Below are 56,372 nucleotides of genomic sequence, written 5' to 3'. Positions count from 1 at the left end.
CAGGGTCAGGGAATCGAAATCGAAAACCGGTTTTGCCCCCGGCTGATCCCCGACGCCGACGCCGTCGCCGGTCAGGCACAGCACGTTACTGACGCCCAACGCCGCAGCCCCCAGAACATCTCCCTGAATGGCAATCCGGTTCCGGTCGCGGCAGGAAATCTGATAGACCGGAGAATAACCCGCGCGCGTCAGCAAGGCACAAATCCCAATCGAGGACATGTGACAGTTCGCGCCCGAAGCATCGGTTGCATTGATCGCGTCAGCCACTTCACCAAGCGGTTGGGCCGCCTGAAAAACATCCTCGGGGTCGGCACTGTCGGGTGGGTTCAATTCGGCGGTGACTGCGAAACGGCCTGAACGGAGTACCTTTTCCAACCGGCTGTGCGACACATATCCTTGGGGAACCGGAACATAGCCAATCGGCTCCACCTCGTTGCGATGGGTATCACTCATTTCTTCAGTTCCCGGTTTATCGCGTTGGGTGGTTCGGCGGCCAGTGGTGCCGCAGAAGGTTCATTCTCGCGCGCTTCGGGGAATGCCTCGGCCAGCGCCAATCGGGCAGCATCCCGGGTCTCGCGCTCGTGCGCTGCAATCTCGCGGCTGACCCGCAACCAGGATGACGAGCCTTTCAACGTGTGCTCCACCGGTGGCAGAACTTCTTTTATCTTGTCGGCTCCGTTCCGCATGCGGCTGGCTCCGTTCCAAGCCAGGGCCCAGACACATTTCATATCCGGCTTCACCTCACAAAACTCGCCGGGACGTACGCCGCCACATGGGCCATTGCGCAATTGCTTTGGGCAGTTCATCGGGCAGGACATGCCGGTGGATGACAACACGCATTGCCCGCACATCTTGCAATCGAACAACAGGGTTTTGACGCCCTTCTCGACCAGTGCGATGGGGCGTTCGACGCGGTTATATCCGATCTTTGCAAATAGCGGGTCCATCGCGACCATGCCGCGTTCGACACATTTATAGATCCACTCGAAAGTGCGGGCATGACGAATCGCGAACAGTCGCATTCGGTACATGGGTCTGCCTCCTGTGCTGGGTTCGTTCGAACCTGGCCGGGCTTTGATCCGGTGCGCCTTAATCCAGGGGACCGGATTTTCAGTCTAAACCCGGAGTTTTTTTTGAATCAAGCGGTTGGAGGCGCTTGGCCTGAAATACTTGGATTGGCCTCGTGCGGTTTCCCGGCCAAGCGAAATGTTCAAAGCTCATTCGCAGGATCGCTTTCTTCGAAATCAAACTGCCGCTTGAACAAATTGACTCGCGCCGCTACGCAATCGTCTATGCACATCATCCGGGATATCCAGTTCGTCCAGCCAGAAGATCGCGGCGCCAGCGTGGCAATCGGGAATTTCGACGGCGTTCATTTGGGGCATCAGTCGGTCATTGAACTGGCCCGTAATGCAGCGCCGGACGCGCCGCTGGGTGTGTTGACCTTCGAGCCGCATCCGCGGGAGTATTTTGCGCCTGACACGCCTCCGTTCCGCCTGATGCGGGGCAATGCGCGAGCGCACCGGCTGGAGAAGCTGGGCGTAGAGAAGCTTTATGAACTGCCGTTCAACGCCGCGCTGGCCGGGCTTTCGCCAATGGATTTTGCGCGCAACGTGATCTGCGACGGGCTGGGCCTGTCGCATGTCGTGGTGGGTGCGGATTTCTGCTTTGGCAAGGGCCGCAGCGGCACGGCGCAGGATCTGGTGCGGTTCGGGCAGGACATGGGGTTCGGTGTGACGATTGCGCCTTTGATGGAACGGTCGGAAAATGTTGTATCCTCAACCGCCATTCGCACCGCGCTGAGCGACGGCCGCCCACGGGACGCAGCCGCGATGCTGGGACACTGGCACCGGATCGAAGGCGAAGTGATCGGGGGCGAACAGCGCGGGCGCGAGCTGGGCTTTCCCACCGCGAACATGTCCATCGAAGGGCTGCATCCGCCAAAATTCGGTGTCTACGCCGTACTGGTGGATGTGTTGGATGGGCCGCATAAGGGCAGCTATCACGGTGCGGCCTCGATCGGGGTGCGCCCGATGTTTAACGGCCAAGTGCCCAATATCGAAACCTTCCTGTTCGACTTTTCGGGCGATCTGTACGGGGCGACCCTGTCGGTGGGTCTGATCGACTTTCTGCGCCCCGAGATGACATTCGACGGGCTGGAGAGTCTGATCACGCAGATGGATGCCGACTGCGAACAGGCCCGCGGTATATTGACCGCCCTATGAGTGTTGATCCGATTGAACGCGCGGGCCTGCCTGCCCGGTTTTGGGAACGCAAACCCCTGCGCCAAATGAACCAGCGCGAGTGGGAGGCATTGTGTGATGGCTGCGGCAAATGCTGCCTGAACAAGCTGGAAGATGAAGACACGGGCGAGGTTGCCCTGACCTGCGTCGCCTGCCGCTTGCTGGATGATGAAAGCTGCCGCTGCGTACAATACGACATCCGGCATCAATTCGTGCCCGAATGCATCGTCATGACCCCCGACAATATCGACGAACATGCCTATTGGTTGCCGCAAACCTGCGCGTATCGGTTGCTGTGGGAAGGCAAACCGCTTTACGACTGGCACCCGTTGATATCTGGTACAGCGGACAGTGTGCACGCTGCCGGGGTCTCGGTTCAGGGGCGCACGGTATCTGAATTCGAAACGCCCATGGAAGAATGGGAAGATTACATAATCGAGGAGCCAAGCTGATGCATTTCGCGTCTGACAATTCCGGGCCGGTTCATCCACAGGTCATGGCCAGGCTGGCCGAGGTCAATCAGGGCTATCAGATTGCCTATGGCGCGGATACGCTGATGAACGAGGTGCGCGACCGTATCCGCAGCATATTCGAGGCTCCGGGTGCTGTGGTCTATCTGGTGGCGACCGGGACAGCAGCGAATTCGCTCGCCCTTGCAACATTGTCAAAGCCTTGGGAAACGGTCTTCTGTTCCCCTGTCGCGCATATCCACGAGGACGAATGCAACGCGCCGGAATTTTACAGCGGCGCCAAGCTGACCCTGGTACCGGGCGGAGACAAGATGACCCCTGAGGCTTTGCGCGGGTCAATTCTGGGCGAGGAAACACGCGGCGTACATGGGCCGCAGCGCGGACCTGTGTCGATCACACAAGTGACCGAGCGCGGATCGGTCTATTCGCTGGCAGAGTTGCAGGCCCTGTGCGAGGTCGCCAAGACGTACGGCCTGCCCGTGCATCTGGACGGCGCGCGCTTTACCAACGCGTTGGTTGCGCTGAACTGTTCCCCTGCGGATATGACATGGAAAGCAGGTGTAGATGCTGTCAGTTTTGGTGGCACCAAGAACGGTCTCATGGGTGTCGAGGCGGTTGTGTTCTTTGATGAAAGCAAAGCCTGGGAGTTTGAGCTGCGGCGCAAGCGCGGGGCGCATCTGTTTTCCAAACACCGCTATCTGTCCGCTCAGATGGCGGCCTATCTGGAAGACCACCTGTGGCTGAAGATGGCGCGTCAGGCCAATGACAACTGCGCCCGCTTGGCCGAGGGGTTGCGCGCCAAGGGGGCCGCATTTCTGCACGAACCGCAGGCCAATATGATCTTTGCCTCATTCCCACGCGCGAAGCACAAGCAACTGCACAAGGCAGGCGCGGTTTATCACCTTTGGGGTGCAGAGCTGGAAGGCGAGGATAACAACGAAAACCTCGCGTGCAGGCTGGTTTGCGACTGGTCCATCGGAGCGGCGGAGATCGATCAGTTTCTCAATCTGCTTTGACGCCTAACGGGGCGTTGGTCTGCCAGAACGCCCGCAGCAAAGCGCCGGTTTCATCAGGGTGTGAAATCGGCAGCATGTGCCCTGCGCCGTTTATGCGTTCATGGCGCGCATCAGGCAGGCGCCGTTGCAGCCCTGCGCAAATCGCGTGGATCACTGGCGGCGTCTCTGACCCGCTCAGCAACAGGGTCGGCATCGATGCGCGCCGGAGCCGATCCGGGTCAAGCAACCCTGCCTGATCGTCATAGAGCACAGGGTGCACAGCCGGAACCGCATCGATTCCACGCACCATATTTGCCCGCGTGCGCTCGGGCAAATCAGGCCATTTGGGGCTGATCTTCGTGCTCCACGCCCTGTTGAACAGGCGCGCGGCCAGAGCCTTGTCACCAGATTCGAAGGCCGCACTGACTGGCTCGGAGTCCCGTTCGTGCTGTTCGAACAACAGCGGCGCATCCTGTTTCGCAACTGCAAAGAACACGGGTTCGATCAGGATCAGGCTGCGCACGCGCTCGGGATGTTCAATCGCCAACCTGAGTGCGATCATCGCCCCAAAGGAATGCCCGATCACATCCATGGGTTTCGTCAATTCAGCCAAGGCCGGTCTTGTCACTGCGTCAAAGAAATCAACCTGCCCGTCCCAATCCGGGCTGCGCCCATGCGACAGCATATCCGGGGCAACAAATGTCGCACAGCCATTCAGCGCACTGGCCAAACCTGACCAGGCACCGGAATGCGCAATCGTGCAATGGAGGGCGAGCAGTTTCCGCTCCCCCTCACCCAAGTGCCTGACGAAAACGGATTGCATCGTGGCCCTGACCGTCACCCGTTCATCTCGGCCAGATGCTGGTCCAGATCGTCCAGCCTGTCCTGACCCCAGAACCGCTGGTCGTCGGGCGTGATGTAGAACGGTGCGCCGAAGACACCCCGGTCCACGGCTTCCTCGAGGTTGGCGGCATAGGTTTCTGCCCCCACCAGCAAGCCGCTGTCTGCCAGACCGGGATCAAACCCGGCTTGCGTCAGACATTCGCGGATGACATCGTCCTGTGCGATATCCTTTTCCTCGGCCCAGCAGGCGCGAAGGAAGCTATGACACAGCTTACCCACATCGCCCGAGCCGTCCTTGATCGCGGCAATAACCGCATAAGATGACGGGGCCATGTTGGTCGGCCAGTGCGCGGGTTTCAGATTGAACTCCATCCCCAGATTCTTCGATTGGCGCAGCAGCTCCTGTGCGCGGTACTCGATACGAGAGATATGCCGGTCTTTCGGAGGGGTCCCCCCGGTGCGCGCGAACAGGGCGATAATGTCCAGCGGCTTATAGTTGATCGTCGCGCCGTGTTTCGCCGCGATTTCTTCCAACCGCATCCCTGCCAGATAGGAATAGGGCGAGAGTGTCGCAAAAAAGTAGTCAATCTGGGTCATGTGCACTTTCTCCGCTGCGTTACCTTTGCGGGACGGTAAGGCCATGCTAAGCGGTGTCAACATCACGATTCTGTCACATTGCCATTGCTGCCCGGGGACCTCAGCCGATGCCGACACTTCACGAACCCAAGCTTATCGCTGGGAACGCCAACCTTCCGCTTGCCCAAGCCATCGCACGCCGCATGAGCCTGTACCGAGGCGTTGATCAGGGTCTGGTCGATGCGCGTGTCGAACGGTTCAACGACGGTGAGATTTTCGTGGAAGTGTTCGAAAATGTGCGCGGCGAGGATATGTTCATTATCCAACCGACCTCGAACCCGGCCAATGACAACCTGATGGAACTGCTGATCATCGCCGATGCGCTGCGCCGGTCGTCCGCGCAGCGGATCACCGCCGTGATCCCGTATTTCGGGTACGCCCGTCAGGACCGTCGCACCAAGGCCCGCACGCCCATCAGCGCCAAGCTGGTGGCCAACATGCTGACAGGGGCCGGGATCGAACGGATCCTGACCATGGACTTGCATGCGGCCCAGATTCAGGGCTTTTTCGATATGCCCGTGGACAACCTTTATGCCTCGCCCATCTTTGCGCTGGATGTGAGGCATCAGTTCAAGGGAAATCTGGATGAAATCATGGTCGTTTCACCTGACGTGGGCGGCGTGGCCCGCGCGCGTGAACTGGCCAAGCGGATCAACGCCCCTTTGTCGATCGTGGACAAGCGCCGCGAGAAAGCGGGCGAAGTGGCCGAGATGACCGTGATCGGGGATGTGAAGGACAAGATCTGTCTGATCGTCGACGACATGTGCGACACCGCCGGAACGCTGTGCAAGGCAGCGCAGGTGCTGCTGGATAACGGTGCGAAAGAGGTTCATTCCTACATCACGCATGGCGTCATGAGCGGCCCTGCGGTGGAACGGGTGACAAATTCGGTGATGAAGTCGCTGGTGCTGACCGACACGATCCAGCCAACCAAAGAGATTTTGGGCGCCAAGAACATCCGCATTGTTCCGACCGCGCCTATCTTTACGCAGGCGATCCTGAACATCTGGAACGGAACCAGCGTGTCATCCCTGTTCGAAGACAAGACGCTGACGCCGATCTACGAATCCATGTACCAGATGGATTGAGTTTGGACGGGTCGACAGAATGTGTCGTCCCTTTCTTTTTGAACCACCGGTTGCGCACAAGTCTGCCTCATGCGCGCGATCAGCGACACAAGCGGACCGATCTCCATGACTGGCAACAAACGCATTGTTCTTTCCAGCGACCACGCGGCTATCGAGCTGCGTCAGGCCGTGGCCAACCACATCGCGCAGCAAGGCTGGGACGTGGTCGATATCGGCCCGACGACCCATGAAAGCACCCATTACCCCAAACACGGCAAGGCCGCGGCACTGGCCGTAGCCTCGGGTGATTGCGGATTGGGGATTATCCTCTGCGGCACGGGTCAGGGCATCATGATGGCCGCAAACAAGGTGCCCGGCATTCGCTGCGGCGTCTGTTCGGACGCGTTTTCCGCCCGGATGATCCGCCAGCATAACAATGCCAATATGCTGTCGATTGGCGCGCGTGTTGTCGGCGAAGGACAGGCGCTGGATATTGTGGATGCGTTTCTGGGTGCCGAATTTGAAGGCGGCCGCCACGCCACACGGGTCGACATGATCGAAGCGCAGGGCGACTGAGGCCTGCGCCTGTCCTGCAAGCCCAGGATCAGGAAATGTCCCAGTCGTCCGGGTGCGCCACCTCTCCAAACGCGGTCCAGCTGATCCGGATGCGGGCAATCCGCGTGTCGGACCAAGTCCGAAACACCGCTTCAAACCCTTCTGTGGTGACATTTTCTGCCTGAACCTCGGCGCGCAGGGCTGATGATGTGTCGACATCCCAAAGGGAAATCCCGATCTGAACAATGGGCGGGCTAAGAAACGTGTCCTTGAATTGGATGGGTTTCCGACGTTCGCGGGGGCCTTCGCCAGTCCACATGTCCCCGCCTTCGGCAAATTCCGAAAACAGAACACTTTCACCTTGATCGATGCCAATGGGATGGGTCAGAAATTTTTTCATGTATTCATCATTATACTTGAATTTCCGCAACTTATCCCTGCTTTTTGGCAAAAGCACGACAAAAAAACGGCCCCGCAATCGCGAGGCCGTTCCAATTTTTCACTGTTAAGCCAATTACAGGCTCATATGCGTCCCAAGCGCTTCCATGTCGGCCAGCAGCTTGGCGGCTTCGTCGACGATCGACATATCGTCGCCGCCCTTTGCCGCTTCGTGCGAGGCGCGTGCCTCGGCAATCAGCTCGTCCATATGCGAACGGGTGATTTCCGAAACCGGAACCGCCTTTTCGGCCAGAACCGACAGGCTGTCGCCGTTGATCTGGGCAAACCCGCCGGTGACCAGGTATTCGCTGGACCCTTCGGGTGCCTCAACCTTCAGCAGACCGGGGCGCAGCGTTGTGATGGTGGGGGCGTGATCGGGCATCGCCGTCATGTCCCCGTCTGCGCCGGGAATCTGGACCGCGGTGACCTCGAGCGAAGCTAAGCTCCGCTCGGGGCTGACGAGGTCGAAATGCATCGTGTTTGCCATCAGGGATACTCCTTAGGCGGCTGCTGCTGCCATTTTTTCGGCTTTGGCGATCACTTCGTCGATGCCGCCAACCATCAGGAAGGCTGCTTCGGGCAGGTGATCGTATTCGCCAGCCACAACGGCCTTGAACGACGAGATGGTGACATCCAGAGGAACCTGAACCCCCGGCGAGCCGGTGAAGACCTCGGCCACGTCGAACGGCTGTGACAGGAAGCGTTCGATCTTACGGGCACGGGCCACGGTCAGCTTGTCCTCTTCCGACAGTTCGTCCATGCCGAGGATGGCGATGATGTCCTGCAGCGACTTGTAGCGCTGGAGGATCTGCTGAACGTCGGTCGCAACCTTGTAGTGCTCTTCCCCGACGATGGCCGGGTCGAGCAGGCGCGAGGTCGAGTCGAGCGGGTCAACCGCAGGGTAGATACCCTTTTCCGAGATCGCACGGTTGAGAACGGTGGTCGCGTCGAGGTGCGCAAACGAAGTTGCCGGCGCGGGGTCGGTCAAGTCGTCCGCAGGCACGTAGATCGCCTGCACCGAAGTGATCGATCCGGCCTTTGTCGAGGTGATGCGTTCCTGCAGGGCACCCATGTCAGTGGCCAGTGTCGGCTGGTAGCCCACAGCGGACGGGATACGACCCAGCAGAGCCGACACTTCGGAACCCGCCTGCGTGAAGCGGAAGATGTTGTCGACGAAGAACAGAACGTCGGTACCAGACTGGTCGCGGAACTGCTCGGCCAGGGTCAGACCGGTCAGAGCAACACGCGCACGCGCACCCGGAGGCTCGTTCATCTGACCGTAAACCAGGGCCACCTGGCTTTCCGACAGGTTGTCCGGCTTGATCACGTTCGATTCGATCATCTCGTGGTACAGGTCGTTGCCTTCACGGGTCCGTTCACCAACACCCGCAAACACCGAGAAGCCCGAGTGCACTTTTGCGATGTTGTTGATCAGTTCCATGATCAGAACAGTTTTACCAACGCCGGCGCCGCCAAACAGGCCAATCTTACCGCCTTTGGCGTAAGGGGCCAGCAGGTCAACCACCTTGATGCCGGTGACCAGAACTTCCGACTCGGTCGACTGTTCGGCAAAGGTCGGTGCGGGCTGGTGGATAGCGCGAACTTCGGTCGCCTCTACCGGACCTTTTTCGTCGATCGGCTCGCCGACGACGTTCAGGATGCGGCCCAGGGTGGCATTGCCAACCGGAACCGAGATCGGTGAACCGGTGTCGGTGACCACTTCGCCACGGACCAGACCTTCGGTCGCGTCCATCGCGATGGTGCGGACAGTGTTTTCACCCAGGTGCTGAGCAACTTCCAACACCAGGCGCTTGCCATTGTTGGTGGTTTCCAGCGCGTTCAGAATTTCAGGCAGCTGATCTTCGAAGTGCACGTCGACGACGGCCCCGATGATCTGTGTGACTTTGCCTTTTGCATTCGCCATGTTTCGTCTCCGGTTTGTCTCTACAGCGCCTCGGCGCCGGAAATAATTTCAATCAGCTCGTTGGTGATCACGGCCTGACGCGAGCGGTTGAACTGGATCGTCAGCTTGTCGATCATCTCACCCGCGTTGCGCGTCGCATTGTCCATTGCGGACATCCGCGCGCCCTGTTCAGACGCTCCGTTTTCGAGCAGAGCCGAGAAGATCGCGGTCGCAACCCCCTTGGGCAGCAAGTCGGCCAGAATGGCCTCTTCGCTGGGCTCGTAGTCGAAGATGGCACCGCTGTCGTCACCTTCCGATTCCTCGAACGAGGCGGGGATGACCTGCTGTGCCGTCGGGATCTGGGTCACAACGTTGACGAACTTCGAATAGAAGATCGTGGCAACGTCGAACTCGCCCCCGTCGAAGCGGGACAGGATGTCCTTTGCGATGTCCTGCGCGTTGGAATAACCCAGACGCTTGACCTCGCTCAGGTCCACATGCCCAACGAACAGATCGCCAAAATCACGCTTGAGCGCGTCACGGCCTTTCTTGCCGACGGTCAGGATCTTGACCGTCTTGCCCTTGCCGCGCAGCTCTTCCGCCTTCTGGCGGGCCAGCTTGGCGATGTTCGAGTTGAAGCCGCCACACAGGCCGCGTTCAGCTGTCAGCACAACCAGCAGATGGACATCATCACTGCCCGTACCACGGAGCAGCTTGGGGGCGCTGTCGCTGCCCCCAACCGACGCCGCCAGCCCCGCCATCACGGCATTGAACCGCTCGGCATAAGGGCGCGAGGCTTCGGCAGATTCCTGGGCGCGGCGCAGTTTTGCGGCCGCGACCATCTGCATGGCCTTGGTGATCTTGCGGGTCGATTTGACCGACTCGATCCTGTTTTTAAGGTCCTTCAGACTAGGCATCGGAACCTCCTATCAAGCGAAGGTCGCGGCGTATTCGTCGATCGCTGCTTTGAGTTTGTCGGACGCTTCACCTTTGATCTTTGGATCTTCGTCGGTGATCCACTTCAGCAGGTCAGCGTGCTTGCCGCGCAGATGCGCCAGCAGACCGGCCTCGTAGCGGCCAACGTCAGATACATCGATCTTGTCGAGATAGCCGTTGGTGCCAGCGAAGATGACGCAGACGATTTCCGCGTTGGTCAGCGGCGAGTACTGCGGCTGCTTCATCAGCTCGGTCAGGCGCGCACCACGGTTCAGAAGCTGCTGGGTTGCGGCGTCGAGGTCGGAACCAAACTGCGCAAAGGCCGCCATTTCGCGATACTGAGCCAGTTCCAGCTTGACCGGACCGGCAACCGATTTCATCGCGTCGGTCTGAGCCGACGAGCCCACACGCGAAACCGACAGACCGGTGTTCACAGCAGGACGGATGCCCTGATAGAACAGTTCGGTTTCCAGGAAGATCTGACCGTCGGTGATCGAGATCACGTTGGTCGGAATAAAGGCCGAAACGTCACCACCCTGTGTCTCGATAACCGGCAGAGCCGTCAGCGAACCAGCACCGAAGTCTTCGTTCAGCTTTGCCGAACGTTCCAGCAGGCGGGAGTGAAGGTAGAAAACGTCACCCGGATAGGCTTCGCGGCCCGGCGGGCGACGCAGCAACAGCGACATCTGACGATAGGACACGGCCTGTTTCGACAGGTCATCATAGATGATCAGCGCGTGACGGCCATTGTCACGGAAATATTCTGCCATCGCGGTTGCGGCATAGGGTGCCAGGAACTGCATCGGTGCCGGGTCGGACGCGGTTGCGGCGACAACGATCGAATATTCAATCGCACCGGATTCTTCCAGTTTCTTCACCAGCTGGGCAACGGTCGAACGCTTCTGACCGATCGCAACGTAAACGCAGTACAGTTTCTTCGACTCGTCGTCGCCCGCTGCTTCGTTATAGACTTTCTGGTTCAGGATGGTGTCCAGAGCCACGGCGGTTTTACCGGTCTGGCGGTCACCAATGATCAGCTCGCGCTGGCCACGGCCAATCGGGATCATCGCGTCAACCGATTTCAGGCCGGTTGCCATCGGTTCGTGCACCGATTTACGCGGAATGATACCGGGTGCTTTGACGTCTGCAACGCCGCGCTTGGTGGCATTGATCGGACCTTTGCCGTCCAGCGGGTTGCCCAGACCGTCAACAACACGGCCCAGCAGCTCGTCACCGATTGGAACGTCCACGATCGAGTTGGTGCGCTTGACGGTGTCACCTTCTTTGATATCACGGTCAGAACCGAAGATAACGACACCGACGTTGTCGCTTTCCAAGTTCAGCGCCATCCCCATGATGCCGCCGGGGAATTCGACCATCTCACCGGCTTGAACGTTGTCCAGGCCATATACACGGGCAATCCCGTCACCGACGCTCAACACGCGACCGATCTCGGCCACTTCGGCTTCCTGACCAAAATTCTTGATCTGGTCCTTCAGGATTGCAGAAATCTCTGCAGCTTGGATTCCCATTTATCCGACCTCTTTCATTGCATTCTGTAGGGAGTTCAGCTTCGAACGGATCGAACTGTCGATCATTTTCGAGCCCACTTTGACGACAAGACCGCCGATGAGGCTTTCATCAACGGTCGCATTGATAGTTACGGTCTTGCCCACACGCTCGGACAGCGTCTTGGACAGTTTTTCCAGTTGTGTCTTGGTCAGCGCCTTGGCCGAGGCGACATCGGCGGTCACTTCGCCACGCTCATCAGCCAGCATGTCACGCAGCACCTGCACCAGTTGCGGCACAACAAACAGGCGGCGTTTCTGCGCCATCAGACCCAGCGTATTGCGCAGGATGGCGTTCAGGCCCATCTTGTCAGCAATTGCGGTGATCGCAGCTTCCTGCTGAGTACGCGAAACCAGCGGCGATGCGATTAGGTCGCGCAGGTCGGCACTGTCGCCCAGTGCTGCTGCCAGATCATTGATGCCGGATTCCAGACCCGCAAGGTCATTATTCTCTTTTGCGATCTCGAAAATCGCGGTGGCATAGCGCTCGGCGATGCCTGTGGAAATCGAAGCTGGTTCGGACACGTCCACCCTTCCGATATTTGAGGCCCCGATTTTGGGTAGCGGCCGCTACCTTGGGGCGTGAGGAAACCCCGGCCAGACGGTCGGGGATCAAAATCACCGGGGATGTAGCAGAGGTGAACCAACCAAGCAATACGCTATAGCGGTAACAGATTTATCCACAAAATGTTAATTTTCATACACTTACACCAAGTGCGACCGTTTGGACCGGTCGCGGCAGTTGAAAAATGTTACGAATATGCAGGTTTTTGCGATTCCTGTGACTTTTTTCTCGCGAATTTGTCACTTTGGGATGCACACGGTTGTCACGCAGGCTTTAGCAGACCGTCAAGCGCCTTGATCGGCTTCCTGATGGCATGTTTGGTGACATTGCCCCGGGGCGGATGAATGTTCTTTGTGACCTCGACCATCAACACCCCGCCCGCCATGACAGTTGGAATACGCTGGCCGGTTTTTTCGATCAGACTGCCCGACTTCAACCAGAACCGCCGGAAGGACGGCGGCATGTAAAGAGCCGAGCAATGCGCCTCGGGCAGGAAGTAGTGCGACCTGAGCTGATTTTCCAGCTGAGTGGCGGAATAGGGACGGCCAAAGCCAAATGGCGTTTTGTCCGTACGTGACCACAGACCCGCCCGGTTCGGAACAATGAACACGGCCCTGCCACCGGGGCCCAGAACGCGCCAGCATTCCTCCAGCAGCTGGTTTGGCCGCTCGGACGTTTCCAGCCCGTGCATCACCACAAGCTTGTCCACGTGACCGGTTTCAATGGGCCACCGGGTCTCTTCCGTCAGGACCGAGACATTGGGCATCCCCGCAGGCCAGGGCATCACACCTTGCGGGCCGGGCATCAGCCCGATGACCCGGCGCGCATCGGCCAGATAAGGGCGCAACAGCGGCACGGCAAAGCCAAAACCGGCAACTGTCTGACCTTTGGCTTCGGGCCAGAGCTCGGTCAGCCGCCCGCGAATAGCCGCCTGTGCCGCGCGCCCAAGGGTGCTGCGGTAGTAGAAGTTCCTCAGATCCTGCACATCAAGATGCATTGCGGACATCCGGTCAATCGGCTTAGCTGGGCGCAGTCTAGCAATGAAAGGGCAAAAGACCATGCCTCTTGAAATCGTTACAATCCCGTGCCTCAGCGACAATTACGCCTTTCTGGCCCATGACAGCGGCAATGGCCAGACTGCGCTGATTGATGCGCCCGAAGCCGCGCCGATTCTTGCAGCGCTGGAAGATCGGGGATGGACGTTGTCACATGTGCTGCTGACCCATCATCACTGGGATCACGTTGAAGGGCTGGCCGAAATTCTGGCCAAACACCCTGCAAAGGTCATCGGTGCTGCCGCCGATGCGCACCGCTTGCCCCCGCTGGACCAGCGGGTTGCCGAAGGCGACAGCTTTGAGGTCGGTGGCGAACCGGTCGCGGTGATGGACGTTTCGGGGCACACGGTTGGTCATATCGCGTTTTATCTTCCGCAAAGCGCGGTAGTCTTTACCGCTGACAGCCTGATGGCCCTCGGGTGTGGGCGTCTGTTCGAAGGCAGCCCGGCGCAGATGTGGGCGTCGCTGAGCAAGCTGGCCGCTTTGCCGGACGACACTCTGGTCTGTTCGGGGCATGAATATACACAATCCAACGCAAAATTCGCCATTACCGTCGATCCCGAGAACACCGCGTTGAGACAGCGAATTGCCGATATCGACCGCGACCGCGCCGCTGGCGAAGCCACTGTTCCGTCGATTTTGGCGCTTGAAAAAGCCACCAACCCGTTCCTGAGGGCCACTGATCCGGCGATTCAGGCCCATCTTGGTATGGCAAACGCCGATCCTGCGGCGGTTTTCGCCGAAATCCGGGGTAGAAAAGACAGGTTCTGATGCTTATTTGCCCCTCTTCACGGCCACGGTCACAACAAATGTGACTGTCAAGTGAAAGAAAACCCTTGAAGCCGGGCCACGATCAACCAAACTCTAATAGTATGAGGACATGGTTGGGATGGGGTTCCGGCCGAAAGCCCGCCCCCTTCTGACCCAAGACAGAGGAGCACCCGCGTGCCTTCATTCTCGAGCACACTGGAACAAGCCATCCACGCGGCCCTTGCGGCTGCGAATGAACGGCGACACGAATTTGCAACGCTGGAGCATTTGCTGCTGGCGCTTCTGGAAGAACCCGATGCGGTGCGCGTCATGAAAGCGTGCAGCGTCGATCTGGACGAGTTGCGCAGCACTCTGGTTGAGTTCATAGACGAAGATCTTTCAAATCTGGTCACGGATATCGACGGGTCCGAAGCCGTACCGACGGCAGCGTTCCAGCGCGTCATTCAGCGCGCCGCGATCCATGTGCAAAGCTCGGGCCGGACCGAAGTGACCGGTGCCAATGTACTGGTCGCCATATTTGCCGAGCGCGAAAGCAATGCCGCCTATTTCCTGCAGGAACAGGACATGACCCGGTACGACGCGGTCAATTTCATCGCCCATGGCGTGGCCAAAGACCCCGCTTATGGTGAAAGCCGGTCGGTGTCCGGTGCGGATCAGGTAGAAGAAGAAGCTCAGACAGGATCCGGCGACACGGAACAAAAAGAAAGTGCGCTTGGGAAATACTGCATTGACCTGAACGCGAAATCGCGCGCGGGTGATGTCGATCCGCTGATCGGGCGCGCGGATGAGGTGGAACGCTGTATCCAGGTGCTGTGCCGCCGCCGCAAGAACAACCCGCTGCTGGTGGGCGATCCGGGCGTGGGCAAAACCGCCATTGCCGAAGGTCTGGCGCACAAGATCGTCGCCGGAGAAGCCCCAGATGTCTTGGCAAACACCACCATCTACTCGCTGGACATGGGTGCGCTGCTGGCCGGGACCCGTTATCGCGGCGATTTCGAGGAACGCCTGAAAGCGGTTGTAACCGAGCTGGAAGAGCACCCCGACGCGGTGCTGTTCATCGACGAAATTCACACCGTGATCGGTGCCGGTGCAACCTCGGGCGGGGCAATGGATGCCTCGAACCTGCTGAAGCCTGCGTTGCAGGGCGGCAAGCTGCGCACCATGGGCTCGACCACCTACAAAGAGTTTCGCCAGCATTTCGAGAAGGACCGCGCTCTGTCGCGCCGGTTCCAGAAGATCGATGTGAACGAACCTTCGGTTGAAGACAGCGTCAAGATTCTGCGCGGTCTGAAACCCTATTTTGAGAAACATCACGACATCAAATACACCGCTGATGCGATCAGAACCGCAGTCGAGCTGTCGGCACGTTACATCAACGACCGCAAGCTGCCCGACAAGGCCATCGACGTGATTGACGAAGCTGGCGCGGCGCAGCATCTGGTGGCGGAAAGCAAACGGCGCAAGACCATCGGGGTCAAAGAGATTGAGGCCGTGGTTGCCAAGATCGCCCGCATCCCGCCCAAGAACGTCACCAAGGACGATGCCGAGGTGCTGAAAGACCTCGAAGCCTCGCTGAAACGGGTGGTGTTTGGGCAGAATCTGGCGATCGAGGCGCTGGCCAGCGCAATCAAACTGGCGCGCGCCGGCCTGCGGGAGCCTGAAAAGCCCATCGGCAACTATCTGTTTGCCGGTCCGACCGGTGTGGGCAAGACCGAGGTGGCGAAACAGCTGGCGGATACGCTGGGCGTTGAACTGCTGCGTTTCGACATGTCGGAATATATGGAGAAACACGCGGTCAGCCGTCTGATCGGCGCGCCTCCTGGATATGTCGGGTTCGATCAGGGGGGCTTGCTGACCGACGGTGTCGACCAGCATCCACATTGTGTGTTGCTGCTGGACGAGATTGAAAAGGCACACCCGGACGTGTTCAACATCCTGTTGCAGGTGATGGACCATGGCGAGCTGACTGACCATAACGGCCGTACAGTGAACTTCCGCAACGTGGTGCTGATCATGACCTCGAACGCGGGGGCGCAAGAGCAGGCCAAGGCCGCGATCGGGTTCGGTCGTGACCGTCGAGAGGGCGAAGACACTGCCGCAATTGAACGCATGTTCACGCCGGAATTCCGCAACCGTCTGGATGCCGTGATCTCGTTCGCGCCGCTGCCGAAAGAGGTCATTTTGCAGGTGGTCGAGAAATTCGTCCTGCAACTGGAAGCCCAACTGCTGGATCGTGGTGTGACCATTGATCTGACACCCAAAGCCGCCGAATGGCTGGCGGACAAAGGGTATGACGACAAGATGGGTGCGCGCCCGCTGGGCCGTGTCATTCAGGAATACATCAAGAAACCGCTGGCCGAAGAGTTGCTGTTTGGCAAGCTGGCAAAAGGCGGTGTGGTCCGTGTCTCGGTCAAGAAGGGTGATCTGGATCTTGATATCCTTGGCCCGGATCAACCGCGCATTTCGGGTGACAAGCCTCCGCTTCTGACGGCAGACTGATCGCCCACCGCATCAAACAGAAAACCCGCCTACCAAGGCGGGTTTTTTTTCGTTTCGCCCAACACAGACAAGGACTCATCCACTCGACCGGGGTCGCGTTAGCGTCTCGGTTATACTGCGTGTGAAACGCCTGTCTGACATGCGCCGCCTTGATTCTCCAACGGCTCTGGTCACTGTGGCCGGTATCGCCAATAACCGGTTGCGGGGCGGCGGCTTGTTTTCGTGGCTGCTGAGGGCCAGAGGCTTTACCTTTCGGTCAGCTTCAACTCGATCCGGCGGTTTTGCGCGTGTGCCTCCGGCGTATCAGCGGGGTTGACGGGCTGGAATTCGCCAAACCCGTTGGCTGCAAGGCGGTTGGGCGGAATGCCCAGCGCGTCAACCATATAGCGCACAACCGACAGCGCGCGACCCTGGCTGAGCTCCCAGTTGTCGCGATACCGGCCCGACCCCGCCAGAGGAACGTTGTCGGTGTGGCCGTCGACCCGGATCACCCAGTTCAGACCGGGCGGGATTTCAGCAGCGACACTGCGCAGGATGCTGGCCACCTTGGCGACCTCCTGCTGCCCTTCTTCGGACAGCACGGCGGATCCGGTCGGGAACAGAACCTCGGACGAGAACACGAACCGGTCGCCTTCGATGCGCACCCCTTCCTGACCGCCAAGGACATCCCGCAAACGACCAAAAAATTCCGAGCGATAGCGTTGCAGATCCTCGGCCTGTGCCGCCAATTCCTGGTTCTGCCCGGCCAGTGCCTCGGCCTCGGCCTCAAGACGCAGGCGTTCCGCTTCTTCCAGTAGACGTCGCCTGCGTTCTTCGGATGCGGCACGGGCCAGCGCTGCGTTCAGGTCCTGCCCTAATGTCTGAATCTGCACCTCGGCGGCGGCGTTGCGTTCTTCGAAATCGTCTAGCAGCGCCTGCAAGGAGCCCAATTGCCCGCGCAGGGCGGCGATCTGCTGGTTCAGCAGTGCGGCTTCTCGCTGCGCTTCGACAGAGATTTCTTTTTCTTCCGAAAGCGTCGCATTGGCGAGGTCCAACAAGGCCTGCCGCTGCTCGGCCAGAGAGCGTTGCGCATCAGCATCCGCCTGCGCTTGCGTCTGCGCCTGCAAAGCGGCTTCAAGCTGGGCCCGCAGTTCATCCGGGTTCACGTCGCCAAACTGACGCTCCAACGCGGCACGCGCCGCCTGTGCTGCTGCCAGCAGGGTGAGTGTGTCTTCGGCCTCTTTGCGTTGCGCTTCCAGAGCAAGTGTCATGGCCGTCAGCTCGGCATCGGCATCCTGAAGGCGGTTACGCAACGCCTCGGCGGCGGCGGCTTCGGCCAGACGGGCGGCTTCTTCATCGCTGAGCTGCTGTTCAAGGGTGGTAATCTGGGCGTCCCGGTCGGCACTGCCTTGCTCCAGATCCGCCACCAGCGCTTCCAGTGCTTCACGACGGGCAGCGGCCAAACGGGCGGCTTCGGTCTGTGCGTCGATTTCCTCGCGGCTTTGGGCAAGGGCCAGGTTCAACGCCTCTTGCTCGGTCAGCAGTTTCGCGCGTTGCGATTCAAGCACCGCAATATCACCCAGTGCCCGTTCCTGTTCGGCCAGCAGGGCTGCTACCTGCGCTTCAAAATTGGTGATCCGGGTCTGCGCCTGATCCAGAGCGGCAGCCTGGCGGTCGCGCTCGGTGGTCAGTGACGCGATCAGTGACTGGGCTTGCGCCAGATCGTCTTCAGCCTGAGACAGGGTGGTATTCAACGCCCCAAGGCGCGCCTGCAACCGGCTGTTTTCGCGTTCTTCCAGCCCCAGCGCACCCGCCAGCGCCGCGATTTCGTCAGCCAATGTGGTCAGTTCGTCTTCCTGACCCGAGATGGTTTCGCGCAGCACAAACTGGATCACCATGAAGATGGTCAGCACAAAGGTCAGCACCATCAACAGCCCCGTCATCGCGTCGACGAAACCGGGCCAGACCGAGCCCTGGAACCGTTGACCGGTGCGGCGGGACAGCGCCATGGTCTATTCTCCTTCCGGCGTGGTGCGTACCGCACCGCGCGGCAGGGTCAGCGCCTTGACCAGCAGTTCAATATCCTTGCGGAACTCATTCATGCTTTCCTGCCGGCCCGCCGAAATCTCTTCGAGGATACGCAGCAGCTGCACATCCATCGAGCGCAGGCGCATCCGGCTTTCGGCGTCGATACCTTCACCCGCACCGTGATCGCGCATGTGATCCAGCAGGGCTTCCTGACCCAGCGCCACGCGTTCCAGCGCCGCCGTAACACTTTCGGTATTGGCCTGACGGTTGTTCATCTCACCGATCACATCGACCAGCAAACCCAGCTTGGCAGAAACCTCGGCCCGGTCGCTTTCCTGCGCAGAGAACAGATCCTGCAAGGCATCCATCTGTTCGGACATGGCGTCTAGCACCGGCGTGAGCACGGCAATTTCGGCACCGCCTTCTTCTCCACCCGCGAAACCTAAGCGGGTGATCGAAGACAGCCATTCTTCAAGCTCGCGATAGAAGCGGTTCTGCCCGTGCCCTGCAAAAACTTCGAGCAAGCCGACGATCAGCGACCCGGCCAGACCCAACAGAGACGATCCGAACGCAACACCCATCCCCTGCAATTGCGCCTCGAGCCCGGTCATCAGGCGGTTGAAAACGGCCAGCCCTTCCTCGCCCTCCTGCGGGTTTAGGCTGCGGATGGTATCGACAATGGCCGGCACGGTTGTCGCCAGTCCAAAGAACGTACCCAAAAGACCCAGATAGATCAGCACGTTGGTGATATAGCGGGTGATTTCACGCTCTTCCTCGACCCGTTCGGCCACAGAATCCAGAATGGAGCGGGTCGAGGTCGAACTGATCTGCGACCGCGCACCCCGTTCGCGCAGCAATGAGGCCAGAGGTGCCAACAATTGCGGTGTGCGGGCGTCTTCACGAACAACACCGCCAACGAATGCCTCGATCCAGCGCACGGACCCGATCAGTTGTGTCACCTGATAGAAACAGGCAAACACGCCGATCAGGAACACCATCAGGATGAAGCCGTTCAGGTACGGGTTGGCGAAGAACACCGGCAACACATAGGGCAGCGCCAGAAACACACCCAGCCCGGACAGGCCGATCGCCATCAACATCAACAGAATCTGTCGCGTTGGATGCGAGAAATGGGGTCTCGCGCCCTGATGTGCCTGCGCCATGCGCGTGGTTCCCGGTATTTGCCTGCTCTGCGTCGAAACTAGCGAAATTCCACTGGTGACGCCAAGAGTTTATGCGGTAATACTGCGCACCCGTTGCGCCAACCACTCAAGATCGGGGTCGCGCAGGCCGATCTCGGCCAGATGTTCGGCAGTGTTGTAGAGGTATTCATCATTCGGGCCGCGTCCGCCAACCGCGTGGGCGATGATCCGGGCCTGATCCTCCAAAGGCATGCCGCCGCAGTATTGCACATGGTCGGCATCGATCACATAGGTCACGGCGTTAACGATGTCGCCATTTTCCAGATGCACATCCAGCATACGTTCGACATAGGCCGACGAGATCAGCTCGCGCTCGCGTAGTTCGTGCAGGGTGCGGTCTTCGTGACCGGTTTCAACCGCAAGGGCCAGACCGGTGCAGATCGCGTTTGCCTGTTCGTCCAGCGCCAGCACCAGACCCGGTTCTTCTTCGGTTCCCCGGTGGTGGATCGAGCTCATGCAGAAGGACCGGGCATAGCCATGCAGTGTCGCGCGTTCGCTGCGTGCGACCGGAAAGCCCGGATTCCACAGCAGCGATCCATAACCGAAAACCCACATCGTCATTGCACTGGTCCTTGCCCGTTTGGGCCTATAAACATCAATTCCGAGGCAGGAAAAAGGGCCAAAGCTCATGCGCCGTGTCATACGAGTAGTCATTTTTATCGGCATCCTGTGGAGCGCCTATTGGTTTGTCGCCGGATATGGCCTGCGCGTGGCAATCACTGGCTGGTTTGATCAACAACAGGCCCGTGGCTGGCTGGCTGATTTCTCGGACGTGACAACGGCAGGGTATCCGACCCACCACTTGACCCGCCTGAACAATCCCGCCCTTGCCGACCCGGTGAATGGCACAGCCTGGAGCGCGGACTGGATCGAATTCGAAAGCCCAGCGATCTGGCCCGGCCGGCAGGTGCTGCGGTTTGCCGAAACGCCCCAACGTCTGTCTTATTACGATCAGACGTCAACGATTGTCGCAGATGAGTTGATTGCCGAACTACAGTTGCAACCCGGCGTTTCGCTTGTGCTTGAGAAACTGGCGCTGACGGCAGGGGCTTGGTCGGTGACCGAAAACTCCACAGCACTGGCCGCTGGGGACACCCTAAGCCTGATCATGGCGCAAACATCCCAACCCGAAGCTTATGCCATTACCGCCCGCGCGGATGGGTTCACACCCGGTGACCGGTTGCGGGTCCTTATGAATTCGGCCGCGTCGCTGCCGCAGTCCTTCGAAACGCTGGAACTGGACATGGTCACCACGTTCAGCAAAGTCTGGGACAGGTCGGCGCTGGAACACAGCAGACCGCAGCCCGTGGCCATAGACCTGCGACTGGCCGAGATCAAATGGGGTGGGTTACGCCTGTTTGCGGCTGGTAAGCTGGATGTAGACTCACAGGGTGTTCCGAGCGGTGAGATCGCCGTCAAGGCCGAGAACTGGCGCGATATGATCGACATGGCAAACGCGGCAGGTGCCCTGCCCGATCAGGCGGTTGATCCTGTCACCCGTGCACTGAATTTTCTGGCAGGGTTGGGCGGCAACCCCAACGCGCTGGACCTGCAACTGAACTTCCGGGATGGTTTTGTAGCCCTGGGGCCGGTGCCGCTGGGCCCTGCCCCGCGGCTGATCCTGCGTTAACGGCAATACGCTCCGCTGCGGTAGCGTGCCGTATCCAGATGGAAATGATCGCGATGGTAGCCGTCCGAGTTCGGCCCCAATACCGTGCCGAACGGGCCACACGCACCGCGCCAGATCTTCTGCAATTGCTTCTGTGACGGGTTCTTGCGCCATCCTTCCAGGACGGTCACGACCTCACCATCGGCCAACTTGAAGGCCGAAATATCGATGGCGCGTCCTTTGCCGTGCTCGGAAATCCGCGCGCCCTTGCGGTTGTTGCGAGTTCGGCACGCATAATGGGCTGCCACCTGCAATTCGACCACCGGGCCGCGGCGTTTGAAGGTGGGTTTGACCGTTTTGTCGACCCATTTGTTCAGTGCAACTGCGGTGCCGCAATCCATCGTCGCCGGGCGGCTGAGTGCCACACCGGAAACAGAGGTGATCTGCACCGCATCTTTTACGCCACAGGCCGAGTTGTCGCTGCCGACCCTGCCGACGGGCTTGCCCTGAATGGCGATATCTCCGCAAACTGACCCTTTACGCAGCTTGCGCTTCTTGAAAAGCACCTGCTGTTCAAGCGATTCAGGTCTCAAGTAAGGCATCAGCGACGTGTCGGGCCCCAGCAGTGGCAATTCCGATGGTCGCGCCAGTGCAGCAGTGACCTGCGGTGAAACCGGACGTGAGATGGGGCGCAGATCGGTTATGGCCGCGACGGACACCGGGGCAACAGCGGACACAACCTGAACGTTGTGCTGGTCCAGAATCGGACGTGCGGGAGAAACCAGAGATCGTTCCAGAGGTGTTGCCTGTGTGGCCACGGCGCACAACGCCATGATCCCGATCAGAAATTGCCCCCGGTATAACCTCATGAACCTGCCTTTCCCCGCCCGAAATCCGGTGCGTCGGTGTCCTGCCCCGCGTCGATGATGCCGCGACGAATAGCACGGGTATGGGTGAAGTAGTCAAACAAATGTTCCCCGTCCCCGGTCCGGATGGCACGTTGCAGCGCAAACAGCTCTTCCGTGAACCGGCCCAGGATTTCCAGCGTCGCGTCTTTGTTGGACAGGAACACATCGCGCCACATGGTCGGGTCGGATGCGGCGATGCGAGTGAAGTCCCGGAAACCCGCGGCCGAGTATTTGATCACTTCGCTATCGGTCACCCGGCGCAGATCGTCGGCCACGCCAACCATCGTGTAGGCGATCAGGTGCGGCGCATGGGACGTGACGGCCAGAACCAGATCGTGATGATCGGCGTCCATCTCATCGACATGGGAGCCCATACCTTCCCACAACGCCCGAAGGCGGGCGATTGCATCCGGGTCGGTTCCTTCGACGGGCACCAGCAGGCACCAGCGATTGTCGAACAATCTGGCAAAACCCGATTCCGGACCGGAATGTTCCGTCCCTGCCAAAGGATGCGCGGGAATGAAATGCACACCTTCGGGGATATGCGGCTGAACTGCGTGAATGACATGCCGCTTGACTGACCCCACATCCGACAGGGTCGCGCCGGGCTTGAGCACGGGTGCGATGTCTTCTGCGACGGCCCCCATTGCCCCCACAGGCACGCAAAGAACGACAAGATCAGCACCTTCGACCGCTTCGCGCGCCGTGTCACAGACGCGGTCGCACAGCCCGATTCTGCGCGCGGTGTCACGTGTCGCCTCGGACCGGGCATAGCCGGTCACTTCCCCGGCCAAGCCCCCACGCTTGATCGCCCAGAACATGGAGGAGGCAATCAGGCCCAGCCCGATCAGCGCAACCCGGTCGTAAATCTGGCTCATGCTGCGCCCTCTTTGAATGCTGTAATCACCGCAACGACGTGGCGGCAGGCTTCCTCATCGCCCACGGTGATCCGCAGGGCATTCGGCAGGTTGTAGCCTGCAACCCGGCGGACAATCAAACCCTGCGTTTTCAGATAGTCATCACAGGCCTCGGCCTCGGCCCTATCGGCAAAACGCGCGAGGATGAAATTGGTACAGGACGGGTCCGAGGGTACGCCAATCTTGTCCAGCGCCTCGGCCAGCCACACTCGCAGGCGCGCATTTTCAGATTGGCAGAACGTCAGGAAATCGACGTCGCTGATCGCTGCTTCGGCTGCGGCCAGGGCTGTCAAAGACAGGTTGAAGGGCTGACGCACCCGGTTCAGAACATCGATAATCGATTGGTGCGCATACCCCCAGCCGACCCGCATCCCGCCCAGCCCGTACACTTTCGAGAATGTGCGGGTCATGATTACGTTCTCATACGCATCCACCAAAGACGCGCCGCCATCGAAACCGTCGACGAATTCGGCATAGGCACCGTCCAGAACCATCAGGCAGGTATCAGGCAGACCCTGTGCCAGATGGTCCAGCTCGTCGTTCGAGATCATGGTCGAGGTCGGGTTACCGGGGTTGGTCACAAACACGATCCGCGTCTGGCTGGTTACGGCGGCCAGAATGGCATCCACATCGACTTTGCGGTCGCGCTCGGCCACCATGACCGGTGCGGCACCTGCCATGCGGGCGATGATCGGGTACATGGAGAACCCGTGTTCGGTATAGATCACCTCATCCCCCGGCCCTGCATAGGCCTGAGCGATGAATTGCAGCACCTCGTCGCTGCCGACACCGCAGATGATCTGCGCAGGGTCCAGTCCGTGACGCGCGCCGATGGCCGCGCGCAAACTGGCGTGGTCGGTGTTGGGGTACCGATGCAAAGTGGCCGCGCTGTCGCGCACCGCCTCAATCGCCTTGGGGCTGGGGCCGAACGGGTTCTCGTTCGAGCTCAGCTTGATCACATGCTCAACACCCGCCACATGTGACTGGCCGCCCTGATAAAGCGCGATGTCCATAATGCCGGGTTGCGGGGTGATCTTGGTCATGAGAGGCTCCGTTGATTGGGCCCCTCATACCTGTCTCAACGGATTGAGAAAAGCGGCAATTCCATTATGCGGCCTTGAAGCGCGCAGTCGCCGGGTCGGCGTTGTAATACGGTACGAATTCCTCGGTACGGCGCGACAGGTCATTGACACTGTCGATGATGAATTGAACCGTTTCCTCGCTCATCAGGTACGAGAAATTCAGGCGTACCCAGCCGGGTTTCTTCATCTCTTCGCCCGCAGACAAGGCCGCGTGCAGCGCCTCGGACGCGGCGCGGTCAATCCCCAGCAGGCGGTGGGCATAAGGCCCTGCGCAGGCACAGCCGCCGCGTGCCTGAATGCCGTAGACGTCGCTGAGCATCCGGGTAAACAGCTGCTGATGCACGGGCTGCCCCGCATTGTCGCGCACGAGGAAAGAGAAGATCGGCAGGCGATGCGGGTTATTGACCCCAAGCAATGTCAGGTTCGGATTATCCTTCCAACCGTGCAGCGCCATCTGGTTGTACTGCGCCTCGCGCCTTGCGATTTCTTCCGTGCCGACGACATCCTTGACGATAAAGGCCAGCGCCGCGCGGATGTCGCCGATCACGTTGGGCGTTCCCGCCTCTTCCCGCGCAGACAGGTCCGCGCTGTAGTCATGCCGCCACGGTGACACGAAACTTACGGTGCCACCACCCGGCCAGCTGGGGCAGTTCCGATTGGCTGCAGCCCGGTTTACGATCAGAACACCCGAGGCCCCCGGACCGCCCGGAAACTTGTGCGGGGAAACGACGATCGCATCCTTGCGCGCGTCCGCCGGCCCCATATCCATCGGCAGGTAAGGCCCGCCTCCGGCGTAATCCCAAATCGCCACGGCACCATGCGCCTTGAGCAACCGCGTCACCGGATCAGGGTCAGTGACAATTCCGGTTACATTGGACGCCGCCGAAAAGGAACCGATCAGAAGATCTGCGCCTGCATGGGTCAACAGCGCGGTTTCCAGCGCCCCCAGGTCAACACCGCCACCTTCGGCTTCGGGGATTTCAACCACAAGTGCCTTGCTTTCCCGCCACGGCAGGATGTTCGAGTGATGCTCGTAAGGACCAATCAAGACAACCGGTTGGTCGGCCTCTGCCACCCCGAGCAGGCTGACCAACCGGTTGAGCCCCGCAGTGGCACCAGACCCGGTGAAGATCACCGCATCCTCTTCCTGGGCACCAACAATGCGGGCTATTTCCGCCCGCGCCTCGCGGCGCAGATGTGTCATGTAAGATCCGCAGTAAGAGGCCTCGGTGTGGCTGTTCGCGTAAAACGGCAACACATGTTGCGCCACAAAGTCTTCGACTTGCCGCAAGGCGCGACCCGAAGCGACGTAATCCGCATAGACAAGCGGCACGTCCCCATGCAGACCCGGGATCAGAACATTCTCTCCGATCAGCCCATCGCGCAGGTTTGAATTGTGAGCGGTGGAACAGAGTTCCGCACGAAACTTGGACAGGGACATTGCATTGGCTCCTAACTGTCCGAGTAATTTGATTTATTATTCGCGCGAAAACTTCACCTTTCTTTGCGTGTATTTTTAAATTATTGTGTCATATGATCAAACATGGCACAAAAATTAGATCAAATTGACACACGACTTCTGAAAGAGCTGCAAAAGGACGCCACTCTGTCGCAACGGGAATTGGCGGATCGTGTGGGGCTTTCTCAGAACGCCTGCTGGCGCCGTCTGAAGGCTTTGAACGAAGATGGTGTCCTGATCGGTTCAACCGCCCGCATCGCACGCGAGAAATTGGGGCTGAGCCTTGTGGTCTTTGTTATGCTGCGCACGCGGCATCATTCGACCGAGTGGCTACAGGCCTTTCGCAGCCACGTTCTGACGATCCCCGAGGTCGTGGATTTTCATCGTATCGGCGGTGACTATGATTATCAGCTGAAAGTCGTCACACAGGATATGGCATCTTACGACAAGGTGTATCAACGGCTGATCGAAAAGGTCGAGCTGGACAGTGTCACGTCGTATTTCGCGATGGAAGCAATCGCCGAAGGACGACCATTGCCGATATGATCACGCCGTAAACAGTGGGCGTTTTTGCTTGAAAAAGGGCACCGCGATGTCGCGGAATGCGACCAGTTTTGCCGAAGGCCAAACATCCGGATGCGCCACGATCCAGATATCTGCGTAGGGTTGCGGTGAAAGGACCGGAACCTGCACCAAGCCCCGGAGTGAGCGGCCCAGAAACACCGGCATACGCACAACGCCCAACCCTGATTGTGCAGCACCCGCCATCGCGACCATGTCATCAAAGCGCATATGTATCCGCGAGTTCGGATAGATTTTGTCGACGCCGTCCGGCAGGTTCGGCTGCTTTTCATAAAGCAACCAATCCACGGGCGCGTTCGGATCTTGCCGCATTCGCGCAGCCCATTCTGGCGTGGCAAAACAAGCGCTATGCTGTTGCGTCAGGCGCAGACCTTTCAACGTATCGCCGGGGTTGCGGCTGATCCGGATCGCAATGTCGGCTTCGCGCCGATTAAGATCCAGAATCTCGTTTGCCGCGCGCACCTGCAAAGACACAGCAGGGTGCCTTTGAGCAAACTGGCCAAGAGCCGGGGCCAGTACATGGGCAATTAACAGTTGCGGCGCGGTTAAGGTCAGTTGCCCTTCCAACCGGGCATCTCGCCCTGACAAACCACGCAGCATCGCGTGTTCTGCGCTTTCCATCCGGGCAGCATATGCAGCGACAAGGTGCGCCGCTTCTGTCGGCCGATACCCGTCGGTCAGCCTTTCGAACAGCACTTCACCTGTCGCAGCTTCGGCGCGCGCTATACGGCGCGCGACAGTTGTGTAGTTGACGCCAAGCTCTTGTGCCGCGGCGGACAGGGTGCGCCTTCGAACCACGGCAAGTACGGCCCGGTAATCATCCCAATGAATATCCATACATGCAAATTCGCACATCATTGATGCAAATACACGCGTTTTCGCAAAGCAGATCACACCCTAGCTTTTGCCCACACATCAAGGAGAAAAGCCATGATCTATGCCTACGCAAAACTCATTGTAAAGAATCCCAACGCTCTGGCCGCATATCGCGAACAGGCCGGGACTGCATTGGCCCGCCATGGCGGAAAAGTCGAACACGCCACCGCAGAAACAACCGCGCTGGACGGCGCGCCGGACTTGCCTGATGTTGCAGCCCTGCTTTCCTTTCCCAACCGGGACGCGGCGCTGGGATGGATCAACGACCCGGAACTAAAAGACATCCATGAGCTGCGTCGCAGCGCAGGCGCGTCAGATATCGTTCTGCTGGGCTGAAAATGAAAAGAGCCGCACCCAAAGGTGCGGCTCTGAATTCCGGATCGGAATGCGAAGATCAGTTCTTCGCGTAAAATTCGACGACCAGGTTCGGTTCCATCATGACCGGGTACGGCACATCACTCAGGCCCGGTGCGCGAACGAACGTTGCGGTCATTTTCGAATGGTCGGCGTCGATGTAGTCAGGAACATCACGCTCGGCCAGAGCAACAGCTTCCAGAACAACAGCCAGTTGCTTGGACTTGTCACGCACTTCGATGACGTCGCCTTCTTTGACACGGTAGCTGGGGATGTTGACACGCTTGCCGTTCACTTTGACGTGACCGTGGTTCACGAACTGACGCGCAGCGAAGACGGTCGGTACAAACTTGGCGCGATAGACGACGGCGTCCAGACGGCGCTCCAGCAGGCCGATCAGGTTTTCACCGGTGTCGCCTTTTACACGCTCGGCTTCGGCATAGATGCGGCGGAACTGCTTTTCGGTCAGGTCGCCGTAGTAGCCTTTCAGCTTCTGCTTGGCACGCAGCTGCAGACCGAAGTCTGACAGTTTGCCTTTGCGGCGCTGGCCGTGCTGGCCGGGGCCGTATTCACGACGGTTGACCGGGGATTTCGGACGACCCCAGATGTTTTCGCCCATCCGGCGGTCGATTTTGTACTTGGCAGACGTGCGTTTGGTCACGGCTGATCTCCTTCTTTAGGTCGATGCCCAAACGGGCAACTATGAAGGGCGTTGTCCTCTTGAGGTTTCCCTCATGACAGGCTTCCCCTTGCGGGGGCCACCAACACCAATGAAGCCGCGCTTATATCCGCAAAGCCAGCAGAGTCAACATGGCATTCAACGCAGTTTCGAATATCTGCAAAGATATGTTCGCCGCAAGCAGCACAGGCTCCTGCACGTATAGCGACGACCGCCGTCACACCGCCTTTGTCAAGAGAAATACAGGTCGCGTTCAGGCCGGAAATGCAACGACGTTCCCGCCGCCTTCAACACCCGCCTTGTGCACCATCACAACCTCGGTCACGTCGACAATCCAGAATTCTTCATCCCGCGGCGGGCAAGCGCCATCGAAAACGATCGTCGGCGACGCATCATTGGTGTCGGCAACAAGGTTGGCTGAAAACCGCTGCGACCCATTGGTAAGTGTCAAAGCGCCGGTCACATTGCCGGAAACTTCCCGGACAATCGGAAAGCGGTTCTGCAAACGGGTTGCAGCGCCCCGCGCATATCCTATCTGTTCTATGCTGTTTTCGGCCTCAGCGCTCAGCACTATCGCCTGTCCGCGCCATGACCAAGCCGCGCCGACGGCCAGACAAGCCAAAGGCGCGTCCTCGAGTCCGTCAATTTCAGTTTGATCCCATGAAATGGCTACCTGACCGTTAACTCCGGCTCTCATCTGCCCACTCGCACTATTTAACATCCCGATATTCAATCATTGCTTATCAGCACAAAATCCGGCGGAAAAGAGACGGGAATGCAGCATTCACAAGAATGTTGCAGAAGTGAATCAAAAATATGTGTTCGACCTGAAATCAATACGCGCCTGCGAACAATCCCGTGTCTTGTTCGTTGCCGGCCGTCCGAACATCAACTGGCTGCGACTGATCAGGGTTCGAAATAGAAACCACCGCCCAGAAAAGCGATGGCCACGCTTGCGTGGCCAGACACTCACTCTGTCGGGTCAAATTGATGAGCGCTGACTTTCGTGTCGCGCCTCATACCTATCCGCATTTGGAATGGCCGCAGCTGCGGCAGGTCATGCAGCCTTCGATCATGACCATGTCGTACTGACCGCAGGACGGGCAGGCTTTGCCACGTGGCGCGTCCAGGTTCACCACTTGCGCCTGGGGATCGGATTTCAACCCCATCCCCTCGCCTTCCAGAAAGCCGATGGCGACCATGTGCTGTTCGATCACGCCCCCGATCGCGGCCAGGATCGATGGGATATACTTGCCTTTGACCCACGCCCCGCCGCGCGGGTCGAAAACGGCTTTCAGCTCTTCGACCACAAAGGACACGTCCCCACCCCGACGGAACACGGCCGAGATCATCCGCGTCAGCGCCAGTGTCCAGGCGTAATGCTCCATGTTCTTAGAGTTGATGAACACTTCGAACGGGCGGCGGCGGCCCGAGATGATGATGTCGTTGATGGTCAGATAAATCGCGTGCTCGCTATCGGGCCATTTCAGCTTGTAGGTCGACCCCTCCAGCGATTGCGGGCGATCCAGCGGTTCGGACATGTAGATGACGTCGCCGCTTTCAATTTCATGAGGCGCATTCGCGCTTTCCCCCGGCACCTTGTCGTCGCTTTCCGAAACGGTCAGAACCGACCCCGTCACATCGTTGGGCCGGTACGTCGTGCACCCTTTGCAGCCCTGATCCCAGGCCTGCATGTAGACATCCTTGAAGGCGTCAAAGCTGATATCCTCGGGGCAGTTGATGGTCTTGGAAATCGAGCTGTCGATCCATTTCTGCGCCGCCGCCTGCATCTTGACATGATCAAGGGGTGTCAGGGTCTGGGCATTGACGAAATAGTCGGGCAGCGCTGCGTCGCCGAACTTGTCGCGCCACATCTGAACGGCGTAATCCACAACCTCTTCCTCGGTTCGCGAGCCGTCTTTTTGCAGAACCTTGCGGGTGTAGGCATAGGCAAAGACCGGTTCAATCCCCGACGACACATTCCCGGCATAAAGCGAAATCGTGCCCGTGGGCGCAATCGAGGTCAGCAGAGCGTTGCGGATACCATGTTCGCGGATCGCATCGCGGACGTCGTCATCCATTTGCTGCATCGTGCCGCTGGCCAAATATTTCTCAGCGTCGAACAGGGGGAACGCGCCTTTCTCCTTAGCCAGATCGACCGAGGCCAGATATGCGGCGCGGGCGATTGCGTGCAACCAGCGTTCCGTCTGGCGCGCCGCCTCGTCGGACCCATAGCGCAGGCCCAGCATCAGCAACGCATCCGCAAGACCCGTCACGCCCAGCCCGATGCGGCGCTTGTCCTGCGCTTCCGCCTCTTGCTCGGCCAGCGGGAATTTCGAGGCGTCCACGACGTTATCCATCATGCGCACGGCTGTCGCGACCAGTTCCTGCAATGCCGGTTCATCCAGATGCGCGGCATCCCCGAACGGTTCGGCAACCAGCCGCGCCAGATTGATCGAGCCAAGCAGGCAAGCCCCGTAAGGCGGCAGAGGCTGCTCGCCACAGGGGTTCGTCGCGGCGATGGTTTCAACATAGCTCAGGTTGTTGGCCTGATTGATGCGGTCGATGAAGATCACGCCCGGTTCGGCATAATCATACGTGGCCTGCATGATCTTGTTCCACAGATCACGCGCCTGAACGGTGTGATAGATCTTGCCGTCGAACTGCAACTCCCACGGGCCGTCGGCCTTGACCGCCTCCATGAAGGGATCGGTCACCAGCACCGACATGTTGAACATGCGCAGGCGGGCCGGGTCGGATTTGGCGGTGATGAACTGTTCGATATCGGGATGGTCACAGCGCATGGTGGCCATCATCGCCCCCCGGCGCGAACCCGCGGACATGATCGTCCGGCACATTGCGTCCCACACATCCATAAAGCTGAGCGGGCCCGAAGCATCTGCCGCCACGCCCTTCACATCCGCGCCGCGCGGGCGGATGGTCGAGAAATCATAGCCGATCCCGCCCCCCTGCTGCATGGTCAGCGCGGCCTCTTTCAGCATGTCAAAGATACCACCCATGCTGTCGGGGATGGTGCCCATGACGAAACAGTTGAACAGCGTCACCTGCCGCGCGGTACCTGCGCCTGCGGTGATGCGCCCGGCGGGCAGATACTTGAAATCTTCCAGTGCCTCGTAAAACCTGTCTTCCCAATGATCCGGATCGTCCTCGACCCGCGCGAGGTCACGGGCGATGCGTCGCCAGCTGTCTTCAACCGTCTGATCGATGGGCGTGCCATCCGCCTGTTTGAAGCGGTATTTCATGTCCCAGATCTGCTCGGCGATGGGGGCGGCAAAGCGGCTCATTGGTGATTCCCTGTGCTGAAAGAGGTATCCAGACTAACACCCACTACACCTTGATGAAAGCCAATCCTGAGCTACAATGGATAGATAGCCAATGGACGACTCTGTGGGAAAGCTGTGGATAAGTACGTGAACCTCATCAAACTTTCGGTTGGTTCGGAAAGCGTGGACTCTCTGATCGCGTGGCAGGACAGCCGAATGCCGCTTTATGAGGACGGATATCCGCGCCACGTAACCCGCATGTGGCCCAAACGTGATGCCGAGATTCTGAATGGCGGATCAATCTATTGGGTGATCAAGGGTGTCGTACAGTGCCGTCAGCGCATTCTGCGCCTGGATGAAGTGATTGGTGAAGACGGTATCCGCCGCTGCGCCATCGTCCTCGACCCAAAGGTACATCGTACACAGAACGCCTTGAAACGCCCGTTTCAGGGCTGGCGATACCTGAAACCGGAAGATACACCATCTGACCTGCCGAAAGGGCGCGCGCAGGACGACGCCCTGCCCGATGATCTGAACCGCGCCCTAGCGGATATCGGTGTGCTGTAATTACCGCAGCCGATCCAGCAATTCCGTCAGAACCTCCTTGTCCGCCGCGTCGACCTTTGCAACCCGGCTGCGCCACAATGTGGCCTGCGATTGCAGGATCAGACCGTCCGACAGGATCTTGAGGTGGTTCGCCCGCAAGGTTTCACCGGACGAGGTGATATCGGCAATTGCCTCGGCTGTTTCGTTCATAACCGTGCCTTCGGTCGCCCCCTGGCTGTCAACCAGAGTGTAGTCAGCCACGCCCGCGTCTGTCAGGAACTCACGCACCAGTCGGTGATATTTGGTGGCAATCCGCAGCCGGTGGCCGTGGGTGTTGCGAAATGCTGCTGCTGCCGCATCGAGATCGTCCAGCGTGTCCACATCGACCCAGCAGGCGGGTGTGGCGATGATCAGATCAGCCTTGCCAAAGCCCAGCTGCGCGATCTCTTCGACCTGCTGTTCCCAGCGCGGAAGTTTTTCTTGCACCAGATCGATCCCGGTGACGCCCAGATGAATACGGCCCGACGCAAGTTCGCGCGGAATTTCACCCGCCGACAAAAGGATCAGTGAGACGCCTTCGATCCCGTCGACCCGACCCGCATATTCCCGGTCCGAGCCGTTGCGGGACAGCATGATGCCATGTTTTTCGAACCATGAGACGGTCTTTTCCATCAACCGGCCCTTCGAGGGCATGCCCAGCTTCACACTCATTGCGCGGCCTCCTCGATTTCAAGCATCAGGTCCGGGCGGATCACGCCGCCGATTGCGGGGATTTCGGCCCCATCCCCCAGGCGGCGCGTCAGCGCATCATAGCGCCCACCCGTAGCGACAGGCGGCAGGTCGGGGCGGCCTTCGGCGTAGAACCCAAAGACAAACCCGTCGTAATATTCCATCGATGTCCGGCCATATGACGCTTCGAAATCCAGCCGTGCAACATCGACACCACGCGCCTGCAGGGCTGCGATCCGCGCCTCCAACCGGTCCAGCGCCGGGGTGATCTGCGGCAGATCCACTGCCACATCCCGCAGCTGTTCCAGCGCGAAGGGCATGGTTTCACGAACATTCAAAAGCGTTTCCAACCCGGCCAGTTCATTGTCGGAGATCGGCGGCGCAGCGCGATCTTCGCGCAGGGCTTTGATCCGGTCGGCTATCTCGGGCGCGCGACGCTTGCCGATCATCGGAACATCAACCGCCATCGGGTCGGCCGCGTCCAAAAGCGCGTAACGGCCTTCGGGCCCCGGTTTACGCCCTGCAAAACGGTCCAGCAGCGCACGGAACCGGCGCGGCCGCCACAGGTGCCGCATCAGCGCCGCCTTGCGGCGGTCTGTGGTCCGAAGCCCTTCGACAGCGGCGGTCAGGATGCCGATATCCCCGGTTGCTGCACGCAGGGGCAGCCCGCGCAGTTGCAACGCCATCAGCGAAAACACTTCGGCATCGGCACCAGCGGGATCATCGCGGTCAAACACCTCGTACCCCACCTGAATATACTCGTTCGACCGGTCCGGGTCGTGTTCCTGACGGCGGAACACCTCACCTGAATAGGTATAGCGCGCAGGCTCGGCCCCATCCCGCATGTGCATCTGAACAACGGGCAGGGTGAAGTCCGGGCGCAGCATCTGCTCGCCCCGCAGCGCGTCCGAGGTGACGTAGGCGCGGGCGCGGATATCCTCGCCATAAAGGTCCAGCAACATTTCAGCGGGTTGCAACAGGGGCGTATCCACCACTTGCGCGCCCGCAGCCTCGAACCGGACACGCATCATCGCGGCACGAGCCTGTATCTGGGAACGGTTGGGCATGGGTCAGTCCTGACTGTCCAGAATTTCACGCACTTTCGCGACCAGATCAGAGCGCGATACTTCGAACTGGCTGGGGCGTTCTTTCCATTCCTCCAGCGTGGCGCTTTCGGCAATCTTGGCCCCAAGGATCAGGTCCTTGATCTGCACGATGCCTTTTGCCTTTTCGTCCCCGCCTTCGATCACCGCAACCGGAGAGTTGCGCTTGTCCGCGTATTTCAACTGGTTGCCAAAGTTCTTGGGATTGCCCAGATAAACCTCGGCCCGGATGCCCGCATTGCGCAGCTCGGCCACCATCGCCTGATAATCAGCCATCCGGTCGCGGTCCATCACGGTGACGACGACGGGGCCTTTGGCGTGGGCGCTGATCCTGCCTTTTTCGCGCAGCGCGGCCAGCAACCGATCCACGCCGATAGACACGCCGGTCGCGGGCACTTCCTGCCCGGTAAACCGCTTGACCAGATCGTCATAGCGCCCGCCACCCGCAACCGAGCCGAACTGCCGCTTGCGGCCTTTCTCGTCGAAGATTTCGAAGGTCAGCTCGGCCTCGTAGACCGGACCGGTGTAATAGCCGAGGCCGCGGACGACCGATGGGTCAATGACAATGCGGTCGGGACCGTAGCCGCCGGCGGAGAGAAGTTCAGCGATTTGTTCCAACTCGTCGACACCTTCCAATCCAACCGCCGAGTTTCTTAGTATTTCCCTCAGTCTGAAAATTGTTTTCTCATTCGTTTCGCCCCGAGCCTGTAGAAAGTCGATGAAACCGCTTGCCATAAAATCCGACAAGTTGACGCCATCAATAAAGGCGCCGGAGGCATCGTGCCGTCCACCCGTCAATAAATGGCGGACTCCCTCCGCCCCAACTTTGTCAAACTTGTCTAACTGCCGGAGTACAGCATCAATGCCCAGTTCGTCAGTTTTCAAACCTTGAATTTCTTGGTCACGATATCTTTTTCGCTCTTCAATTGACATAGCGACAACATCGTAACTCTCCGAACCTCGAGTGACACTTGTAAGCACACCGTTCAAAACCTTCCGGTTGTTCACCCGGATCAGGTAGTCGCCGCGCGGAATTCCGACCTCTTCCAGCGTGTCGGCCAGCATTGCACAGATCTCGGCGTCAGCAGCCATCGAGGCGGTTCCGACCGTATCCGCATCGCACTGATAGAACTGCCGAAAGCGCCCCGGCCCCGGCTTTTCGTTGCGCCAGACCGGACCCATTGCATAACGGCGATAAGGCGTCGGCAGGTCGTTGCGGTGCTGAGCGTAAACCCGGGCCAGTGGCGCGGTCAGGTCATAGCGCAGGGCCATCCAGTCGCCATTTCCGCCCTCGTCAAACTCCTGCCATGCAAAGACGCCCTCGTTCGGGCGGTCCACGTCGGGCAGGAACTTGCCCAGCGCCTCGACGGTTTCGACCGCACTGCTTTCCAGCGCGTCAAACCCGTACCGATGATAGACACCCGCAATCGTCCGCAGCATCTCGGTGCGCTGCGTGACTTCCTCGCCGAAATAGTCACGGAACCCTTTCGGCGTTTCGGCCTTGGGGCGGGGCTGTTTCTTGGGCTTGGCCATGTGGGGCGTCCTTGGGAGTGTACCTGTTCCGCGCGCGGTCTATCCCATGGCCCGCATCTGGGCAAGGCGCGCTTTCTCTGGCCAAGGCGTCACAGGGTCGCTATGTGCAGCCTGAAAGACAGGAGCATCCCATGCAGCATCTGGAAGAACAGATTGCCCATCTGACCCGCACGGTTGACGATCTGAACGCGGTTGTCACCAGGCAACAGGCCGAGATTGACAGGCTGACCCGCCGTGTCGAGATGCTGCTGCACCGCGAGGCTGAACGCGCACAGGAAGGGTCAGGCGGCGTTGTCCTTGGTGACGAACGCCCGCCACATTACTGAAGGCTTACAGCCCCAGCGTTGATTTCACCGCGTTGTCGACGACGCCACCCAGCAGGGCGTTTTCATCCCCGGCGCAACCCTCTTTCAGAGCCGCCACAAATGTTTCGCGCAGCGCGGCCTTTTCCTCGTCCGAACTGGCATGAGCTTCGAGGTCGACCTGACGGTTATAAAGTGACAACGCCGTCATCTTGCCGACCACGTCCACAATGTATTCTTCATTCCCGTCAGCCTCTTCGATGACCGACGCGCAGGTGTGGTACATAAGCGGCAGCGCCGCTTGTACCATCTGTTCGGCTTCCTCGTCCGCAAGGGCAAAACCGGGCCCTGTAAGCAGCGCTGTGGTGGTGATCACTTTCATCGCGTTCAAACGCATCATCCCGCCCCCGCTTATTTCGAGTTCGCGCCGATTAGCGCACCAACAATTGCCCCTGCGGCGGCGCCTTTGCCGTCGCCGATCAAGGCCCCAACCCCGGCCCCAATCACAGCACCTTTGATCGTGTTCTCTTTCTTTTTGTCGTCCGCAAGCGTGGCTGTCGCCGAAACCAAAGCCAGCGATGCCGCCGCCCCCAATACAATCGTTCTGAGATTGAGACCTGCAATCGTCATATCAACGCCCTCCCGTGGCATGAGTAGAAGACATATTTGCAAGGTCAGCCTAGCGATGCGCTAACTGTCTGGCAACAAAGCGGTGTCAGATCTCTTCGACGGTCATCACGCCTTCCAGCGATTTGATCGCGCCCTTGATCTGCGGGTTTATCGGAAACACGCGCCCCAAGTCGATTTCGACGTCGCCGGGCAGGCCGGGGTCCAGCAACAGCAGCTGGATCGGTCCTCGGGCCGCACCCTTGGCAGCGGTTGCGGCTTCTTCAAGAACCGTTGCAATCGTCGACACTGCCCGCGCTTCGTCGACAAAGATGCGCAGGCCCGTCGCCCCGGCTTCGGCCACCACAGAATCCGCTGGTCCAACCGAACGCCCCAGCAGCTTGAGCTGATCGGACTCCATCGTCGCCTCAACGGTCAGAACCACCTGAGCGCCGGTTTCCAGAAACTCGCGGCATTTCTCCAGCGTGTCGGAAAACAGCATGACCTCATAGGCGCCGGTCGGGTCCGAAAGCTGGGCAAAGGCGAACCGGTTGCCCTTGGCCGATTTCCGTTCCTGCCGCCCGGCAACCACTCCGGCCATCTTGGCGATCAACGGGCCAGAGCGGGCTTTCTCTGTCACCTCGTCCAGCGTCAGAACCTGTTTACGCTTCAAGGCCGGCATATAGTCGTCCAGCGGATGACCAGAGAGATAGAAGCCGATGGCCTTGAACTCTTCGCTCAGACGTTCAGCCGGCAACCAGTCGGGGGTCGGCGCCAGGCGCGGTTCGGGCAGGTCATCTCCGGCCTCGCCAAACAGTGACACCTGGTTCGAATTCTTCTGTTCATGGATCGCGGCCGAATACTGCACCAGCGCATCTAGGCTTTCAAACACACGGCGGCGGTTCCGGTCCAGCTCATCAAAGGCCCCGGCGCGGGCCAGCATCTCAAGCGGGCGTTTGCCCACTTTCTTCAGATCAACGCGGCGGGCGAAATCGAACAGGTTGACAAACGGCTTGTCCGCGCGACCCGCAACGATCAGGTTCATCGCCTCGACACCTACATTCTTGAGCGCGCCCAGCGCATAGACCAGATGTCCGTTATCAACATCGAACGTGGCCTGAGATCGGTTCACACAAGGTGGGACATACGGCAGTTCCAGCCCTTTTCGGACCTCTTCGAAATAGATCGCCAGCTTGTCGGTCAGATGGATATCGCAATTCATGACGCCCGCCATGAATTCAACCGGATGGTTCGCCTTCAACCAGCCGGTTTGATAGCTGACCACCGCATAGGCGGCGGCGTGGGATTTGTTGAAGCCGTAATTGGCGAATTTCTCGAGAAGGTCGAAGACTTCGCTGGCTTTCTTGGCATCCACCCCGTTTTCTGCCGCGCCTTTTTCGAACTTGGGGCGTTCGGCATCCATCGCCTCTTTGATCTTCTTACCCATCGCGCGGCGCAGCAGGTCTGCACCGCCCAGGCTGTACCCCGCCATGACTTGCGCGATCTGCATCACCTGTTCCTGATAGACGATAATACCTTGAGTTTCCTCAAGAATGTGGTCGATCAGCGGGTGAACGGATGTGATTTCGCGCAGCCCGTTCTTGACCTCGCAATAGGTCGGGATGTTCTCCATCGGGCCGGGACGATAGAGCGCGACGAGGGCCACGATATCCTCGATACAGGTGGGTTTCATGCGCTTGAGCGCGTCCATCATGCCTGAGGATTCAACTTGGAACACCGCGACCGTCTTGGCCGCTGAATAGAGCTTATACGTCGCCTCGTCATCCAGTGGGATGGCGTTGATCTGGTTCTCGGCCCCCTCGGCAGGTTCGTAAAGCTCGGTGCCATCGGCGGCGATATGCAGCTTCCGTCCGGACTTGAAGATCAGGTCCATCGCGTTCTGGATCACGGTCAGGGTTTTCAGACCCAGAAAGTCGAACTTTACCAGCCCGGCCTGTTCCACCCATTTCATGTTGAACTGGGTTGCAGGCATGTCGGATCGCGGGTCCTGATAGATCGGCACCAGCGCGTCCAGAGGCCGGTCGCCAATCACAACCCCAGCCGCGTGGGTCGAGGCGTTGCGCAGCAGCCCTTCGACCTGCTGTCCATACGTCAGCAAACGATCCACCACCTCTTCGTTACGAGCTTCCTCCCGCAGACGCGGCTCATCCTTCAGGGCTTTTTCGATGGAAACCGGTTTTACCCCTTCAACCGGGATCATCTTGGACAGACGGTCCACCTGCCCGTACGGCATTTGCAGCACCCGCCCGATGTCGCGCACGGCGGCCTTTGACAGCAAGGCACCAAAAGTGATGATCTGCCCCACCTTGTCGCGCCCGTATTTCTGCTGCACGTAACGGATCACCTCTTCGCGGCGATCCATACAGAAGTCGATATCGAAGTCGGGCATCGAAACCCGTTCGGGATTCAGGAACCGTTCAAACAGCAGGCTGTAACGCAGCGGATCGAGATCGGTAATTGTCAGCGCATAAGCCACCAGCGAGCCCGCACCCGACCCCCGCCCCGGCCCAACCGGAATATCGTGATCCTTGGCCCATTGGATAAAGTCGGCAACGATCAGGAAGTAGCCAGGGAACCCCATTCCTTCGATGATGCCAAGCTCGAAATCCAGCCGTTCCTGATATTCCTCGGGCGTCACCGCATGGGGGATCACGGCCAGACGTTTCTGCAAGCCCTCGTTGGCAATGCGGCGTAGTTCAGCGACCTCGTCATCGGCGAATTTCGGCAGGATCGGATCACGCCGATAGGCCATGAAAGCGCAGCGTTTGGCAATCTCGACAGTGTTCTCGATGGCCTCGGGCAGATCGGCAAACAGCGTCACCATTTCCTGCTGCGACTTGAAATAATGCTGCGCGGTCAGGCGGCGGCGACCTTCCTGCTGGTCGACATAGGCCCCTTCGGCGATACAGATCAGCGCATCATGGGCCTCGTACATATCCGAGGTCGGGAAATAGACGTCATTGGTGGCAACCAGCGGCAGGTTCTTGGCATAGGCCATCTCGATATGGCCGCGCTCGGTCTGGCGTTCGGCCTCTGGTTGGCCGTCCTCGCCCGGATGACGCTGGAGTTCAATATACAGACGATCCGGAAAGATCGCGGCCAGCCGATCCACCAGCGCCTCGGCCGCCGGACGTTGCCCCTGTTGCAACAGGCGGCCCACCGGCCCATCGGGCCCTCCGGACAGGCAGATCAGCCCGTCGGAGCGGCCCGCAAGCTCGTCCAGCGTGACCTGCGGCAACTGCCCGCCCTTGTCCACGTAAAGGCACGTGCTCAGCTTCATCAGGTTCTCGTACCCCGCCTCGGACTGTGCCAGCAGAACAAGCGGCGCGGGCGTTTTTGGCTTTTCCCCCGGTTGCGATTGCACATAAGTCAGATCAACCTGACATCCCATGATCGGCTGGACACCGGCCTGGCTGGCTGTCACCGAAAATTCCAGCGCCGAAAACATGGAATTCGTGTCAGTCACCGCGACGGCAGGCATCCCCATCTTCTCGCACAGGGCGGGCAGTTTTTTCAGCCGCACAGCGCCTTCCAGAAGGGAGTATTCGGTGTGAACACGTAGGTGAATGAATCGGGGGTTACTGCTCATGAACGGCAGGCTACCCTAGCCGCGAGGCATGCAAAAGCCGGAACCTGCGCCGTTGTTTGGCAAAATAATCGTTTTCGATTATTCGGATTTTCCAGAAGGTGCTTCGGAAAGCAACATCTTCACTGACAAAAAAACGCTTTAGTTTCAAACAACTGATATTTACACAGGGTGCGCAAATCCACGCCACTTGGCTGTAATGATGCATCATACAGGCAGTTTTTCTTGCCAGATCACGCATGCTGTTTCTAACATCCATTTGCAAGCTATCCGCCCGCCACTCTTTCTACGTCGCATCGAAGGAGGGCACCACCAGGGCGCAACCGGGTAAGGCGACGGGTTTCTCGAATGGACATCACGTTTCTTCTGAATGGAGAGACAGTGGAGCTGACGGATATCAATCCGACAGCCACTCTGCTGGATTGGCTGCGTGAAGATCGTGGCCTGACCGGCACCAAAGAAGGCTGCAACGAAGGCGATTGCGGTGCCTGCACTGTCATGGTGACGGATGTGGGTGGCGCAAAGGCCCTGAACTCGTGCATCCTGTTCCTGCCGCAGTTGCATGGCAAGGCGGTTCGAACCGTCGAAGGCGCCTGCAGCCCCGATGGTGAGGTCCATCCGGTTCAGCAGGCCATGGTTGACTTGCACGGGTCGCAATGCGGCTTTTGCACACCCGGTTTTGTCATGTCTATGGTGGCCGGTCACACCAATGGCGCGACGGATCACGACACACAGCTTGCCGGTAATCTGTGCCGTTGCACAGGTTATGCACCCATTATTCGCGCAGCCGAAGCGGCCGAGAAGCATCCCGTGCCTGTCTGGGTCAAGGACAAGCCTGTCGCAACACCCGCCGCTTCACCCATGCTGCCGGGCTCGTCCGACGCGCTGGCTGCTGTGTATGCCGAGAACCCAAATGCCACTTTGGTCGCGGGCGCAACTGATGTTGGGCTTTGGGTGACCAAGCAACTGCGCGATCTTGATCCGGTGATCTTCCTGAACAGCTGTGACGATCTGAAAGAGATCACGATCACCGACGAAGATATTCGGTTCGGTGCCATGGTCGATATGAACCGCATGGGCGAAGCCTTGGCGGACATTCACCCATCGTATGCTGAAATGATCCGGCGCTATGCCAGTGTTCAGGTCCGTCACGCGGCCACTGTGGGTGGCAACATCGCCAATGGCTCACCAATAGGAGACAACCCGCCCGCGCTCATCGCATTGGGTGCGACGCTGCACCTGCGCAAAGGTGATGAACGCCGGTCAGTCCTGCTGGAAGACTTCTTCATCGATTACGGGAAACAGGACCGCGCGCCGGGTGAGTTTGTCGAAGCCGTCAGCTTCCCGCGTCAGGCGGACCGGTTGAAATGCTACAAGCTGAGCAAACGGTTCGATCAGGATATCTCGGCCGTGTGCGGATGCTTCAACATTACCATTTCAGACGGACGGGTGGCGGCTGCGCGCATCGCGTTTGGCGGTATGGCTGGCATTCCGAAACGGGCAACCCATGTCGAGGCCGCGTTGATCGGCAAGCCATGGACGCGCGAGACGATTGACGCCGCTCTGCCCGCTTTTGCCGACGATTATTCACCGCTTACCGATATGCGCGCCTCGGCCACGTACAGGCTTGAGACCGCCAAAGCGATGCTGGAACGGTACTTACTTGAGGATCAGGGCCATGTGACCAACGTGCTGGAGGTATCGGCATGAGCGTAACCAAACCCCTTCCCCATGACGCGGCACCGCTGCACGTATCCGGTTCCGCCCGATATGTGGACGACATCCCGACGCCAAAGGGCACATTGCATCTGGCCTTTGGCCTGAGCCCGATCGCCAAGGGCACGATTACCGCGATGGACCTGTCTGCCGTGAAAGCAGCAGCCGGGGTCGTCAAGGTCATGACGGCACAGGACCTGCCCTTTGCCAACGATGTTTCGCCCTCGATCCACGATGAACCGTTGCTGTCCGACGGGACGGTTCACTATATCGGCCAGCCTGTTTTCCTTGTGGTTGCCACCAGCCATCTGGCCGCCCGCAAGGCGGTTCGGTTGGGCAAGATCGACTATGCAGAGGAAACACCGATCCTGACGGCGGAAGAAGCTCTGGCCGCAGACAGCCGATTTGAAGACGGGCCCCGTATCTATGCCAAGGGCGACGCGGACGCCGCGATTGAAAGCGCAGCCCACGTCATCGACGGAACATTCGAGATCGGCGGTCAGGAGCATTTCTATCTGGAAGGTCAGGCAGCCCTTGCCGTGCCGAATGAAGGCGGCGACATGCTGGTCCACAGCTCGACCCAGCACCCGACCGAGATACAGCACAAGGTAGCGGACGCTCTGGGCCTGCCAATGCATGCGATCCGCGTCGAAACCCGGCGCATGGGTGGCGGATTCGGTGGCAAGGAAAGCCAGGGGAATGCGCTGGCCGTCGCCTGCGCAGTGGCGGCGCGGGCAACCGGCAAAGCCTGCAAGATGCGCTATGACCGCGATGATGACATGATCATCACCGGCAAACGCCACGCCTTCCGGATTTCCTATCGCGCGGGATTTGACGAACAGGGTCACATTCAGGGCGTGTCCTTTCTGCAATACGCGATCTGCGGCTGGGCGCAGGACCTGTCCCTGCCCGTCGCCGACCGTGCGATGCTGCATTCGGACAATGCCTACCTGCTGCCCAATGCCCGGATTGAAAGCCATCGGTTGAAGACCAACACGCAGTCAGCCACCGCCTATCGCGGGTTTGGTGGCCCGCAGGGGATGGTTGCCATCGAACGTGTGATGGACCACGCCGCGCATGAACTTGGGTTGGACCCGGTGGAATTGCGCCGCCGCAACTATTACGAGCCCGCGCATAAGGTTGCCGAAGTCCAACCCCACGAGAAACCGCTGGGTCATCCCGACCCGCACGAAGACCTGACCAGCCGTGGCGCGGTGGAAACAGGGACCGCCCCGGTCCGCCCCCTGCCCGCTGGTGGCAACACGACGCCCTACGGCATGGAGGTCAGCGATTTCGAACTGCATGGCATGACCGAAGCGCTGATGAAGTCCAGCAACTATGCCGCGCGCAAAGCGGCCATCGAGAAATGGAATGCCGAAAACAACGTGATCAAGAAGGGCATCGCCTTTTCTCCGGTCAAGTTCGGAATTTCCTTCACGCTGACCCATCTGAACCAGGCCGGTGCGCTGGTGCATGTGTATCAGGATGGTTCGGTCCACCTGAATCATGGCGGCACCGAGATGGGTCAGGGTCTGTTCCAGAAGGTCGCGCAAGTGGCCGCGTCACGTTTCGGCATCCCGCTTGAGATGGTCAAGATCACCGCCACCGATACGGCCAAAGTGCCGAATACGTCAGCCACGGCGGCGTCTTCGGGCAGCGATCTGAACGGCATGGCGGTGAAAGCGGCTTGCGATACGATCCGCGACCGGATGGCCGATTATCTGGCTGAACGGCATCAGGCCGACCCCTCCGCGGTCACTTTCACAGATGGCCACGTTTCGGTTGGTGAAGAACGGTACACGTTCGCCGAAGCTGCCGCACTGGCCTATCAGGGTCGCATAAGCCTGTCGGCCACTGGCTTTTATAAAACGCCCAAGATCGAATGGGACCGGATCGCGGGGCGCGGTCGCCCGTTTTACTACTTCGCTTATGGCGCTTCGGTCACCGAGGTCGCTGTGGACACGTTGACGGGCGAGAACCGCATTCTGCGCACAGATATCCTGCATGACGCGGGCGCTTCGCTGAACCCGGCGCTGGATGTCGGACAGGTCGAAGGCGGTTACGTGCAGGGCGCGGGCTGGCTGACGACCGAGGAACTGGTCTGGGACGGCAAGGGCAACCTGCGCACACATGCGCCCTCGACCTACAAGATCCCGGCCTGTTCCGACCGGCCCGACATTTTCAACGTCGCACTTTGGGATGGCGAGAACCGAGAGGACACCATCTATCGCTCGAAAGCCGTGGGGGAACCCCCGTTCATGCTGGGAATATCGGCCTGGCTAGCGCTTTCGAATGCGGTGGCAGCCTGCGGGGACACCTATCCGGCACTCAACGCACCCGCCACCGCCGAAGAGGTCTGGCGCGGCGTCCAGAGGATGAAGGGAGATATCTGATGGGATTTGACCTAGAGGCTTTGAGGGAGGCGGTCAAAACCCACGGCAAAGTGGTTCGGGTGGTCATCGCCGGGATCAAAGGGTCGTCTCCACGCGAAGTTGGTGCCGCCATGCTGGTCTGGGACGGCGGGCAAAGCGGCACAATTGGTGGCGGAACACTGGAATACCAGGCGGCAAATGCTGCACGGTTGCAAACCACGCCAACCCGCCTGACGCATCATGCACTTGGACCCGAGTTGGGGCAATGCTGTGGCGGTGCCGTGTCGTTGCTGAGCGAGGTCTACCACGCAAACACTGTCAATGATCTGGACGATACGGTCATCGCGCGCCCGGCCACGGGTGACGAGATGCCCCTGTCGGTCAAGCGAATGCTGGCGACGGCGCGCGGACAGGGGATTGCGCCAGAACCGCAGCTGATCGATGGCTGGATGGTTGAACCTGTTCACAAGCCGACACGCAATCTGTGGATCTGGGGCGCGGGCCATGTCGGCCGTGCGCTAGTGGGTGTGCTGTCCCCGCTTCCCGATCTTGCGATCACCTGGGTGGACACCAGCCGTCAGCGCTTTCCGGCCACTGTGCCAGCGGGCGTGACAATTGTTCCGGCCATAAAACCGGCCGAGCTGATCTGCCATGCCCCATCCGACGCCGAACATCTTGTGCTGACATACTCGCATAGCCTTGACTTTGAACTGTGCAACAGACTGCTTTTGCACGATTTTGGCTTTGCGGGGCTGATCGGCTCGGCTACGAAATGGGCGCGATTCCGGTCTCGTCTGGCCGCTCTTGGGCATCCGCCTGAACGGATAAGCCGGATCACCTGCCCGATCGGTGACCCGTCGATGGGGAAGCATCCACATATGATCGCCGTGGGCGTCGCTGCACAATTGCTGCGCCCGGCCCTGCAAAACGAGTTGAAGAAGGACCTGAGCGCGTGACCATTCCACTTTTGAGCTTGCAAGGGCTGACCAAAGCCTACCCCGGTGTTGTGGCCAATGATCAGGTGTCCTTTGACATCGGTGAAGGCGAAGTGCACGCGCTGCTGGGGGAAAACGGCGCGGGGAAATCCACGCTGGTGAAAATGATCTATGGGCTTGTAAAGCCGGACAGCGGCACCATGAAGCTGCGCGGCAATCCGTTTGCGCCGCCCGAACCGCGCGCGGCCCGTGCCGATGGGATCGCGATGGTGTTCCAGCATTTTTCGCTGTTTGACGCGCTGAACGTGGCCGAGAATATCGCGCTGGGGATGGAGAATCCGCCCCCGATGGGGGATCTGGCATCGCGCATTCGCGAAGTCTCGGAAACCTATGGTCTGCCGCTGGACCCGTTTCGCACGGTTGGCGATCTGTCCGCAGGCGAACGCCAGCGGGTCGAGATCATTCGCTGCCTGTTGCAGGACCCCAAACTGCTGATCATGGACGAACCGACCTCGGTTCTGACCCCGCAAGAGGTCAATATCCTGTTTGAGACGCTGAACAAGCTACGCTCCGAGGGAACCTCGATCCTTTATATCTCGCATAAACTGGAGGAGATCCGAACGCTGTGCGACCATGCCACGATCCTGCGTCTGGGCAAGAACGTGGGCGAATGTGTTCCCGCTGAAACCTCGGCGCGCGACATGGCCGAGATGATGGTCGGGTCGACGTTGCAGACGCCTGAACGCTCGGGCCGGGAACTAGGTGAGGTCGCGCTGGATGTCAGCGGGCTGTCAGTCCCCTCGCCTTCGGAATTCGGCACCGCATTGCGCAATGTGCACATGACGGTCCGCAAGGGCGAGGTTCTGGGCGTCGGCGGTGTTGCCGGAAACGGGCAGGATGAATTGCTGGGCGTGCTGTCCGGGGAAATCCTGACATCGGCGGATGCGATCAAGTTCAACGGTCAGGCAATCGGCAAGCTCGGCCCGACAGCGCGCCGCAAGCTGGGCGTTCTGACCGCGCCTGAGGAACGGCTCGGCCACGCGGCGGCGCCCGACATGAGCCTGACCGAAAACGCTTTGCTGACCGGATCTGTGCGGGAAGGGCTTGAGAAAAACGGCTTCTTGAAATGGTCCGAAACCCGGAGTTTTGCCGAAAAGATCATCGAAGCCTTCGACGTACGTACGCCCGGGCCCGAAAACGCAGCGCGGTCCTTGTCCGGCGGCAATCTGCAGAAATTCGTGATTGGACGCGAAGTGCTGCAAAACCCTGATGTGTTGGTGGTAAACCAGCCAACCTGGGGGGTGGATGCCGCGGCGGCCGCGTCGATCCGGCAAGCCATACTCGATCTTGCGGCGAAAGGCACAGCGGTGGTCTGCATTTCGCAGGATCTGGATGAGCTGATGGAAATCTCGGACAGTTTTGCGGCCTTAAACGAAGGTCGGCTGAGCGCACCGCGCCCGACCACCGGCCTGACCGTGGATGAGATTGGCCTGATGATGGGCGGTGCCCATGGCATGGAGGTGGCACATGTGTGATCTGCTGAGCCGCCTTCGGCGAGAGTATTTGCAAAAAGATGAAACATCTGGGGGGATGAGCAGATGATTGTATTGGAGAAACGGCCACAGCCGTCCAGGGCCTGGTCTTATGCGACCCCCCTTGTGGCGGTGCTGGCGACAATGGTGTTTGGCGGGTTGCTGTTTGCCATATTGGGGAAAAACCCGGTCGAAGCCATCGGTACCATCTTCTGGGAGCCGCTTTTTGGCGAGTTCGCATTTTATTACCGCCCTCAATTGCTGGTCAAGGGCGCCCCGCTTGTGTTGATCGCTATCGGATTGTCGCTGGGATTTCGAGCCGGTATCTGGAATATCGGGGCCGAAGGGCAATACATCATGGGCGCCATATTCGGTGCGGGCGCAGGTCTGGCCTTCTATCCGCTCGACGCCTGGTACATCTTCCCGATCATGGTGGCCGCAGGCGCATTTGGCGGCTGGCTGTGGGCAACGATCCCGGCTTTGCTGAAAGTGCGTTTCGGCACCAACGAAATCCTCGTGTCGCTGATGCTGGTCTACGTGGCCGAACAGATGCTGGCCTCGGTCTCGCTGGGTTTGCTCAAGAACCCCGAAGGGTTCGGCTTTCCCGGCTCGCGCAACCTGCAATCCTATGAAAGCGCGCACAATGCCGAGCTGATTGCCGGTTCCGGGATGCATTGGGGTGTTGTCGCGGCCTTCATCGCGGTGATCTTTGCCTATGTTTTGCTGAACCGTCACATGCTGGGGTTCCATATCCGTCTGACGGGTGAGGCCCCCCGCGCCGCAAAGTTTGCAGGTGTGAATCCAGCGCGGCTGATCCTGTTCTGCCTTGGAATTTCGGGCGCTTTGGCCGGGTTGGCCGGGATGTTCGAGGTGTCCGGCCCGTCCGGTCAGATCAGCATCGATTTCAATGTGGGTTATGGCTTTACAGCGATCATCGTCGCCTTTCTGGGCCGACTGCATCCGGTGGGTATTCTTTTGGCCGGGGGCCTGATGGCGCTGACCTATATTGGCGGTGAAATCGCACAATCGCAGCTGGGCCTGCCTGCCGCAGCCATTCAGGTGTTTCAGGGAATGCTGCTGTTTTTCCTGCTGGCCTTCGATCTTCTGACAAACTTCCGCATCCGTGCGGCTCGTAGCGAGGTGGCGTGATCATGGATCTTGGTCAAATCAATCCCGTTCTTCTGGTTGCTTCGCTTATGGTGGCCGCAACCCCCCTTCTGCTGGCCGCGATCGGAGAGCTTGTCGTGGAAAAGGCAGGCGTTCTGAACCTTGGTGTCGAGGGCATGATGATCGTTGGCGCGATCAGCGGTTTTGCGATCTCGGTCGAAACCGGATCGCCCTGGCTGGGCTTTGTTGCTGCCGCCATTGGCGGGGCCGTGCTGTCGCTGCTGTTCGTCTTGCTGACACAGTTTGCGTTGGCCAACCAGGTTGCCAGCGGCCTTGCGCTGACCCTGTTTGGCCTGGGGTTCAGCGCCCTGATGGGGCAAAGCTATGTGGGCGTCAAACCACCCAGCATGGGCGATATCCACATCCCCTTGATCAGCGATATTCCGGTCATCGGCCCGATCCTGTTTCGGCACGATCCCATCCTGTATCTGGGCATTGCGCTGACCGCTGTGGTCTGGGCCGTCCTGAAGTACACCCGCGTCGGGTTGATCCTGCGGGCGGTTGGTGAAAACCACGATGCCGCCCATGCGCTTGGCTACAAGGTCATCAAAATCCGTATCATGGCGATCCTGTTTGGCGGGGCCTGCGCGGGCCTGGGTGGAGCTTACATCAGTCTGATACGTGTGCCGCAATGGACCGAGGGCATGACCGCAGGTGTCGGCTGGATCGCACTGGCGCTGGTGGTGTTTGCCAGCTGGAAACCCTGGCGGGTCCTGCTGGGTGCATATTTGTTCGGCGGCATCACCGTCTTGCAGCTTAATTTGCAGGCAGCGGGCGTTGCCATTCCCGTGGAGTATCTGGCAATGTCACCCTATCTTATCACGATCCTTGTGCTTGTGATCCTTTCGGCCGACAAGAGCAGCGCACCTGCCTCACTGGGCCGGACCTTCCATGCCTCACACTAGGGGCCAACTGAACCAACTTGGGGAGTAACTACATGAAATTAAAATCGCTTCTGACAACTGCCGCGATAGCGCTTGGTCTTGCGACCGGTGCAGTGGCACAAGACAAAACCAAGGTCGGTTTTGTTTATGTCGGCCCTGTCGGCGACGGCGGCTGGACCTATGAACACAACAAAGGCCGTTTGGCGATCGAAGAAGAGTTCGGCGACAAGGTCGAGACTGTATTCGTTGAATCGGTGCCCGAAGGCCCCGACGCCGAGCGCGTGATGACCCAGATGGCGCTGGAAGGCGCGGATCTGATCTTTACCACCTCGTTCGGCTATATGGATCCAACCATCAATGTGGCCAAGAAATTCCCGAACGTGAAGTTCGAGCACGCGACCGGCTACAAGACCGCCGACAACGTCTCGGTCTATTCAGCGCGTTTCTACGAAGGCCGCGCGGTTCAGGGGCATATCGCGGGTAGAATGACCGAATCGAACATCATCGGCTATATCGGGTCCTACCCGATCCCCGAGGTGATCCGCGGTATCAACTCGGCCTATATCCACGCCAAGAAAGCGAACCCGGATGTCCAGTTCAAGATCGTCTGGGCCTATACATGGTTCGACCCGGCGAAAGAGGCTGACGCCGCATCGGTTCTGATCGAACAGGGCGCCGACGTGATCCTGCAGCACACTGACTCGACCGCACCGCAGGCCGCCGCACAAGAGGCGGGCAACGTGATCACCTTCGGTCAGGCTTCGGATATGAGCGAATACGCCCCCAAACCGCGTGTTTCCTCGATCATCGACAACTGGGGACCCTATTACATTGCGCGCACGCGAGCCGTGATGGACGGCACCTGGGCCTCGTCCAACACCTGGGACGGAATCGGGCCGGGCATGGTAGAAATCGGTGAGATTTCGGATGCAGTTCCCGCGGACATCAAGGAAGAGGCACTGGCCCTGAAAGCCGCGCTGGCCGATGGCAGCTATCATGCCTTTACCGGACCGCTGAAAAAGCAGGACGGCAGCGACTGGCTGGCCGAGGGCGAAGTGGCCGACGACGGTACTCTGGCCGGTATGAACTTCTATGTCGAAGGGCTGGAAGGCGATATCCCGCAATAAACAGCGCGGATAGAAATGCATAAAGGCCCGCAGGATTGCGGGCCTTTTTTTGTGGCGTTTTCGTTTCGGTCACATTACCGGATGACCGGGATGCTACGGCCGCGACGAGCCACAGAAACTTTAGACTCTGCCCTGCGTTCGCCACCCGATCAGGCTTAGGCACGCAAAAACGATCGCGGCAACGCAGACAATCGAGGGTCCTGCCGGAGTGTCGAATACATACGCGGCCCTTAGCCCTGTGATGGCCGAAAGCGCACCTATTCCCGCAGCAATCAGGGCCATGGATTCTGGTGACCGGGCCAGGTTTCGCGCAGCAGCCGCCGGAATGATCAGCATTGCGGCGATCAGCAACACGCCCACAACCTTGATCGCCACCGCTACGGTCACAGCAAGTGACAGGGTCAGGATCAGTTGTTCTCGCCTTGGATCGAAGCCGCTGGCATAGGCCAGTTCTTCGTTCAGTGTCGCGGTCAGAAGTTGCGACCAACGCCAGACAATCAGAGCCACGACAAGCGCCGCACCGCCCCAGATCACGACCAGATCCGAACGGGAGACCGCCAGAATATCCCCAAACAGATATGCCATCAGGTCAATCCGGACACCGGACAGGAATGAAACTGCTACCAGCCCGAAGGCCAGCGCAGAATGCGCCAGAACCCCCAGCAGCGTGTCCATCGCATAACCGCGACCGGCCAAAAGCGAAACGGTCAGCGCCATGACCAAAGCGACAGCCAGCGCACCCGTGAAGATCGACATCTGAAACGTCAGGGATAGGGCCACGCCCAGAATTGCGGCATGTGCGGTTGCATCGCCGAAATACGCCATGCGACGCCATACGACAAAACACCCAAGGGGGGCCGCGGCAAACGCCACGCCAATACCTGCGAGCGTTGCCCGCATCATGAAATCATCCAGCATTATTCCGCTGCTTCCTGTGGTTTTGCATCATGATCATGATCATGATCATGATGGTGATCATGTTCATGACGATAAAGGGCAAGCGCGCCACCTGTTCCGGTTCCGAACAAGGCCCGATATTCGGGCGCCGAGGCGACCACGGCCGGCGATCCTTCGCAACAGACATGCCCATTGAGGCATATCACCCGGTCCGACGCACTCATGACCACGTGCAGTTCGTGGCTGATCATCAGAATGGCGCATCCGGTCTCGCGCCGGACAGCCTCGATTTGCTGGTAAAAGCTGGCCGATCCCCGTTGGTCCAAACCCTGTGTCGCTTCGTCCAGCAACAATATGTCCGGGCGGTTGATCAAAGCTCTGGCCAGCAGCACCCGCTGGAACTGTCCGCCGGACAGCTGCGACATCTGGCGTTTCAACAGATCCGGCACACCCGCCGATTCAAGCGCCTCGACACATTGCCTGCGCGACACAGGATCGGTCAGACGCATGAACCTTTCGACGGAAATCGGTAGTGTCGGATCGACATGCAGCTTCTGCGGCACATAGCCGATTTTCAAACCGGACTTCAGTGACACCTGACCGGCAAAAGGCCGTGTCGCACCGATAATGGCGCGCAGCAGGCTGGTCTTTCCTGATCCGTTCGGGCCAACGATGGTCACGATTTCACCCGGTTCAACGACCATATCCACATGATGCAGCACGGTATGCGCGCCATAGCGGACGCTGAGTTTCTCGACAGTGATTAGGGCCATCTTTATGCCTTTTCGGTGCAGTCAGGGCAGAGACCTTCAGCCTCTACAACCGTTCGCTCGATCTCGAAACCTGCCGCGCGCGCGGCAGCGCCAAGAACACCTTTGGAGGGGGCGGACTGCGCCTCGGCTACGGCATCACATTTTCGGCAGATCATGAAAGCAGGTGAATGCGCCGCGCCGGGATGAGAGCAGGCGACAAACGCGTTCAGCCGCTCGATCTTGTGGACAAAGCCGTTCTGTACAAGAAACTCCAACGCCCGATAAGCGACCGGAGGCTGGGACCCGAATCCTTCGTCGCGCAACCGATCAAGGATTGCATAGGCACCTTGGGCGCGATGTTCCTGCAATAACATCTCAAGAACCTTGCGCCGAACCGGCGTCAGCCGCAGCCCTTCCTCTTTGCACCGGGCTTCGGCAGATGCCAGAGCCGTTGCGACGCAGCTCTGGTGGTCATGTTCCTGAAACCCGACCGGAGCCGCGTCTTTGCCAATAACTGGGTGCACATCACTTGTCATGTTATTACATATCATGTATTGCCGCTTGAAATGTTATAAAATCACACAGAGGGCCCGATGTCCAGAACGCTTCTTCTTCCATTATCTATCACAGTTGCACTGCTGGGTGGACCGGCCCGCGCAGATGCGCCAAACGTTGCCGCGGACATTGCCCCGGTTCATTCGCTGGTGGCCCGTGTCATGGAGGGTGTGGGAACACCTGCCCTGATCGTCGCACCGGGTGCCTCGCCGCATGAATACAATCTGCGCCCGTCCGAGGCAGCCGCGTTGCAAAACGCCGATCTGGTGTTCTGGGTAGGAGAAGACCTGACACCCTGGCTGGAAAGTGCGATAGAAACTCTTGCTCAAGGTGCGACCGCCACAGCCCTATTGGACGCAAAGGGTACGGGGCTTCTTGAGTTCCGGGAAGACGCATTGTTTGAGGCGCATGATCACGCGGACGATGCGGGTCACGAAGACCATGACGACCATGGCGATCACGAAGGCCATGATGATCATGACTCTCATGACCCACATGCCTGGCTGTCGCCAACGAATGCCAAAGCCTGGCTGACCCTGATCGCGGATCAACTGTCGTCAGCGGATCCCGACAACGCCGCTGCGTATTTAGCAAATGCCGAAGCGGCGCGCGAAGAAATGACCGTGCTTTCCGCAGAAGTGGAAGAGTTGCTTGAACCGGTTCGCGGCGGCAGCTTCATCGTGTTTCATGATGCCTACCAGTATTTTGAGGTCGCGTTCGGTTTCCCTGCATCGGGCGCGATTTCCCTGAGCGACGCGTCCGACCCAAGCCCCGCGCGAATTGCCGCCATTCAAGGTCGCATTCACGCCGAAGGCATCAACTGCGTATTGTCCGAACCACAGTTCAATCCGGGCATCGTCGAAACCGTGCTGGATGGAACATCGGCGCAATCCGGTGTGATCGATCCGCTGGGCTCGGCTCTGGAACCCGGGCCGTCTCTGTACCCGCAAGTCATTCGCAACATGGCGCAAACCCTGGCGGAGTGTTTGAAAACCCGTTGAGCCGGGATTGGGATCGGGACGCGGGAACCTGCCGGGGTGCACCCAAAAGGGCCAAGTCCCGATCTGCGCATCAGGTTTGGAACATTGGAGAAGCGCATCAGACCATGGTCTGTAGCGCGTCAAACAATTGTCGTTCATAGTCGATTGCGAAATGAGACCCAAAATTACCGACCTGACAATTGGCAACTGGTCTTTGTCGCGCGTTTTTCTCGCGGCAAGTGTTGTGGTCATGGGGACTGCAACGGTGTTTGTTGGTCACTGGGTATCGAACCGGATCGAAAATGCGGTTGTACAAAATTCCGCCAACTCTGCGGCATTGTACATGGAAAGCATTTTGTCCCCACTCAGCCAGGAGCTGGCGCATGGAGACCGCCTTTCCGAACAGGCCAGCCGGGCGCTGGACGAGATTTTCATGACCCAGCCGATGCGCGAACGCATTGCCTCGTACAAGTTCTGGAAACAGGATGGCGAGATTGCATACGCATCGGATTCCGCCATCATCGGTCGCCGCTTCGAGCCGACAGATGACCTGAAACGCGCATGGGCTGGAGAAATCTCGGGCTCATTTGAAGAGCTGGACGACGAAGAAAGCGCGGCAGAGGCTGCGCTTGGCATTCCATTGCTGGAAGTCTACAGCCCTATTCGCGAAATCTGGTCGGGAAGAGTCATCGCGGTCGCCGAGTTCTATGAAAAGGCCGATCAGCTGGAACTGGACATGGCCAGAGCCAGAAGAACAAGCTGGTTGATCGTTGGCTCGGCCTTTGCGGCAAGCACGGTTGTTCTGTTTTCCATTGTCGCAATCGGCGACAACACTATTCGAAGGCAAGGACGCCTTCTGAACGACCGCCTTGCCGAAAGTGAAAAGATGGCCGCGCAGAATGCCATGCTGCGGTCGCGCGTCATTGATGCATCAGAAAGATATGCTGCGCAAACGGACAGGTTCCTTAGGAAACTCGGCGCGGAACTGCATGACGGTCCTGCCCAATACCTGTCGCTCGCTGCCCTTCGATTGGAGGCCGCATTCGGCGACAGGCCGGAGATGCCCACCGAGGCCGAAGAAATTCAGCAATCTTTGCAGAAGTCTTTGGCAGAAATTCGCGCCCTGTCACGGGGATTGTTCGCGCCAGACATCGAAAACCTGGCGCTCGTTGATGTGGTAAAAAGAGCTGTCGAGGACCACGCGGAACACAGCCCTTTTCGCCCCGGTATTTCCTTTCAGGGCAATCCGTCGCCTGATTTGTCAATCTCGGGCAAGTTGTGCGTTTTCCGGTTCCTGCAGGAAACGCTTTCCAATGCCGCAAGATATGCGCCCACGTCCCGATGCATTGTCACCTGCGACGTACATGATGATCGCATCACCGTTCAGGTCAGCGACGACGGCCCCGGGTTCGATCCGTCAGGCGAGACTGTGCTGCGAGACGACGGAGGCCAGGGCCTTGTCGGTTTGCGTGACCGGGTCGAAAGCATCGGTGGCCGGTTCGTAGTGACATCAACCCTGGGCAAGGGCACCACCGTTGCTATGACATTGTTTCCCAGAAAGATGAGTGCATCATGACAACATCCGTCGTTATCGCAGATGATCACCCGATTTTCCGGGACGGTTTGCACCGCACATTAGAAGAGGCTGACGGTTTCAAGGTTCTCGCCGCTGGATCAAATGCAGATGAGGCCGTTTCCCTTGTCCGAACCCATCAACCAGACATCGCCATCCTCGACCTGTCGATGCCCGGCGGCGGCATTAGCGCGACCCGTCGAATTGCTGAAATGGCGAACCCGCCTTTCATCGCGATATTGACGGTCTCTGAAAACAGCAGTGACGTCGCAGACGCTTTGGAGGCGGGTGCCATTGGCTATATCGTCAAGGGCGTGACAGCGCGCGAATTGACAGATTCGCTGCGCAGTATCGCCTCGGGCGAAGGGTTCGTCTCGCCGGGTCTGGCTTCGCGCATGCTACTTCAGATCAATCGCGGAAGTGGGCCGCAGAAAGAAACTGACGCCATCGATGATCTTACCCATCGCGAGGAGGAGATTCTTCGGCGCGTCGCCAAAGGGCTGAGCAATCGGGAAATAGCCGATGAGTTGGGGATTCAAGAGAAAACCGTCAAGCATTACATGACGGCGATCCTGTCCAAGCTCCATGCGCGAAACCGGGTGGAGGCCGCTCTTATCGCGCATGAGGCCTGGAACAAGAAAGACTAGGGTCAGGCGCTCAAAGACCGGGGCGGTCTCTCAAGAAAAGAAACCGCCCCGCACATTCGTCAAAGTTCGTTGTTCAGTTGGCAATCGCCTGAAGTCTGCTGCGATCCGCCGCAGTTGCGGTTCTTTCTACAACGGTCCGGTTGAACGGGTCTTTCAACTCGTAACGCCCGCCCTCGATCTCTTCTTTCCAGCCGTTTGCGTAACTAACTTCGATATTGTTGCCCTGAATTTCGATTTTTGCCGGGTTACTTCCAGCACCGCCGCTCTGCCCTGGCGAGCGCACACTATCGATTGAGATACCGTTTGCCAGTGACCGAAGGCGCGAAACGTCGGCACCTGTGGCCGGTCGTTCCTCGATGGTTCGGTTCTGCGCGTTTTTTCTTTCGTACCGACCGTTTTCGATCTCTTCTTTGGTGCCGTCAGCATAGCGTACTTCGATGCCGCTCGCGCTTGTCTCGACCTTTGTTATTCCAGCCGATCCCGATGACTGCCCCCCAGACTGAGACCGGTCCTTCTTATCCCCGCCCCGGCCCGAGCGTGACGAGCCATCGTCATCGTCATCATCGTCATCATCGTCGTCGTGACCACCTTTACCTGATCCGGAATTGTCGTCGCTATCTCCGCCGCTGCCCGACCCGGAATTGCTGTCATGATCATCATCCCCGCCGTTGCCGTCACTCCCCTTCCCGCTTTTTGCAAACGCGTAAGCAGGTTCCAACCGCAGATGACCGTCTGCGTCAAAGGTCGGCACATAGGGTGTCATCACAATCAGCGACGCCAGCGCTGCCGAGCTCAGAAGCTGACCAGTTCTTTTCCGGGTATTCATTATCGTCTCCAATCCTGTTCGAGGCGTTTTCCTGCATTGGAGGCAGGATATCCCAGTCCCGGCTTCGCTACATCGGGCTTAGGTCTGATGATTTTCCGGCCGAATGTCCGGACCGGAGAAACTAAGAATTACAATTCCCAAAACTCAACCTGATCCAACACTCCTATTTTGGCTTTGAGCAACGAGGGACCGCATGTTGGTGCCGACAGCACTGACGGTGGAGGCGGGTTGGTTTTCATGATGGGGTAAGAGTCGGCTTGAGGAAGCGTCAGAATGGGTGCGCTTTGATAGCTGATCTTTGCTCTCTGGCGTAGCATCGCTGTAGCATCTGCCGAGGATGCCCCACGCGCGGAAATCGCCCTGTTGGACGCTAGGGTCAGGATGCATTGATTTCCAACGCGCTGCGTGATTCACGGCTCGGAAAACGGAGCGGTGTCATGAGCGATCTTTACTGGCTGACCGACGAGCAGATGGCCAAAC

54 protein-coding genes (1 of these 54 running past the window's edge) are annotated in these 56,372 nt (G+C 59.2%); 22 read left to right on the top strand and 32 right to left on the bottom strand.

The annotated features are described in order from the left end of the window. Positions 1–453: the 5' end (the start) of a methylenetetrahydrofolate reductase gene (locus tag ACR0BF_RS14650; RefSeq protein ID WP_480475455.1), read on the bottom strand. Its footprint begins 537 nt before the window's first position; only the first 453 of its 990 coding nucleotides appear in the window; it begins with the start codon at positions 451–453; the stop codon falls past the left edge of the window. Further along, positions 450–1,031: a methylenetetrahydrofolate reductase C-terminal domain-containing protein gene (locus tag ACR0BF_RS14645; RefSeq protein WP_480487559.1), complete on the bottom strand. Its 582-nt coding sequence runs from the start codon at positions 1,029–1,031 to the stop codon at positions 450–452. The genes ACR0BF_RS14650 and ACR0BF_RS14645 overlap by 4 nt, the downstream gene beginning before the upstream one ends. A 261-nt stretch (positions 1,032–1,292) precedes the next feature. On the opposite strand from ACR0BF_RS14645, the gene ACR0BF_RS14640 reads away from it, so the two are divergent. Genes ACR0BF_RS14640 through ACR0BF_RS14630 form a run of 3 tightly spaced genes read left to right on the top strand, consistent with a single transcriptional unit; the run spans position 1,293 to position 3,729 of the window. Beyond that, positions 1,293–2,225 carry a bifunctional riboflavin kinase/FAD synthetase gene (locus ACR0BF_RS14640; RefSeq protein ID WP_480493606.1) on the top strand — a complete coding sequence of 311 codons (933 nt, stop codon included), beginning with the start codon at positions 1,293–1,295 and terminating at the stop codon, positions 2,223–2,225. After that, the gene (locus ACR0BF_RS14635) at positions 2,222–2,695 is read left to right on the top strand and encodes a YcgN family cysteine cluster protein (RefSeq protein WP_480493604.1); all 474 of its coding nucleotides are present in this window, start codon (positions 2,222–2,224) and stop codon (positions 2,693–2,695) included. The genes ACR0BF_RS14640 and ACR0BF_RS14635 overlap by 4 nt, the downstream gene beginning before the upstream one ends. Continuing rightward, positions 2,695–3,729 carry a threonine aldolase family protein gene (locus tag ACR0BF_RS14630; RefSeq protein ID WP_480625190.1) on the top strand — a complete coding sequence of 345 codons (1,035 nt, stop codon included), beginning with the start codon at positions 2,695–2,697 and terminating at the stop codon, positions 3,727–3,729. Before ACR0BF_RS14635 ends, ACR0BF_RS14630 begins: the two co-directional genes overlap by 1 nt. Here the strand turns inward: ACR0BF_RS14630 and ACR0BF_RS14625 are convergent. Together ACR0BF_RS14625 and ACR0BF_RS14620 are read right to left on the bottom strand one after the other, a co-directional pair. Continuing rightward, on the bottom strand, positions 3,716–4,531 hold the full coding sequence (locus tag ACR0BF_RS14625; protein ID WP_480625189.1) for an alpha/beta fold hydrolase: 816 nt from the start codon (positions 4,529–4,531) through the stop codon (positions 3,716–3,718). The two genes, ACR0BF_RS14630 and ACR0BF_RS14625, sit on opposite strands and share 14 nt — an antisense overlap. Positions 4,532–4,545: 14 nt before the next feature. Then, the gene (locus tag ACR0BF_RS14620) at positions 4,546–5,148 is read right to left on the bottom strand and encodes a 2-hydroxychromene-2-carboxylate isomerase (RefSeq protein WP_209504797.1); all 603 of its coding nucleotides are present in this window, start codon (positions 5,146–5,148) and stop codon (positions 4,546–4,548) included. Positions 5,149–5,255: 107 nt separating this feature from the next. Between ACR0BF_RS14620 and ACR0BF_RS14615 the strand changes: the two genes are divergently transcribed. Together ACR0BF_RS14615 and rpiB are read left to right on the top strand one after the other, a co-directional pair. Further along, positions 5,256–6,275 (top strand): ribose-phosphate pyrophosphokinase, encoded by a 1,020-nt coding sequence (locus tag ACR0BF_RS14615; RefSeq protein ID WP_480475441.1) that lies wholly within the window; start codon positions 5,256–5,258, stop codon positions 6,273–6,275. Positions 6,276–6,380: 105 nt separating this feature from the next. Beyond that, the gene (gene rpiB / locus ACR0BF_RS14610; protein ID WP_480625188.1) at positions 6,381–6,830 is read left to right on the top strand and encodes a ribose 5-phosphate isomerase B; all 450 of its coding nucleotides are present in this window, start codon (positions 6,381–6,383) and stop codon (positions 6,828–6,830) included. A gap of 28 nt (positions 6,831–6,858) precedes the next feature. Here rpiB and ACR0BF_RS14605 read toward each other — a convergent pair whose 3' ends face one another. The 7 genes from ACR0BF_RS14605 to ACR0BF_RS14575 all read right to left on the bottom strand — a co-directional run bounded on the left by ACR0BF_RS14605 (position 6,859) and on the right by ACR0BF_RS14575 (position 13,216). Next, on the bottom strand, positions 6,859–7,209 hold the full coding sequence (locus tag ACR0BF_RS14605) for an H-type lectin domain-containing protein (protein WP_480493596.1): 351 nt from the start codon (positions 7,207–7,209) through the stop codon (positions 6,859–6,861). A 114-nt stretch (positions 7,210–7,323) separates the two neighbouring features. Further along, the gene (locus ACR0BF_RS14600; protein ID WP_209504801.1) at positions 7,324–7,734 is read right to left on the bottom strand and encodes a F0F1 ATP synthase subunit epsilon; all 411 of its coding nucleotides are present in this window, start codon (positions 7,732–7,734) and stop codon (positions 7,324–7,326) included. 12 nt (positions 7,735–7,746) lie between these two features. Further along, positions 7,747–9,171, bottom strand: coding sequence for a F0F1 ATP synthase subunit beta (atpD, locus tag ACR0BF_RS14595; RefSeq protein WP_480475437.1), 1,425 nt, complete (start codon positions 9,169–9,171; stop codon positions 7,747–7,749). A gap of 20 nt (positions 9,172–9,191) precedes the next feature. Continuing rightward, entirely contained in the window at positions 9,192–10,067 is an 876-nt protein-coding gene (locus ACR0BF_RS14590; RefSeq protein WP_480482282.1) for a F0F1 ATP synthase subunit gamma, read from the bottom strand. Between the two features lie 12 nt (positions 10,068–10,079). After that, a complete protein-coding gene (atpA, locus tag ACR0BF_RS14585) occupies positions 10,080–11,618 on the bottom strand; it encodes a F0F1 ATP synthase subunit alpha (protein ID WP_480475432.1) in 1,539 nt (512 codons plus the stop codon). Further along, positions 11,619–12,179 (bottom strand): F0F1 ATP synthase subunit delta, encoded by a 561-nt coding sequence (locus ACR0BF_RS14580; protein ID WP_480493594.1) that lies wholly within the window; start codon positions 12,177–12,179, stop codon positions 11,619–11,621. Between the two features lie 302 nt (positions 12,180–12,481). Beyond that, positions 12,482–13,216, bottom strand: coding sequence for a class I SAM-dependent methyltransferase (locus ACR0BF_RS14575; protein ID WP_480493592.1), 735 nt, complete (start codon positions 13,214–13,216; stop codon positions 12,482–12,484). 61 nt (positions 13,217–13,277) lie between these two features. Between ACR0BF_RS14575 and gloB the strand changes: the two genes are divergently transcribed. Together gloB and clpA are read left to right on the top strand one after the other, a co-directional pair. Further along, complete coding sequence (gene gloB / locus ACR0BF_RS14570) at positions 13,278–14,045, top strand: hydroxyacylglutathione hydrolase (protein ID WP_480625187.1); 768 nt, start codon at positions 13,278–13,280, stop codon at positions 14,043–14,045. Between the two features lie 174 nt (positions 14,046–14,219). Continuing rightward, the gene (gene clpA, locus ACR0BF_RS14565; RefSeq protein WP_480625186.1) at positions 14,220–16,544 is read left to right on the top strand and encodes an ATP-dependent Clp protease ATP-binding subunit ClpA; all 2,325 of its coding nucleotides are present in this window, start codon (positions 14,220–14,222) and stop codon (positions 16,542–16,544) included. A 245-nt stretch (positions 16,545–16,789) separates the two neighbouring features. Here clpA and ACR0BF_RS14560 read toward each other — a convergent pair whose 3' ends face one another. From ACR0BF_RS14560 to ACR0BF_RS14550, 3 genes are all read right to left on the bottom strand, one after another. Beyond that, positions 16,790–18,532 (bottom strand): peptidoglycan -binding protein, encoded by a 1,743-nt coding sequence (locus tag ACR0BF_RS14560; RefSeq protein WP_480625185.1) that lies wholly within the window; start codon positions 18,530–18,532, stop codon positions 16,790–16,792. A gap of 3 nt (positions 18,533–18,535) precedes the next feature. Beyond that, on the bottom strand, positions 18,536–19,714 hold the full coding sequence (locus ACR0BF_RS14555) for a biopolymer transporter ExbB (RefSeq protein ID WP_480482292.1): 1,179 nt from the start codon (positions 19,712–19,714) through the stop codon (positions 18,536–18,538). Positions 19,715–19,783: 69 nt separating this feature from the next. Then, positions 19,784–20,314: a gamma-glutamylcyclotransferase gene (locus tag ACR0BF_RS14550; RefSeq protein ID WP_267365629.1), complete on the bottom strand. Its 531-nt coding sequence runs from the start codon at positions 20,312–20,314 to the stop codon at positions 19,784–19,786. Positions 20,315–20,381: 67 nt separating this feature from the next. Between ACR0BF_RS14550 and ACR0BF_RS14545 the strand changes: the two genes are divergently transcribed. Next, entirely contained in the window at positions 20,382–21,383 is a 1,002-nt protein-coding gene (locus ACR0BF_RS14545) for a DUF2125 domain-containing protein (protein WP_480553906.1), read from the top strand. Here the strand turns inward: ACR0BF_RS14545 and ACR0BF_RS14540 are convergent. From ACR0BF_RS14540 to ACR0BF_RS14525, 4 genes are all read right to left on the bottom strand, one after another. Continuing rightward, a complete protein-coding gene (locus tag ACR0BF_RS14540) occupies positions 21,380–22,231 on the bottom strand; it encodes an extensin-like domain-containing protein (RefSeq protein ID WP_480625184.1) in 852 nt (283 codons plus the stop codon). The two genes, ACR0BF_RS14545 and ACR0BF_RS14540, sit on opposite strands and share 4 nt — an antisense overlap. After that, positions 22,228–23,148 (bottom strand): prephenate/arogenate dehydrogenase family protein, encoded by a 921-nt coding sequence (locus ACR0BF_RS14535; protein ID WP_480605189.1) that lies wholly within the window; start codon positions 23,146–23,148, stop codon positions 22,228–22,230. The genes ACR0BF_RS14540 and ACR0BF_RS14535 overlap by 4 nt, the downstream gene beginning before the upstream one ends. After that, positions 23,145–24,230 carry a histidinol-phosphate transaminase gene (gene hisC / locus ACR0BF_RS14530; RefSeq protein WP_480605187.1) on the bottom strand — a complete coding sequence of 362 codons (1,086 nt, stop codon included), beginning with the start codon at positions 24,228–24,230 and terminating at the stop codon, positions 23,145–23,147. Before hisC ends, ACR0BF_RS14535 begins: the two co-directional genes overlap by 4 nt. Before the next feature lie 64 nt (positions 24,231–24,294). Continuing rightward, on the bottom strand, positions 24,295–25,710 hold the full coding sequence (locus ACR0BF_RS14525) for an aminotransferase class V-fold PLP-dependent enzyme (protein ID WP_480625183.1): 1,416 nt from the start codon (positions 25,708–25,710) through the stop codon (positions 24,295–24,297). A gap of 102 nt (positions 25,711–25,812) precedes the next feature. Here ACR0BF_RS14525 and ACR0BF_RS14520 point away from each other — a divergent pair, with 102 nt between their 5' ends. Continuing rightward, positions 25,813–26,274, top strand: coding sequence for an Lrp/AsnC family transcriptional regulator (locus tag ACR0BF_RS14520; protein ID WP_480475410.1), 462 nt, complete (start codon positions 25,813–25,815; stop codon positions 26,272–26,274). Here the strand turns inward: ACR0BF_RS14520 and ACR0BF_RS14515 are convergent, their stop codons facing one another. After that, positions 26,275–27,147 carry a LysR family transcriptional regulator gene (locus ACR0BF_RS14515; protein WP_480625182.1) on the bottom strand — a complete coding sequence of 291 codons (873 nt, stop codon included), beginning with the start codon at positions 27,145–27,147 and terminating at the stop codon, positions 26,275–26,277. 93 nt (positions 27,148–27,240) lie between these two features. Here ACR0BF_RS14515 and ACR0BF_RS14510 point away from each other — a divergent pair, with 93 nt between their 5' ends. Beyond that, entirely contained in the window at positions 27,241–27,522 is a 282-nt protein-coding gene (locus ACR0BF_RS14510; RefSeq protein ID WP_480625181.1) for a DUF1330 domain-containing protein, read from the top strand. Between the two features lie 58 nt (positions 27,523–27,580). Here ACR0BF_RS14510 and rpsD read toward each other — a convergent pair whose 3' ends face one another. The 3 genes from rpsD to ACR0BF_RS14495 form a co-directional block, all read right to left on the bottom strand. Then, the gene (gene rpsD, locus ACR0BF_RS14505) at positions 27,581–28,201 is read right to left on the bottom strand and encodes a 30S ribosomal protein S4 (RefSeq protein ID WP_170374584.1); all 621 of its coding nucleotides are present in this window, start codon (positions 28,199–28,201) and stop codon (positions 27,581–27,583) included. A 271-nt stretch (positions 28,202–28,472) separates the two neighbouring features. Beyond that, positions 28,473–28,916, bottom strand: coding sequence for a hypothetical protein (locus tag ACR0BF_RS14500; protein ID WP_480625180.1), 444 nt, complete (start codon positions 28,914–28,916; stop codon positions 28,473–28,475). A 325-nt stretch (positions 28,917–29,241) separates the two neighbouring features. Beyond that, positions 29,242–31,524, bottom strand: a complete 2,283-nt coding sequence (locus ACR0BF_RS14495; protein ID WP_480622098.1) for an adenosylcobalamin-dependent ribonucleoside-diphosphate reductase — start codon at positions 31,522–31,524, stop codon at positions 29,242–29,244. 114 nt (positions 31,525–31,638) lie between these two features. Here ACR0BF_RS14495 and ACR0BF_RS14490 point away from each other — a divergent pair, with 114 nt between their 5' ends. Further along, positions 31,639–32,070, top strand: coding sequence for a DUF1489 family protein (locus ACR0BF_RS14490; protein WP_480625179.1), 432 nt, complete (start codon positions 31,639–31,641; stop codon positions 32,068–32,070). Here ACR0BF_RS14490 and hisG read toward each other — a convergent pair whose 3' ends face one another. The 3 genes from hisG to hisS are packed head-to-tail and all read right to left on the bottom strand — an operon-like array spanning position 32,071 to position 35,414. Further along, on the bottom strand, positions 32,071–32,760 hold the full coding sequence (hisG, locus tag ACR0BF_RS14485) for an ATP phosphoribosyltransferase (RefSeq protein ID WP_480625178.1): 690 nt from the start codon (positions 32,758–32,760) through the stop codon (positions 32,071–32,073). It abuts the gene before it with no gap. Then, positions 32,757–33,845: an ATP phosphoribosyltransferase regulatory subunit gene (locus ACR0BF_RS14480; RefSeq protein ID WP_480625177.1), complete on the bottom strand. Its 1,089-nt coding sequence runs from the start codon at positions 33,843–33,845 to the stop codon at positions 32,757–32,759. The genes hisG and ACR0BF_RS14480 overlap by 4 nt, the downstream gene beginning before the upstream one ends. A 3-nt stretch (positions 33,846–33,848) precedes the next feature. After that, positions 33,849–35,414, bottom strand: coding sequence for a histidine--tRNA ligase (hisS, locus tag ACR0BF_RS14475; RefSeq protein WP_480625176.1), 1,566 nt, complete (start codon positions 35,412–35,414; stop codon positions 33,849–33,851). A gap of 131 nt (positions 35,415–35,545) precedes the next feature. On the opposite strand from hisS, the gene ACR0BF_RS14470 reads away from it, so the two are divergent. Then, positions 35,546–35,740: a SlyX family protein gene (locus ACR0BF_RS14470; RefSeq protein WP_209598067.1), complete on the top strand. Its 195-nt coding sequence runs from the start codon at positions 35,546–35,548 to the stop codon at positions 35,738–35,740. Between the two features lie 4 nt (positions 35,741–35,744). On the opposite strand, the gene ACR0BF_RS14465 is transcribed toward ACR0BF_RS14470, so the two are convergent. The 3 genes from ACR0BF_RS14465 to dnaE form a co-directional block, all read right to left on the bottom strand. After that, positions 35,745–36,116, bottom strand: coding sequence for a hypothetical protein (locus ACR0BF_RS14465; protein WP_480475392.1), 372 nt, complete (start codon positions 36,114–36,116; stop codon positions 35,745–35,747). An 11-nt stretch (positions 36,117–36,127) separates the two neighbouring features. Next, a complete protein-coding gene (locus tag ACR0BF_RS14460; RefSeq protein WP_480475390.1) occupies positions 36,128–36,346 on the bottom strand; it encodes a YMGG-like glycine zipper-containing protein in 219 nt (72 codons plus the stop codon). Positions 36,347–36,431: 85 nt separating this feature from the next. After that, a complete protein-coding gene (gene dnaE, locus ACR0BF_RS14455; protein WP_480625175.1) occupies positions 36,432–39,932 on the bottom strand; it encodes a DNA polymerase III subunit alpha in 3,501 nt (1,166 codons plus the stop codon). Between the two features lie 345 nt (positions 39,933–40,277). Between dnaE and xdhA the strand changes: the two genes are divergently transcribed. From xdhA to ACR0BF_RS14420, 7 genes are all read left to right on the top strand, one after another. Further along, a complete protein-coding gene (gene xdhA / locus ACR0BF_RS14450) occupies positions 40,278–41,639 on the top strand; it encodes a xanthine dehydrogenase small subunit (RefSeq protein WP_480625174.1) in 1,362 nt (453 codons plus the stop codon). After that, complete coding sequence (xdhB, locus tag ACR0BF_RS14445) at positions 41,636–44,038, top strand: xanthine dehydrogenase molybdopterin binding subunit (protein WP_480625173.1); 2,403 nt, start codon at positions 41,636–41,638, stop codon at positions 44,036–44,038. The genes xdhA and xdhB overlap by 4 nt, the downstream gene beginning before the upstream one ends. After that, entirely contained in the window at positions 44,038–44,973 is a 936-nt protein-coding gene (xdhC, locus tag ACR0BF_RS14440) for a xanthine dehydrogenase accessory protein XdhC (RefSeq protein WP_480625172.1), read from the top strand. Before xdhB ends, xdhC begins: the two co-directional genes overlap by 1 nt. Then, complete coding sequence (locus ACR0BF_RS14435; RefSeq protein WP_480496423.1) at positions 44,970–46,487, top strand: ABC transporter ATP-binding protein; 1,518 nt, start codon at positions 44,970–44,972, stop codon at positions 46,485–46,487. Before xdhC ends, ACR0BF_RS14435 begins: the two co-directional genes overlap by 4 nt. A gap of 63 nt (positions 46,488–46,550) precedes the next feature. Then, the gene (locus ACR0BF_RS14430; RefSeq protein WP_480496425.1) at positions 46,551–47,633 is read left to right on the top strand and encodes an ABC transporter permease; all 1,083 of its coding nucleotides are present in this window, start codon (positions 46,551–46,553) and stop codon (positions 47,631–47,633) included. 2 nt (positions 47,634–47,635) lie between these two features. Further along, positions 47,636–48,556, top strand: a complete 921-nt coding sequence (locus ACR0BF_RS14425) for an ABC transporter permease (RefSeq protein ID WP_209598075.1) — start codon at positions 47,636–47,638, stop codon at positions 48,554–48,556. A gap of 32 nt (positions 48,557–48,588) precedes the next feature. Continuing rightward, complete coding sequence (locus tag ACR0BF_RS14420) at positions 48,589–49,662, top strand: BMP family ABC transporter substrate-binding protein (RefSeq protein WP_480555512.1); 1,074 nt, start codon at positions 48,589–48,591, stop codon at positions 49,660–49,662. A 120-nt stretch (positions 49,663–49,782) separates the two neighbouring features. Here ACR0BF_RS14420 and ACR0BF_RS14415 read toward each other — a convergent pair whose 3' ends face one another. Genes ACR0BF_RS14415 through ACR0BF_RS14405 form a run of 3 tightly spaced genes read right to left on the bottom strand, consistent with a single transcriptional unit; the run spans position 49,783 to position 51,847 of the window. Next, the gene (locus ACR0BF_RS14415) at positions 49,783–50,580 is read right to left on the bottom strand and encodes a metal ABC transporter permease (RefSeq protein WP_480625171.1); all 798 of its coding nucleotides are present in this window, start codon (positions 50,578–50,580) and stop codon (positions 49,783–49,785) included. Next, on the bottom strand, positions 50,580–51,332 hold the full coding sequence (locus ACR0BF_RS14410; RefSeq protein ID WP_480625170.1) for a metal ABC transporter ATP-binding protein: 753 nt from the start codon (positions 51,330–51,332) through the stop codon (positions 50,580–50,582). Before ACR0BF_RS14410 ends, ACR0BF_RS14415 begins: the two co-directional genes overlap by 1 nt. Before the next feature lie 2 nt (positions 51,333–51,334). After that, complete coding sequence (locus ACR0BF_RS14405) at positions 51,335–51,847, bottom strand: Fur family transcriptional regulator (protein ID WP_480625169.1); 513 nt, start codon at positions 51,845–51,847, stop codon at positions 51,335–51,337. A 57-nt stretch (positions 51,848–51,904) separates the two neighbouring features. On the opposite strand from ACR0BF_RS14405, the gene ACR0BF_RS14400 reads away from it, so the two are divergent. From ACR0BF_RS14400 to ACR0BF_RS14390, 3 genes are all read left to right on the top strand, one after another. Beyond that, entirely contained in the window at positions 51,905–52,867 is a 963-nt protein-coding gene (locus tag ACR0BF_RS14400) for a zinc ABC transporter substrate-binding protein (protein ID WP_480625168.1), read from the top strand. 151 nt (positions 52,868–53,018) lie between these two features. Continuing rightward, the gene (locus ACR0BF_RS14395) at positions 53,019–54,422 is read left to right on the top strand and encodes a sensor histidine kinase (RefSeq protein ID WP_480625167.1); all 1,404 of its coding nucleotides are present in this window, start codon (positions 53,019–53,021) and stop codon (positions 54,420–54,422) included. After that, positions 54,419–55,066: a response regulator gene (locus ACR0BF_RS14390; protein ID WP_480519221.1), complete on the top strand. Its 648-nt coding sequence runs from the start codon at positions 54,419–54,421 to the stop codon at positions 55,064–55,066. Before ACR0BF_RS14395 ends, ACR0BF_RS14390 begins: the two co-directional genes overlap by 4 nt. A gap of 73 nt (positions 55,067–55,139) precedes the next feature. On the opposite strand, the gene ACR0BF_RS14385 is transcribed toward ACR0BF_RS14390, so the two are convergent. Next, the gene (locus ACR0BF_RS14385; RefSeq protein WP_480625166.1) at positions 55,140–55,892 is read right to left on the bottom strand and encodes a hypothetical protein; all 753 of its coding nucleotides are present in this window, start codon (positions 55,890–55,892) and stop codon (positions 55,140–55,142) included. Positions 55,893–56,372: the final 480 nt, after the last annotated feature.

It is taken from the genome of Ruegeria sp. AG7 (assembly GCF_056541545.1).
The sequence above is the reverse complement of the archived record's forward strand: the minus strand, read 5'-3'. Positions and strand labels throughout refer to the sequence as shown.

Coding starts and splice junctions, on each gene's coding strand:
- ACR0BF_RS14425 (WP_209598075.1), top strand. CDS start 47,636: ATGGATCTTGGTCAAATCAATCCCGTTCTTCTGGTTGCTTCGCTTATG.
- ACR0BF_RS14410 (WP_480625170.1), bottom strand. CDS start 51,332: ATGGCCCTAATCACTGTCGAGAAACTCAGCGTCCGCTATGGCGCGCAT.
- ACR0BF_RS14635 (WP_480493604.1), top strand. CDS start 2,222: ATGAGTGTTGATCCGATTGAACGCGCGGGCCTGCCTGCCCGGTTTTGG.
- ACR0BF_RS14480 (WP_480625177.1), bottom strand. CDS start 33,845: ATGCCCAACCGTTCCCAGATACAGGCTCGTGCCGCGATGATGCGTGTC.
- ACR0BF_RS14515 (WP_480625182.1), bottom strand. CDS start 27,147: ATGGATATTCATTGGGATGATTACCGGGCCGTACTTGCCGTGGTTCGA.
- ACR0BF_RS14605 (WP_480493596.1), bottom strand. CDS start 7,209: ATGAAAAAATTTCTGACCCATCCCATTGGCATCGATCAAGGTGAAAGT.
- ACR0BF_RS14525 (WP_480625183.1), bottom strand. CDS start 25,710: ATGTCCCTGTCCAAGTTTCGTGCGGAACTCTGTTCCACCGCTCACAAT.
- ACR0BF_RS14510 (WP_480625181.1), top strand. CDS start 27,241: ATGATCTATGCCTACGCAAAACTCATTGTAAAGAATCCCAACGCTCTG.
- gloB (WP_480625187.1), top strand. CDS start 13,278: ATGCCTCTTGAAATCGTTACAATCCCGTGCCTCAGCGACAATTACGCC.
- ACR0BF_RS14385 (WP_480625166.1), bottom strand. CDS start 55,892: ATGAATACCCGGAAAAGAACTGGTCAGCTTCTGAGCTCGGCAGCGCTG.
- ACR0BF_RS14540 (WP_480625184.1), bottom strand. CDS start 22,231: ATGAGGTTATACCGGGGGCAATTTCTGATCGGGATCATGGCGTTGTGC.
- ACR0BF_RS14460 (WP_480475390.1), bottom strand. CDS start 36,346: ATGACGATTGCAGGTCTCAATCTCAGAACGATTGTATTGGGGGCGGCG.
- ACR0BF_RS14555 (WP_480482292.1), bottom strand. CDS start 19,714: ATGGCGCAGGCACATCAGGGCGCGAGACCCCATTTCTCGCATCCAACG.
- hisS (WP_480625176.1), bottom strand. CDS start 35,414: ATGGCCAAGCCCAAGAAACAGCCCCGCCCCAAGGCCGAAACGCCGAAA.
- ACR0BF_RS14535 (WP_480605189.1), bottom strand. CDS start 23,148: ATGAGCCAGATTTACGACCGGGTTGCGCTGATCGGGCTGGGCCTGATT.
- ACR0BF_RS14620 (WP_209504797.1), bottom strand. CDS start 5,148: ATGACCCAGATTGACTACTTTTTTGCGACACTCTCGCCCTATTCCTAT.
- ACR0BF_RS14415 (WP_480625171.1), bottom strand. CDS start 50,580: ATGCTGGATGATTTCATGATGCGGGCAACGCTCGCAGGTATTGGCGTG.
- xdhC (WP_480625172.1), top strand. CDS start 44,038: ATGGGATTTGACCTAGAGGCTTTGAGGGAGGCGGTCAAAACCCACGGC.
- ACR0BF_RS14400 (WP_480625168.1), top strand. CDS start 51,905: ATGTCCAGAACGCTTCTTCTTCCATTATCTATCACAGTTGCACTGCTG.
- ACR0BF_RS14625 (WP_480625189.1), bottom strand. CDS start 4,531: ATGCAATCCGTTTTCGTCAGGCACTTGGGTGAGGGGGAGCGGAAACTG.
- xdhA (WP_480625174.1), top strand. CDS start 40,278: ATGGACATCACGTTTCTTCTGAATGGAGAGACAGTGGAGCTGACGGAT.
- ACR0BF_RS14630 (WP_480625190.1), top strand. CDS start 2,695: ATGCATTTCGCGTCTGACAATTCCGGGCCGGTTCATCCACAGGTCATG.
- ACR0BF_RS14560 (WP_480625185.1), bottom strand. CDS start 18,532: ATGGCGCTGTCCCGCCGCACCGGTCAACGGTTCCAGGGCTCGGTCTGG.
- ACR0BF_RS14645 (WP_480487559.1), bottom strand. CDS start 1,031: ATGTACCGAATGCGACTGTTCGCGATTCGTCATGCCCGCACTTTCGAG.
- ACR0BF_RS14615 (WP_480475441.1), top strand. CDS start 5,256: ATGCCGACACTTCACGAACCCAAGCTTATCGCTGGGAACGCCAACCTT.
- rpiB (WP_480625188.1), top strand. CDS start 6,381: ATGACTGGCAACAAACGCATTGTTCTTTCCAGCGACCACGCGGCTATC.
- ACR0BF_RS14550 (WP_267365629.1), bottom strand. CDS start 20,314: ATGACGATGTGGGTTTTCGGTTATGGATCGCTGCTGTGGAATCCGGGC.
- ACR0BF_RS14395 (WP_480625167.1), top strand. CDS start 53,019: ATGAGACCCAAAATTACCGACCTGACAATTGGCAACTGGTCTTTGTCG.
- xdhB (WP_480625173.1), top strand. CDS start 41,636: ATGAGCGTAACCAAACCCCTTCCCCATGACGCGGCACCGCTGCACGTA.
- ACR0BF_RS14640 (WP_480493606.1), top strand. CDS start 1,293: ATGCACATCATCCGGGATATCCAGTTCGTCCAGCCAGAAGATCGCGGC.
- atpD (WP_480475437.1), bottom strand. CDS start 9,171: ATGGCGAATGCAAAAGGCAAAGTCACACAGATCATCGGGGCCGTCGTC.
- ACR0BF_RS14465 (WP_480475392.1), bottom strand. CDS start 36,116: ATGATGCGTTTGAACGCGATGAAAGTGATCACCACCACAGCGCTGCTT.
- hisG (WP_480625178.1), bottom strand. CDS start 32,760: ATGAGTGTGAAGCTGGGCATGCCCTCGAAGGGCCGGTTGATGGAAAAG.
- dnaE (WP_480625175.1), bottom strand. CDS start 39,932: ATGAGCAGTAACCCCCGATTCATTCACCTACGTGTTCACACCGAATAC.
- ACR0BF_RS14495 (WP_480622098.1), bottom strand. CDS start 31,524: ATGAGCCGCTTTGCCGCCCCCATCGCCGAGCAGATCTGGGACATGAAA.
- ACR0BF_RS14405 (WP_480625169.1), bottom strand. CDS start 51,847: ATGACAAGTGATGTGCACCCAGTTATTGGCAAAGACGCGGCTCCGGTC.
- atpA (WP_480475432.1), bottom strand. CDS start 11,618: ATGGGAATCCAAGCTGCAGAGATTTCTGCAATCCTGAAGGACCAGATC.
- ACR0BF_RS14590 (WP_480482282.1), bottom strand. CDS start 10,067: ATGCCTAGTCTGAAGGACCTTAAAAACAGGATCGAGTCGGTCAAATCG.
- ACR0BF_RS14470 (WP_209598067.1), top strand. CDS start 35,546: ATGCAGCATCTGGAAGAACAGATTGCCCATCTGACCCGCACGGTTGAC.
- ACR0BF_RS14420 (WP_480555512.1), top strand. CDS start 48,589: ATGAAATTAAAATCGCTTCTGACAACTGCCGCGATAGCGCTTGGTCTT.
- ACR0BF_RS14545 (WP_480553906.1), top strand. CDS start 20,382: ATGCGCCGTGTCATACGAGTAGTCATTTTTATCGGCATCCTGTGGAGC.
- ACR0BF_RS14390 (WP_480519221.1), top strand. CDS start 54,419: ATGACAACATCCGTCGTTATCGCAGATGATCACCCGATTTTCCGGGAC.
- hisC (WP_480605187.1), bottom strand. CDS start 24,230: ATGACCAAGATCACCCCGCAACCCGGCATTATGGACATCGCGCTTTAT.
- ACR0BF_RS14500 (WP_480625180.1), bottom strand. CDS start 28,916: ATGAGAGCCGGAGTTAACGGTCAGGTAGCCATTTCATGGGATCAAACT.
- ACR0BF_RS14600 (WP_209504801.1), bottom strand. CDS start 7,734: ATGGCAAACACGATGCATTTCGACCTCGTCAGCCCCGAGCGGAGCTTA.
- ACR0BF_RS14575 (WP_480493592.1), bottom strand. CDS start 13,216: ATGCATCTTGATGTGCAGGATCTGAGGAACTTCTACTACCGCAGCACC.
- ACR0BF_RS14430 (WP_480496425.1), top strand. CDS start 46,551: ATGATTGTATTGGAGAAACGGCCACAGCCGTCCAGGGCCTGGTCTTAT.
- ACR0BF_RS14520 (WP_480475410.1), top strand. CDS start 25,813: ATGGCACAAAAATTAGATCAAATTGACACACGACTTCTGAAAGAGCTG.